Origin of the sequence: Paraprevotella xylaniphila YIT 11841 (genome assembly GCF_000205165.1) — a bacterium.
Classification (GTDB): Bacteria; Bacteroidota; Bacteroidia; order Bacteroidales; family Bacteroidaceae; genus Paraprevotella; species Paraprevotella xylaniphila.
This window is the reverse complement of sequence record NZ_GL883805.1, coordinates 57672-115342: the sequence shown is the minus strand read 5'-3', so window position 1 is coordinate 115342 and position 57671 is coordinate 57672. Positions and strand designations below refer to the sequence as shown.

Genomic DNA, 57671 nt, shown 5'->3' with positions numbered 1-57671 from the left:
CCGTTCTCATCGTTCAGTTCGAAGGCCACGTGTCCGGGTAGTCCGGCCACGAGTGTGCCCCCTTCCGGATAGAATTTCAAGTCCATGTCCGGTTTCCCTTTCCGTGTGCGGAAGTATCGTCGCAGAGGGCGAAGCGTCATGTCTTTTGGGTAAGTGCCGGGAGAGGACGGACGATCGAATACGGGAAACACACGTGAGTAGAGCTTGTCGTAGTCGCGGAAGTAATCTTTTGCCATCTGTTTGTTGTAAAACATCTCTTCTGTGTAGGGGGAGTGAGGATGTTCATAACAGCCGAAGTTCAGCATCCAACGTGTATAGGCTCGTAGTTCGTAATACCCGGCGTACAGGGAGTCGGTGAGCAGAAAAGCACCGTGTGCCGTGCCGTCCGGCATTTCCAGCTGCTGGCGTTCCACCAGATAACCGTCCGGTGTGAGTAACTCCACGTACAGGATACGGCTCAAGTCCGTGAGGGTTTCTTTGTCGCTGCGGGTTACGTAACCTTTGTACCAAATGGTGTCGCCTACGAAATAGCAAGTGTTGTCTATGTGCAGGTACACTTTCTCTTGTGGCAAGGTTTCTCCGAAAAGTTTTACACGGGAGGCTAGGGTATCTATGCCCGGTACATCTGTTGGGTTTTGTGTCGAGGTGGATGAGCACAGAATGAAGATGGCATTCAGCCAAAGTAGAATTTTTTTCATGATGTATTCTTTTTGGATTTTATCTTGCAAACCCCTTGGTTCAAGCTTATGTGCAAATGTAATGATTTTCCGGTGATTAAGAAAGATAGAACAGGGATTTTCCCGAGTAAATCCCCCATATTAGAAATACAGCCGCAATCCTTTATGAAGGATTGCGGCTGTATGATATGAAAAAAGGAAAGACGCGGATTATTTTACCGGCATTTTGTCTATCCGTTTTTGATGACGACCGCCCTCGAAATCCGTGGCGAAGAATTCGTCCATGATTTTGCGTGCCATTTCCGTATCGATGAAACGTCCCGGCATGACCAACACATTGGCATCGTTGTGCTGACGGCACAAATGGGCGATTTCCGGAATCCAACTCAAGCCTGCGCGTATGCCTTGGTGCTTGTTCAGCGTCATGCTGATACCTTCGCCACTGCCGCATATAGCTATGCCCGGATAGCATTCGCCGTCTTCTACGGCTCGTGCCAAAGGATGGGCATAATCGGCGTAGTCGCAACTGGCTTCGGAATCCGTACCAAAGTCCTTGTAGGCATAGCCTTTTTCGGCCAGGTATTCCTTCACGAATTGCTTGAGTGCATACCCTGCGTGGTCTGAGGCCAGACCGACAGTCTTCACTTTCATCATCAGAGCATTTCTTTGACTTGGTTGTACACGTTCAGTGCCGTGAAGCCGAGTTTCTCATCGAGCACCTTGTAGGGAGCCGAGAAACCGAAGCTTTCCAAGCCGAACACCTTGCCGTTGGCACCTACCAGACCTTGGAGGTTGACGGGCAGACCGGCGGTGAGGCCGAATATCTTGGCACCGGCGGGCAGAATCTCTTCCTGATAACACGGACATTGGCTACGGAACAAACCTTCTGACGGGCAGCTTACGATGCGTACTTTCACACCGTCTGCCCGTAACAAGGCTGCACCCGCCACGAGCGTAGATACTTCGGAACCGGAAGCCACGAGGATAACGTCAGGATTCTCATCGGAACCGGCAACGATATAAGCACCTTTGGCTGCCTGGCTATAATCATTTCCTTCCGGCAACATCTCAATGTTTTGGCGGGAAAGGATGAGGGCGGACGGAGTGTCGGTGTTCTCCATGGCGAGTTTCCAACATGCTGTAGTCTCTTCTGCGTCAGCAGGACGGAGCACGAGCAAGGAATTCTGGCCATGATGGTTCTTCAGCTTTTCCATCAGGCGGATTTGTGCCTCTTGTTCAACCGGTTCATGGGTCGGGCCGTCTTCGCCTACACGGAATGCGTCGTGTGTCCAAATGAATTTCACAGGAACTTGCATCAAAGCTGCCATACGTACGGCCGGTTTCATATAGTCCGAGAATACGAAGAATGTACCGCAAGCAGCAATGACACCGCCGTGGAGCATCATACCGATGCAGCAGCAGGCCATGGTCAGCTCGGCTACGCCAGCTTGGAAGAACGCACCGCTGAAATCACCGGAAGTAAAGGCGTGTGTCTTCTTCAGGAAGCCGTCGGTCTTATCAGAATTGGAAAGGTCGGCCGAAGCGCAAATCATGTTGGGCACTTGTTCTGCCAATGCGCCCAGTACGGCAGCAGAGGCGTTACGGGTGGCATCACCTGCTTTCTGTTTGATGGCAGTCCAGTCCACCTTGGGCGCTGCTCCGCTGAACCATTCGGCCTGTTGTGCTGCTTTTTCGGGATTGGCAGAAGCCCATGCTTTTTCTTCTTCCACGCGGGCGGCTACGATACCTTTCAGTTCTTCGGCACGTTTGGCATAAAGTTCCTTCACGTCGTCGAAAATCACGAACGGATTTTCCGGGTCTGCACCGAGGTTCACCATGGTGTTCTTATAAGCGTCTCCACCGAGAGGAGCACCGTGTGTCTTACAGTTATGTTCGTAGGAAGAGTTGTCGTCCTTACGGGCACCCTTGCCCATGATACACTTACCGATAATCAATGTAGGACGTTGGTTTTCTGCTTTTGCAGCGTTTAACGCCTCGCGAATCTGTTCGCAGTCGTTACCGTTGATTTCAATGACGTTCCAGTTCCATGCACGGTATTTCATGGCTGTGTCCTCGGTTGTTACATCCTTGGTCTCGGTAGAAAGTTGGATGTCGTTGGAGTCGTAGAACATGATCAGGTTGTCCAGGCCGAGGCAACCTGCAATACGTCCGGCACCTTGGGAGATTTCTTCCTGGATGCCCCCGTCGGAAATATATGCGTAGATGGTCTCTTTGGCAAAAGTCGGATTGCCGGTACGTGCGGCCAAAAACTTGGCAGCGATGGCTGCACCAACGGCGAACACGTGTCCCTGTCCCAACGGACCTGAAGTGTTTTCGATGCCGCGCATTACGTCTACTTCGGGATGGCCCGGGGTGGGAGAACCCCATTGGCGCAACTGTTTCAGTTCGTCAAGCGTGAACTTGCCGATGAGGGCCAATTGCGAATAGAGCATGGGAGCCATGTGTCCGGGGTCGAGAAAGAAACGGTCGCGTCCTTCCCATTTAGGATTAGCCGGATCATATTGCAAAAATTCGGAGTACAATACGTTGATGAAGTCAGCACCACCCATTGCACCGCCCGGGTGGCCGGATTTGGCCTTTTCAACCATGGAAGCAGCCAGGATACGGATGTTGTCGGCTGCGTGGTTCATTACTTGTTTGCTATTCATATTCACTAAATTTTAAATTGAATCCATACTTAAACAGTTTTAAATCCTGTTTTTTTGTATTTTATAAGAACAAAGATAATGGTTTTATTCCGAATATTTATCTTTTGAACCGGACGGCTGCTTCTTCAATGGGCAGTCCGGCCTTATAGTTTTCAATATATTTGTTGAAGCCTTCCACGTCCTCTGCTGTGGGTGAAACCTCTATGCCTGCATCACCGGCAAAGACATGTTCGTCCAAGAAGTCAGCCAGTGATTGTTTCTTTTCGTTGTTTACAAGGTAGGAACCCAACAGGGCGATTCCCCATGCACCGCCTTCTCCGGCTGTTTCCATGACAGATATCGGAGAGTTAATGGCTGCTGCCAAAACCCGTTGGCCTACTCCCTTGGTACGGAACAAGCCCCCGTGGCCGGTAATCCGGTCCACTCTGATTTTTTCTTCGTTGAAAAGGATGTCGTTACCAATCTTAAGAACACCGACAGAAGCATATAAGTGTGCCCTCATAAAGTTGGCCAAGTTGAATTTGTCATTGGCGGAGCGGACAAATAAAGGTCTGCCTTCGGCAAGTCCGGTAACAGGTTCGCCAGAGAAATAATTGTAGGATACGAGTCCACCGCAATCCGGATGGCCTGTGAGTGCGTGGTTGTAAAGCTTGCCGTATATGTCGTCCATATCGACGGGCTGGCCCTGAAGTTCTTGGAACTCCTTGAAAAGGTTGACCCATGCGTTGAGGTCGGAAGTACAGTTGTTGCAGTGTACCATGGCGACGAGGCTTCCGTCCGGCGTGGTTACCATGTCTATCATCTCGTAAGGTTTGGACAATTCCTTTTCCAATACGATCATGGAGAAGGAAGAAGTTCCGGCCGAAACATTTCCGGTACGTTGTTTGACTGCATTCGTGGCCACCATACCGGTTCCGGCGTCACCCTCCGGGGGACAAAGCGGTATGCCAGCTTTCAAATTGCCGGATACGTCCAGTCTCTTGACTCCTTCAGGAGTGAGCAGGCCGGCATTTTCGCCAGCATTCAATACCTTGGGGAGAATATTTTCCAGTTTCCAACCATATCCTTTGGGGGCAACCAGTTTGTCAAACTTGGCCACCATTTCAGCCGAATAGTTCTTGGTGGCCGGGTCGATGGGAAGCATGCCAGATGCATCGCCAATGCCCAATACCTTTTCACCCGTAAGTTGCCAATGTACGTAACCCGCAAGCGTAGTCAGGAAATCTATTTCGTTGACATGCTTTTCGTTGTTCAGTATGGCTTGATATAAATGAGAGATGCTCCATCTGAGAGGGATGTTGTAGACAAAAAGCTCGGATAGAGCTGCAGCGGCTTGCCCGGTGTTCGTGTTTCTCCATGTACGGAAAGGGACCAGAATCTCTTCATTCTTGTCGAATGCCATGTAGCCGTGCATCATAGCGCTGACGCCAATGGCTGCCAAGGTCTCTATTTCTGTGTCATATTGCTTTTTTACATTGGCACGGAGATCGGCATAGCAATCTTGCAGTCCATACCATATTTCTTCTATACTGTATGTCCAAAGGCCATCTACCAACTGGTTTTCCCAAGTATGACTTCCTTGGGCGATGGGGTGGTTCTCAGGATCAATCAGGACCGCCTTGATTCGTGTAGAACCGAATTCTATACCCAGGATAGCTTTTCCGGTTTCGATGGTTGACTTAGCATCTGTTTTCATATTTAACCCTATAAATTAAAGTATAACAATAATAAATGAATAAATTAAAAGTGCTGCAAACGATAGCTCGCCGAGCACTTTTAATTTTAAATCCTTTGCCGGTATGCTATTAGCAAAGTGCTTTGTTCAGCATATAATACACTTCGTTCATGCGGAGTTCCTTCTTGAACTCGCTGATAGTCGTGTCTTTGTTGATGTGTACCATTTCGATACCGGAAATTTCGGCATAGTCTTCCCAATATTCGGCTGTCAAGTCGTATGAGAAGCAAGAATGGTGTGTTCCACCGGCCAAAATCCAGGCACCTGCACCGATTTCGAAGTTCGGCATGGGTTTCCATAATGCGGAAGCCACAGGGAGCTTAGGCAGAGGTTTCGGTTCGATACATTCCACATCGTTTACAATGAGGCGGAAACGGTTGCCCAAATCAACGACCGTGGCAGTGCAGCCTTTGCCTACTTTTGAAGTGAAGACCAAACGGGCTGTCTGGCTCTTGCGGATACCGATACCAAGGAAATGTACTTCCAGACGCGGTTTCTTTGCTGCGATGAGCGGGCAAACTTCCAACATGTGAGCTTGCAGGATAGAACTGTTCTCTCCATTGAAATTCAACGTGTAATCCTCCAAGAATGAACAACCTGTAGGCAGACCTTGGTTCATTACCCATACCGTACGGTAGAGAGCGGCAGACTTCCAGTCGCCTTCGGCACCGAAACCATAACCATCGGCCATCAAACGTTGTGAAGCTAAGCCGGGGATTTGGTCGAAATGGCTGCCGTCTGTTTGTCCCAAGTCATCGAAGTTGGTTGTGAAACCTTTGGCTCCTTTGGCTTTCAAGATGGCTCGCAGGGCGAGTTCAGCCTTAGCTGAGTTCCACACCTTTTGATAAGCTTCAGTGGTCTTGTCTTCCAATGTGGCATCGTGATCGTATTCATTAAAATAGGTTTTCACTAAAGCTTCCACATCGGCATCTTTTACTTCTGCATGGTATTGCATCAGTTCGCTAACCGGACAGTAGTCTACATGATAGCCCATGCGTTGTTCTGCCTCGACTTTATCCCCGTCTGTTACGGCTACATTGTTCATCTGGTCTCCGAAACGGATAATCAACATGTCTTGTGCATCAGCCCATGCGGCACAAACACGCATCCATACGGCAATCTTGTGTTGGGTATCCTCGTCTTGCCAATAACCTACGACTACTTTACGGCGGATACGCATACGGGTACAGATATGCCCGAATTCGCGGTCACCGTGGGCAGATTGGTTCAGGTTCATAAAGTCCATATCCATGGTATCCCAAGGTATCTCTTTGTTGAACTGCGTGTGGAGATGGAGCAACGGTTTCTTTAACTGCTGCAAACCGTGTATCCACATCTTAGCCGGTGAGAATGTGTGCATCCAGGTGATTACGCCAATGCACTTCTCGTCATTGTTGGCTGCTTTGAATACGGCTTCCACTTCTTTGGAAGAATTGGCCGTTCCTTTATAGACTACTTTAACGGGAAGTTTGCCGGAGGCATTCAAACCGTTAACCATTTGAGTGGAGTGACCGTCGACTGCCACTACTGCGTCACCACCGTACAGAAGCTGTGCTCCCGTAACAAACCATACTTCATATTGATCAAATGCGTTCATGATAAAAATTTTAAATTGTTAGAGATTTGTTAGTTAATATACTTTGTTTATTTCTTTTTCTGTCCGTAGTAGGCGTTCGGTCCGTGTTTACGGTTATAATGCTTCTCGATGAGCAGTGGATTCATTGTGGTTTCAGGGTTTACCATAAAGGATACGAAAGCCATTTTGGCACACTGCTCCATCACCTTGGCATTGTAAACGGCATTGGCCGGACTCGTACCCCAACTGAACGGACCGTGATTCTTTACCAATACACCTGGTGTGTGGTCGGGGTTGATTCCTTCAAACCGTTTAACGATAACATTGCCGGTTTCCAATTCGTATTGTCCTTCTACTTCTGCCTTTGTCATGTCGGAGGTGCAGGGGATAGCTTCGTGGAAATAGTCGGCATGTGTCGTCCCGATATTAGGAATGTCTTTGCCGGCCTGAGCCCATGCGGTAGCATAAGTGGAGTGGGTGTGGACTACTCCTTGAATGTTCGGGAAAGCTTTGTAGAGGACAAGATGTGTCGGTGTGTCGGATGAAGGATTCAATTCTCCTTCTACCACCTTGCCGCTTTCCAAATCTACCACAACCATGTCCGAGGCCTTCATTGTATCGTAGTCCACGCCGCTCGGTTTGATGACTACGAGTCCCTTTTCACGGTCGATGCCTGATACATTTCCCCATGTGAAGATAACCAAACCTTGTTTTACTAAATCAAGATTGGCTTGATATACCTTTTCTTTGAGTTCTTCTAACATAGTTCATAATTTAAATTTAGGGGCTTTACGGTAAGCGTTTTCGTTGAACTTATATAAAGCAGCTCCCCGTTTCGACCCTGTTTTATCAATTTTATCTGTTTTTTCGATATAGTTCAAGTCTGCAACCCGTTTGCGGAAATTCCGTTTATCAAAAGGCTCCCCATAGATAGCTTCGTACAAACTTTGCAATTGGAACAGAGTGAACATACTTGGCAAAAGGTTGAAACCGATAGGTTCGGAAGAGGCTTTCTTTTGCAACATGATTCTGGCTTGATTTACCATTTGGGAATGGTCGAAAACTAGTGGTGGAATTTCGTTGATTTCCGCCCAATGCGCATTATGCTGCTGTACCAGATTCCGGTCATATTCATTGATGTTGATTAATGCATAATATGCCACGGATATTACTCTTTCTCCCGGGTCACGGTCTACTTCTCCAAAAGTTCCGACCTGTTCCATATATACGTTTTCAAGTCCTGTCAGTTCTGCCAAGACTCTTTTGGCTGCATCGTCTACGCTTTCTCCGTCTTGCACGAATCCACCCATTAAGGACCAACTACCCTTTGCCGGTTCGAAATTCCGCTTGAGCAAGAGCAGTTTTAAACTGCCCTTGTCAAAGCCGAATATGATGCAATCTACGGAAACGTAGAATCGAGGGTTTATATTATAATAGGTGGTCATTATCTATATTTGTGTTACCAGAAATATGCATAGAATAAGGCACAGAGTATGATGACACCTAAAGAGGCTATGACATCCCAAACGTTCCAACTTTCACGGATGGTCTTCTTATAATTGCCTGTAAAGGTGATTGCAGCAATCTGCTCGGCAGATGGTTTCGCTGTGAACATTGATACAATGTACATCAGAATGATGATGAATACGAGCAGCCAGACCTCGAAGATGAGCCAATTGGTCTGCCAGAACCAACTGGTATATTCCCAAAATGCGCCGTCCATGACAGCTTTTCCAGAGTCGGTAATGACGTTGGTGAGCAAACGTACCATACCAATCAGGAAACCGCCAATCAGACCCCATTCACCCGCTTTCGGAGTGATTCTCTTGGAGAATATACCAAGGGTGAATACGGCAACCATGGCTGGGGCAATCAAGGATTGGATATCTTGAAGGTATGAGTATAAGTTACCCATGTTCATCATGATGGGCATCCATGCCAATCCGAGCAATACGACCACAACTGTAGCCACACGTCCTACCAATACATAATGACTTTCACTCTTCCCTTTTTTCATAGGCTTGTAGAAATCCTCTGTAAACAAAGTGGCACAGCTATTGAAGAATGCGGCCAAGGAAGCTACGAGTGCACAGATAAAACCGATAGTCACAATACCTTTAATTCCAGCCGGGAGAATGTTTTTTACCATCATGGCAAAAGCACCATCGGTGTCATGGGTGTTAGTGATATCCATGACAATACCACTGCCGGCTTTTTGGGAAAGTGCAAAAGCCACCATGCCGGGAATGAGGAACATGAAAACCGGAAGGAGTTTGAAATAACCGGCCGCAATTGTACCACGGCGCGCACGTGCCATGACTTTGCCGTTATCTTCACCTTTGGTTTGTCCGAGTACACGTTGTACAATATGCTGGTCTGTACACCAATACCAAAAACCGATGATTGACGCACCGAGGAAGACCACATAACCGGGGAATTGCGGATACATGGGGTCAGCGGGATCGGTGTGGAACATGTGGGTTGTTCCGAACCCATCATGGGCTGCATTGCATACGGCCATCATTTGAGACCATCCTTCAGTGATGCTACCGTCACCCAACATGTTCAAACCGAGGAACAGAACCAAGAAAGAACCGATAATGAGAATCGGGGTCTGGATGGCGGATAAAGTCATTACTCCTTTCATTCCGCCAAATACCGTGAATACGGCAGTGATTGCGATAAGGCCAATCGCACCGTACCAGAACGGAAGGCCGAGGAGATACTCAAAGAAGATACCACCGGTAAACGCAGTGACGGAGACTTTGGTCAACACGTAGGCAATCAGTGTGATGATGGACAGCCACGAACCTGTACGTTGGGTATAGCGGAATTTCAGGAAGTCCGGCATCGTGATAATCTTTCCCATTTTGTTATTCAACAATTGATAGAATGGAACGAACAACCAACCTAATATCAGAATCATCCATCCTTGCATTTCCCAATGGGCCATGCCTACACCGTCTTTGGCTCCTGTGCCGGCCAGACCGACAAGGTGTTCGGAACCTATATTGGCTGCAAAAATAGCCGCACCGATGATGTACCAAGGTTCGCCCTTTCCGAAAAGGTAATCTTGGCTGTCGGCCCCTTGCATTTTCTCTTTGTCTTTTTTGATGGAACGGTAGACAGCCCATACAATCGCTATGACTCCGATGGCGAGAACCAACCAGTCAAGCCATATAAATTCATTTGAATTCCAATTCATGTCTTTGTTTTTGTTTGATGATATAGTTAATGATGATTATTTCTCCACGGTGAATTTGAAAATACATTCGCTGTGATAAGCCTGTCCCGGCTCCAATATTACCGAAGGCCATTCCGGTTTATTCGGGCTATCGGGGTAGTGCTGGGTTTCGAGGCAAACGGAAGCACGTTGGTTGTATACGATTCCTTTCTTTCCGCTTAATGTACCATCCAAGAAGTTTCCGCTGTAGACTTGAATGCCGGGTTCATTCGTATAAACTTCTAATGAGATGCCGCTTGTCGGCGAAGTTAGTTTTGCTGCTAATTGGTTGATATCTCCTTGGGTGTTCAATACCCAATTATGGTCATAACCGTTGCCGTTTTTCAGTTGGATAAAATCAAATTTGTCTATATCCTGTCCTACGGCTTTCGGAGTAGTAAAATCCATTGGAGTTTCTTTTACCGTAACGATTTCGCCCGTAGTCATATATGTACTGTCTACAGGAGTATAGTTGTCCGCATTGATATATAAAATATGATCGGTAGCTGGTTGAGACGGATTGCCTGATAAGTTGAAATAAGAATGGTTGGTCATATTGATGACGGTCTTCTTATCTGTGGTTGCATCGTATTTAATGTCCAGAGCATTATCACTGCTTAGGGTATAGGTCACTGTTGCTGTTACAGTTCCCGGGAAGTTTTGGTCCCCGTCAGGAGAATACATCGTCATAGTCAGTGTCGTATCGTTCAATTGCTTTCCCTCATACACTTGATATTGCCATCCTTGAGGCCCTCCATGCAGACAATGGCCAAAATTATTGGTGGGCAATTGAATAGAATCCCCATCAATAACGATTCTGCCTTTGTTTATTCGATTGGCATAGCGACCTATTGCGGCCCCGAAATCACTGGGCTTGTTAATGTAATCGGCTATACTGTCGAAACCTAACACGACATCGCGTAAAGAATCATTTTTGTCTGGTACCATAATAGATACGATCCGCCCGCCAAAGTTTGTGATACAAACTTCCATTCCATTGGAATTTTTAAGAGTGTACAAACTTGTCGGTTTGCCTTTTACGTCGGCTACGAAATTCTGCGGATCAAGTCCTGAAACGGTTAAATTACTTTGAGGTTGTTGGCTACATGAAGCCAAAAGAACTGTGATAAGTCCTACACCTAAGATTGCATTTCTTTCTTTTTTCATGGTGAATGAATTAAAAGATTTAAATTGAATGTAAAGTTACGACTTTATCTCGTATTTCTATTGCAAATATAGATGTTTTTGGGCATAAGGTGTATGCCTTACACTTCTTTTTATTCTTTTTTCTATGTTATAGTTTATTAAAAACCGTACAACTGTAGAAAAATAAGATAGATAAGACACCATTTTATTCAGTTGTGGGTTGCGTTAATAAAAAGGGAACCACTACATTATAATGATTCCCTTTTTCTACATAAATAAGATGCTAAGATTTTGTTTTTAGCAGAGTTTTCTGGATCCGTCTCCGATGACTACATCAATAATGACCGGTTCTTTGCCGAATTTTTCTTTGAATTTCGATTTGGCTACTTTTACGAAGTTGTCATAAAGTTCATCACTTACAAGGTTGATAGTACAACCTCCGAACCCTCCTCCCATAATACGAGAACCAGTTACCCCTTCTTCTTTTGCTATATCATTCAGAAAGTCCAATTCCGGGCAGGAAACTTCGTATTCTTTGCTCAGGCCGTAATGGGTTTCGTACATTTTCTGTCCTACGGTTTCGTAGTCGCCTTTCTCCAAAGCGTCACAAACAGCCAAGACACGTTCTTTCTCGCCAATGACATATTTAGCTCGCATGAAATCTTCAGCTGATACTTCGTTCTTCACTTCGTCCAACATGGCATAGTCTGCATCGCGTAAACTTTTTACCTCTGGGTGATGCTTGTTGATGGTGGCAGCTACGTTTTCGCAACTTCTGCGGCGGTCATTATAGGGGGAACCTACAAGTTCGTGCTTTACGCAAGAGTTTACCAATACCAATTTATAGCCTTTCGGGTCGAACGGGAAGTATTCAAACTCACCGCTACGGCAATCCAAACGCATCAAACTACCTGCTTTACCGTGAACAGAAGCGAATTGGTCCATGATACCGCAATTGCATCCCAAATATTTATGTTCTGTAGCCTGTCCTACTTTAGCCAATGTCATTTTGTCTATTTTGTTTTCGCCGAACATATCGTTGAGTGCAAAAGCATATACGCTTTCCAATGCAGCAGAAGAAGACATTCCTGCGCCGAGAGGAACATCGCCAGCGAATGCTGTGTTAAAACCTTCCACAGGAACACCCAATGCCATCATTTCCCGGCACACGCCGAAAATGTAGCGAGCCCAACTTGCTTTTGGTCCCTTTTCATCGTCTAAAGAAAACTCCACGTAATCTTTCAAGTCGATAGAGTAGGCACGTACATTTCTTGTCCCGTTTACTTTTATTTCAGCTATCATACCTTGTTGAACAGCACCGGGGAATACAAATTCGTCATTATAATCAGTGTGTTCACCGATGAGGTTGATACGACCCGGAGAAGCATATACAGAACCGGTTGTTCCATCAAAATGTTCAATGAAACGGCTTCTTACATCATCTATTGTCAATTTCATAATCCATTTATTTTATGAGGTTAATAAAAAGAGATTTTTCTTATCCTTTAAGTCCTACCTTAGAACCTTTCCAACAGAACCAAATAACATAGAGGTAGTAGATAAACATCATGCAGATTGCCATTCCTACACCTGTATGGTCCACTACGACACCCATCAACAACGGCAGTGTGGCCGCACCTATTACACCCATGTTAATGATACCGCTAGCTGCTTTTGTATGTGGTCCCAATTCCTGCAAACCGAGGTTGAAGATGAGCGGCCACATTACAGAGTGGAACAAGCCGGCTGCCAACATGGCGTATACGGCCGCCATCCCCGGAAGAACGAATGAAATGCCGACGCATGCCGCACCTCCGAGAAGGCAAACCGTCAACAAATGGCGTGGTTGGTATTTGCTTAACACACCGGCACCGATGAAACGTCCAACCATCATACCACCCCAGTACAAGGGCAGGAAATCTTCGGCTTTGCCGCCCAAATCAGGCTTGCTGTCGAAATAAGCAGACAACATGGAGGGAATACCGATTTCCAATCCCATATACATAAAGATGGCAAAAGCACCAAACCATACGTGGGGGTACTTGAACACGCTCGATTTGTATTCTCGTGTGTCACCATTGTCGGCAGCTTGCTCTTCTTCTTTGATTTCCGGAAGTTTCAAGAAGTAAAGAATGATGCAAAGCAGGAAAGTAAAAATACCCAATCCCAAGAACGGAACGGTCACGTCATTTCCGCTTAATTGATCTTCCGATTTGCCTGCAATAATAAAGTAGGTAATAAACATCGGAGCCAATGTCGTGGCTACAGAATTTAGGGCCTGGCTTAACGTCATACGGAATGCACCTTTCTCTGGTGCACCCAATACCATTACGTACGGATTCGCTACAAGTTGTAACATGACGATACCCAATGCCACACAACACATGCTGGCTAAGAAGATATTATAGATGGTCGTCTGGGCGGCATCCAAATTCGTTGAGATACCAAAGTAATTGATTACGAATCCCAATCCAACAACGGCCAAGCCGAGAACCAATGTCATCTTATAACCAATCTTGTTCATCATAAGAGCAAAGGGAATTGACAAGGCATAAGCTCCATAAAATGCGGAATTAACGAGTTGTCCCTGTGCTTCTGTCAGGTTGAATACGGTCTTGCAGAATCCAATCATAGAATTGTTCATTGTCGTTACGAAACCGATAAGGAAGCAAACGATAATGACCACCGTGAGGGCGAACGTGTAGTTCGGTTGCGTTTTTTGAGTCATTTGATAATTTGTTTTTTTAAGATTTGTTTTTCTATTATAGTTTCACTTATTTTTCAGTACCGAATTTATAGATTGTGGTTTGGGTATAAGTTTCTCCCTGTTTTAGAACTACAGACGGAAAGTAGGGGCGATTGGGAGAATCGGGGAAATGTTGGGCTTCAAAGCAAATTGCGCTTCGACGCGGGAATGTTGCTCCCAATTGTCCCTTGTATCCGTCAGCCCAATTATCCGTGTATACTTGAACTCCAGGTTCGGTGGTATAAACTTCCATTGTACGGCCGGAAACAGGCTCGTATATTTTAGCTGCAAAACTCAGTTCGCCTACTTCTCTCTTGTTGAGGACGAAGCAATGGTCGTAACCGGCGCCATTCCGCGTCTGTTCGTTATCGGCATCTATGCGTTCGCCGATTTCACGCGAGGTCGTAAAATCAAAAGGAGTGCCTTTTACAGGTTTGATTTCTCCCGTAGGAATAGAGGTGTTGTCAATAGGAATGAAATAATCAGCATTAATCTGACATTGCAGTTTTTCAATAGTTGGAGTGGGGTTGGCAATACCGGCCAAACTGAAGAACCCGTGATTAGTCATATTGACGATGGTTGTTTTGTCGGTTGTCCCTTTGTATTCGATGATCAATTCATTGTCGTTGGTGAACGAATAAGTGACATCCATGTCTAATTTTCCAGGAAAGCCTTCTTCATTATCTGCGAATGTATAATGTAAAAGTAAGGTACGCTCGTCCGTCTGTCGGGCATCCCAAACCCGGGCATGGCATCCGGTCGGACCGCCGTGAAGGCTATTCGGCCCGTTATTAACCGTCAATGAATACTCTTTCCCTTCTAACGTGAATTTACCCTTACAGATACGATTACCATAACGGCCTATCAGCGTACTGAGGAATGGCTCCGGGCTACTGATAACCTCCTGGATGTTGTCATGTCCTTGAATGACATTTGCCATTTTTCCGTCGCGGTCAGGAACCATGATGGCAACCAATGCTCCTCCGTAGTTTGTAATGGCTACTTCACACCCCTTATTGTTTCTCAGGATAAACAAATCTGTTTGTTTGCCCTGAACTTCTGCTTGAAAATCTTCTCTTTTAAGACCACTAATATTTTTTAAACTCATCAGACTAATGATTTAAAGTTAAATTATCGTTATGCAAAATAAGAAAAAAACTTTCTTATTGCAAAAGATTTCGGGGAAAAAGATGATGCAGAAATGAGAAGATTTGCAGATTATGCTTGTTCGGGGTGATAAAAGGCTAAAAAGTCGGCCACAACGAACGTGCTGCCTCCTACGAAAATCAAATCCTTTTCCGTAGAAGATTGCCGTGCCGCCTGAAAGGCAGACCGTACGTCGGGCCAGGAAGTTCCCCTTAATCCGGCTTCTTGGGCGAGTGTTTGGAGTGTGTGTTCGTTAAGTGCCCGTTTGACGCTTGCTTTTGTGAAATAATAGATGGCACATTTGGGAAGTTGTTGTAGGACGGAATGAATATCTTTGTCATTCACCATACCTATTATAATGTGGAGTTTATCGGCTTGGACGCATTCCAGTTGTTCGGCGATATAACTTATCCCCCCTGTATTATGTCCAGTGTCACAGATTACAGTGGGGCGCGTTCCGAGTTGCTGCCAACGACCTCGTAAACCGGTAAGTTTGCAGACGTGTCCGAAGCCGAGTTCAATGTGTTCTTGCGCAATAATATAACCGGCTTTTCGTAGTTCGTCAATAGCTGCAAGTATGGTTGCCGTGTTCTTTTCTTGGCAGAGTCCTCCCAGTTCACCTATAAAACTTCCGTAATGAAGAGTCTCGTAAACACGTGTATTGCCTTCCGGACGGGAGGAGATGATTTCATGCTCTTCTTCTGCAAATCTTATTGGTGCATTCATCTCCAATGATTTATCCTTGAAAACCTTTTTCGTTTCCTCGGTAGCCTCTCCGATGACTACTGGAACTCCGGGCTTGATGATTCCTGCTTTCTCCCCGGCAATTTTCGCAAGGGTGTTTCCCAAAAATTGTACATGGTCAAAGCTGATATTGGTAATGACGGACAAATCCGGAGTTATGATGTTGGTGCAATCCAAGCGTCCTCCCATGCCCACTTCGATAACGGCGACATCCACTTCGGCTTTTGCAAAATATTTAAAAGCCAAAGCCGTTGTCAATTCAAAGAAAGAAGGGTGCAGAGGTTCGAAGAAAGAGCGTTCGTCTTCGATAAAAGAAACCACTTCGCATTCCGGTATCATTTGTCCGTTTACCCGTATGCGCTCTCTGAAATCGGTCAGGTGAGGTGACGTATAAAGCCCCACTTTGTAACCTGCGGTTTGGAGTATGGCTGCCAATGTATGGCTGCACGACCCCTTGCCGTTAGTGCCCCCCACGTGGATGGTTTTGAATTTACGGTGGGGATGACCAAAATGCTCATCTAGCAACAAGGTGTTGCTTAGACCTTCTTTGTAAGCAGTTCCTCCTACATTTTGGAACATGGGTACACTGTTAAACAAATATGTCGTGGCTTCTTTATACGTCATCTCCTTATTTATAGCTTTTATTCAAAATAGCTTTTGAACTTTCTGAATATCTTTTCTTTAATGGATGGATTCGGAGCGAAGTTATCACTCTTCTTCATTTCTTCCAACGTCTTCTTTTCGTCTTTGCTCAAAGCTTCCGGAATATACACACTGATATTTACGATAAGGTCTCCTGTGCCGTATCCGTAACCTTGTACGGCAGGCAACCCCTTGCCTCTCAAGCGTACCACCTTGCCCGGTTGTGTGCCCGGTTCTATTTTGATTTTTACCTTTCCGTCGATGGTAGGGATTTCCGCATCGCCGCCCAATGCCGCAGTGGGGACATCCAAAAGCAAATTGTATATCAGATTATTGTCTTCCCGCAAGAGTTCCTTGTGCGGCTCTTCTTCGATATAGACCTGAATGTCTCCCGGGACTCCGTTACGTCGGGCTGCATGGCCTTTTCCCGTGACGGTGACGACCATGCCGTCTCCTACGCCTGCGGGAATTTTCACTTCAATGACTTCTTCACCGTTGACGACACCTTCCCCTCCACATTCTTTGCACTTATTCTTTATAATAGTTCCTTCTCCTCCACATGTGGGGCAAACAACTTGTGTTTGCATCATGCCGAAAATGCTTTGTTGGGTTTTCACGACAAAGCCGTTACCATGGCATGTCGGGCATGTCTCGGTCGCGCTGCTACCCTCGGCTCCGCTTCCGTGGCAATGAGGGCAGGCCACTTTCTTTTTGACCTTGAATTTTTTTGTTACTCCTGTGGATATTTCCTGGAGCGTCATTCTTACTTTGAGGCGAAGATCCCCTCCTCTGTATTGGGGTTTCCGGGTTCTGCCGCCTCCACCGAAGCCACCAAATCCGCCATGGCCTCCGAATATGTCACCAAACATAGAGAAGATATCATCCATGTTCATACCACCACCGCCAAATCCGCCGGCACCATTTACGCCTTCTGGCCCGAACTGGTCGTAACGGGCACGTTTTTGCGGGTCGCGGAGCACGTCGTATGCTTCTGCAGCTTCTTTAAATTTAGCTTCGGCTTCCTTATCATCCGGATTACGATCGGGATGATATTTGATAGCCATTTTCTTATAAGCCCTTTTTATCTCGTCGTCCGAGGCGTTTTTTGAAACGCCTAACACTTCATAATAGTCACGTTTCGCCATATTTTATTGAGGTTTAAAGTCCTACGGCCACTTGAGAGTGGCGAATCACCTTTTCATTTAAAGTATAGCCTGTTTTGACACAGTCGATGATTTTACCTTTCATTTCATCAGAAGGAGCCGGTACTTGGGCGATAGCCTCATGCAAATCCGTGTTGAAATCGGCATTTTCGGTCTCTATTTTCTTGACCCCTTGTTCGCCTAAGACTTTTACGAATTTTTGGAATATCAGGTCAACCCCTTCTTTTACGGCAGCCACGTCTTCCATCTTGTCCATATTCTTCAATGCACGTTCCATGTCGTCCAATACAGGCAGTATGGCCGTAATTGTTTTTTCCGCCCCGTTTAAAATCAATTCAGCCTTTTCTTTGATGGTACGTTTGCGGTAATTGTCAAATTCGGCAACCTGACGCAGGTATTTGTCTTGCAGTTCTGCCACTTTGGTTTCTGCAGCAGCCAATTTGTCTTCCACAGACATTTCCTTTGCAGGTTGTTCTTCAGTTTTGTCGCCTTCGTCTTGTTGTGTGGTTGCTACATTATCCAAAGTTTCCTCTTGTTGGGCTTTCAGCTCTTCTTCGTTCATATCTTTATTTTTTTCCATGATGCAATATTTTAAAAGGGTATTTAGTCGCTAAATACCCTACAAATAGTTTGCCATTCGGCTTTTGTTTCTCAAAAATATTTTTAATCCCCGTACATTCTTGTTTTAAGCTCCTTGATGTGGTCGCTAGCAATGTACTCGTCGTATTCCATCATCTTGTCGATAATGCCGTTGGGGGTGAGCTCGATGATGCGGTTGGCTACGGTTTCGATGAACTCGTGGTCATGGCTAGAGAACAAGATGTTGCCTTTGAACAGTTTCAGGTTGTTGTTGAAAGCCTGGATGCTCTCCAAATCCAGATGGTTTGTCGGAGTGTCCAAAACGAGGCAGTTGGCGTTTTTCAGCTGCATGCGGGCTATCATGCAGCGCATCTTCTCTCCTCCTGAAAGCACGTTGACTTTCTTCAGGACCTCCTCTCCCGAGAACAGCATTCTTCCGAGGAAGCTCTTGAAATAAACTTCGTTGCCTTCACCGAACTGGCTCAGCCAATCCACAAGGTTCAAGTCGCTTTCGAAGAAGCGGGTGTTGTCGAGAGGCAAATATGCCGTAGTGATGGTTACTCCCCACTTGTAGTCGCCTCCTTGTGCTTTACGGTTACCGTTGATGATTTCAAAAAAAGCTGTCATGGCACGAGGGTCACGGCTCAGAAAGACAATTTTATCTCCTTTCTCTACGGTAAAGTTCACGTCGTTGAAAAGCACGGTTCCGTCATCCGTCGTGGCGCGTAACCCTTTCACCTCAAGGATTTGGTTGCCTGGCTCGCGTTCCATCTGGAAAATGATGCCCGGGTATTTGCGGGTAGAGGGGCGGATTTCCTCTACATTTAGTTTTTCCAACATCTTTTTCCGACTGGTGGTCTGCTTGCTTTTAGCTACGTTGGCTGAAAAACGCCGGATGAATTCTTCCAATTCCCGTTTCTTTTCTTCGGCCTTGGCTTTTTGGTTTTGAGCTTGCCGCAGAGCTAACTGACTGGATTCGTACCAGAAACTATAATTGCCTGCAAACATCGTTACTTTGCCGAAATCAATATCCACTGTATGTGTACAAACTGCATCCAGAAAATGGCGGTCGTGGCTTACAACCAATACCGTATGTTCGAAATCGGAAAGATAGGATTCAAGCCATTGCACCGTGTCGAGGTCGAGGTCGTTGGTCGGCTCGTCCAACAGCAGGTTGTCCGGTTCGCCGAAGAGGGCTTTTGCCAACATGACACGTACCTTTTCCTTACCGCTCAGTTCGCCCATCAGTGCGTAATGCTTGTCTTCTTTGATACCCAGTCCGCTCAACAAGGCCGCAGCATCGCTTTCGGCATTGTATCCGCCCATTTCCGCGAACTTTTCTTCCAGTTCGGCCACTTTGATGCCGTCTTCGTCCGAAAAATCAGCTTTGGAATAAAGCGCATCGCGTTGTTGCATGATGTCCCACAATATGGTGTGTCCCATCAGCACGGTGTTCAGTACGGTACATTCGTCATATTGGAAGTGGTCCTGGCTAAGTACGGAGAGCCTTTCGCCCGGTCCTAGTTCCACGCTGCCTTTTGTCGGTTCCAATTCTCCGGAGATGGCTTTCAGCAACGTGGACTTTCCGGCTCCGTTAGCCCCGATGACCCCGTAAATGTTTCCATTGGTGAACTTCATGTTTACATCCTTGTACAGGACTCTTTTCCCGAACTGGATGGCAAGATTCGATACGCTAATCATACTCTATATACCTTATTATATATGTCTTGGTTTGTAATACGGCGCAAAGGTACGAAAAATATTTTATTCGTTCATGGTTTCTCCCGTAAACTGCAACGGGAGCAGGGCTTTGATGGAGTCGACCACGTAAGTGCCCTCTTCTCCGAACAGCAGGATGCGTATGGGGCGACCGTACCGTTCTTCCACTCCAAGGATGACTTGCCGGCAAGCTCCGCAAGGAGGGATGGGGGATTTCAGGAAAGTCCCGTGGGCGTATGCCGCAATGGCCAGTTCTTCCACGCTTTTCTCCGGGTAGCGTGCGTTGGCGTAGAATAGTGCGGTACGTTCCGCGCACAGGCTTGACGGGAAGGCGGCGTTTTCTTGGTTGCTTCCTGTGACTATGGTGCCATCGGACAACCGGGCCGCAGCTCCTACACAGAATTTTGAAAAAGGTGCATAGCTGGTTTGTGTGGCATCTTTGGCTTTGTCTATTAACTCTCGGTCCGCATCCGTTAGTTCCTCGTAGTCGTATATTCGGACTTTGCTGATGATTTCTTTTTCTTTCATGGGACTTTCCTCTTTTGGTTAATAATGCACAAATATACATTTTTTGTTTGTAAAGGGAAAACTAACGAAGAAAAAAGAGGTAACTTTGTGTGTGAGAAATCCTTCATGATATTTGAGATATGCGATTGAAAACCGTTTTCTTATCCGTATTGTTCGGCGTGACGAGCTTTTTGCTACAGGCACAAGGTGTCAGCCAGCAATACCTTAATTATATAGAACGTTACAAGGGGATGGCCGTGGACCAGATGCTGCGTTATAAAATTCCGGCTAGCATCACGTTGGCACAAGGATTATTGGAAAGTGGAGCCGGGACAAGCACATTGGCCCGGAAGGCCAACAATCATTTCGGCATTAAATGCGGGCGTGCATGGAAGGGACCCTACATCTTGCAGGACGATGATGCGCGGAATGAGAAGTTCCGTAAATACCGCAGCGTGGAAGAGTCGTACGAAGACCATTCGCGTTTTCTGCAACAAGCGCGTTATTCTTCGTTGTTTGAACTTTCCCCGAAAGATTATAAAGGTTGGGCACGTGGTTTGAAACGCTGTGGTTATGCCACGAACCCCCGTTACGCTTCCTTGCTGATAGATTTGATAGAACGGTATGACCTCGACCAGTATGATAAGTATAAGTCGTCTCGTCTTCATTTTGATTACAGCAGCATAGACCGTCAGCTGAACAGCGAGTCGCTGCCGTCCCATCTGGTTTATCGCAATAATGAGAATTATTATATTATTGCGCGTGCTGGGGATACGTTTGATTTGTTGGCGGAAGAAACCGGTGTGTCGGCGCGCGACATCCGGAAGTTCAATGAATTGCCGAAGGGATATCGAATCCAAGCCGGTGATGTGTTGTATTTGGAACGGAAGCGGAAAAAGGCGGCTAAAAAATACAAGGACGTGCCTCACGTGGTGAAGGCCGGTGAGTCGATGTATGATATTGCGCAACGCTACGGGATACGTTTGGAGAGCCTGTATGACATGAATAATTTGCCGGCAGATTATGCCATTCAAGTAAATGACCGTTTGCGTGTACGTTAAAATAAGGAGGTCAGAATGAAACAGAAAGGTCTTTATCGGGCTTTATTGCTCATTTTGTTTGTAACCTGTACGGTTGCAGGGCAGGCGCAGGAGGTCTTGCGTTCGGATTCGCCGACGGGTATGGATGCCGGAAAGGTGAGCCTGAAGGTACAGCCGTCGGCATCGGATGTGACACCGAAGAAAGTCGGTGCGCGGTTGGCCTTGTCGGACACGTTGGTGGCTGATACGGCGCGATTGACTTTTCGCCCTTCTCTGCCTCCATTGTACCGGGACGGTACCGTGGCATATTTCCCGACAAGTTATTATGGCGGATATTGGGGCTTATGGGAACTGCATGAAGGTTTCAATGCCTGCCTGGACATGAGCGTGTCGGCCTCGTTCGGCAAGAACCGTTTTCCCGGGGTGGGATTCGGGACCGGAATCTCTGCCATGTATGTGCGTAGCCTTACCGACCGGTTGGTGCTGTCTGTGGGAGGCTTTTACGACCGCTTGTCTTGGAACGGCTTGAATGAGAACCGTTTCGGAATCAATTTGTTGGCCGGTTACCAGTTGACCGACAGGGTGAGTTTGTACGCATACGGCAGCAAAGCTTTTTTTCCGATGCAAGGCCGTCAGCCGTGGATTCCTCCGATGCCGTGGATGAACAATTTCAGCAGTCGGTTTGGAGGAATGGTGCATTTCAAGGTCTCCGATGCCGTGTCTGTTTCGCTCAGTGTGGAAGAGGCCAGTTGGAAACGTTGACGGGCAAAAGGCGATAGGAAGCCATGGGGCTTGGCGGTCGGACATGTTGCCGGTTTCTGAAAAACATACACATTCGTGCGGTTCCCGATAAAGGGGGCGTCCGGATGTTTTGTTTGGACAAAATGTTGTATGGATCCCGTTTTGGAGTGTTAAAGTGAAAGCAAAAAGAATGTTTCTGTTACGCCTGCCTTTCACGAAAAGGCTTTGTTAAGGAGGCTTGACGGTGTATTTGGATACATTTTTTATGTTTCGGGGCTTGTTTTTCACGTATCTAAAGCAAAATTAGGAAACACTTTCAGCCGAATGAGAAACCGTTCGGCTGAAAAAACATTTTTTTTCTCCGCATGTCGTGGGAGAGGTGTCTGCATGTTGTTGGAAAATTCTACGCAGATGGTGGCACGGCGGTCGGCGAATGCCCCATTTTTAAGCTATTTGGGGCGGAAAGGGACGCAGATCCGGAATGCCTTCTTGCGAGGCGGAACGCCCCGGATGCTTACGGGTTCCGTATCGCCTTGCGCCGGGCGTGGACTTTCATACGGCATTATGGAAGCGGGAATGCGGGACAGGTTGGCATTCTGTACTTTCCCCGATGCGCGAGAATCGCGTATTTGCGGCGGCAGCGGGGAAAGGGCGCAAATGAGCGAACCGCGAGGGGGTGGGATTGTCATATTGACACTTGGAATATCGACAGGTGCCATTCGGGACTTGGCATGTCAAGCGCGGGAGTGTTGACGGCTTTCGTAGGATTGGTCTAAATAATATAAAGGTATAGGGATATTTATAAGGTTTTACAGTCGAAAAGTGATTTTTTTATCGTACTTTTGTATGATAAATCTGTGAAAGAAAGAATGCGAAGAAAGATAAGACGGAATTGGATTGTCCCAGAAGGAGCCGAACTGACGGATTTGGACCGTAAGGTTTTGGCTTTTCAGGAAGAAGGCTGTTTGGTGCCTTCGCGTAAATTGATTAAGACGCCTGAACAAATAGAGGGGATTCGCAGGAGCGGTGTGGTAAATACCGGGGTGTTGGATCTCGTGGCCCAAGAGATACATGCCGGAATGACTACGCTTGAGATTGACGAGATGGTATATGATTATACGGTAAGCCATGGGGCCATTCCCGCTCCGCTGAACTATGAAGGATTTCCTAAGAGTGTGTGTACTTCTATCAACGAGGTGGTCTGTCACGGCATACCTAATGAATTCGATGTATTGGAGGAAGGAGATATTGTCAATGTAGACGTTTCCACCATATTGGACGGGTATTACAGCGATGCTTCACGTATGTTTGTCATCGGGCAGACCACACCCGAGAAGCAGAAATTGGTAGACGTCGCGCGCGAATGCCTGGAGATAGGCATGAAAGCTGCCCGTCCGTTCGGCTTTGTGGGGGATATAGGAAATGCCATCGAAAAGCATGCCAGGAAGAGCGGTTTCAGCATCGTGCGCGATTTGTGCGGACATGGGGTGGGACTGGAGTTTCATGAAGAGCCGGATGTGGAGCATTTCGGCCGGAAGGGAACAGGGATGCTCTTGGTGCCCGGCATGGTGTTTACGATAGAACCTATGGTGAACATGGGCGATTGGAGGGTGTTTGTGGATGAAGAAGACGGATGGACTGTCGTGACGGAGGATGAACTGCCCAGTGCGCAATGGGAACACACGTTCCTGATGACAGAAAACGGTTTGGAGATTCTTACTTATTGAGACGCCATAATTTATTAGGACGTAAGGAAATGGAAAAGAAAGATATCATTATATTAGGTATAGAGTCGAGTTGCGATGATACTTCGGCTGCGGTGGTTCGTAATGGGGTGTTGTTAAGTAACGTGACGGCAAGCCAGGCTGTGCACGAGGCGTATGGTGGAGTTGTGCCGGAACTGGCTTCCCGTGCCCATCAGCAAAATGTGGTCCCGGTAGTGGACCAAGCGTTGAAACGTGCCGGGGTGGCCAAGGAGGAACTTTCGGCTGTGGCTTTCACACGAGGTCCCGGGCTGATGGGTTCTTTGTTGGTGGGGGTGTCTTTTGCCAAAGGGTTTGCACGTGCGCTCGATATTCCCATGATAGAGGTCAATCATTTGCAAGGACATGTATTGGCGCATTTTATTAAAGAAGATGAGGGCGACCGGGACCAACCGGAATTTCCGTTCTTGTGCTTGCTGGTAAGCGGCGGCAATTCCCAAATCATTCTGGTGAAAGCCTATAATGACATGGAAGTGTTGGGGCAGACGATAGACGACGCGGCAGGCGAAGCCATTGACAAGTGTTCCAAAGTGATGGGGTTGGGCTATCCCGGAGGACCGATAATAGACAGGTTGGCGCGCCAGGGGAATCCGCAGGCGTATTCTTTTGCCAAACCTCACATCGGAGGATATGATTATAGTTTTAGCGGCTTGAAGACCTCATTTCTTTATTCTTTACGGGATTGGATGAAGGAAGATCCGGATTTTGTCGAGCATCACAAAGAAGATTTGGCCGCCTCCTTAGAACATACGATAGTGGATATCCTGATGAAGAAGCTACGCCAGGCGGCAAAAGACACAGGAATCAGGCAGGTAGCCGTGGCAGGCGGGGTTTCGGCCAATAATGGGTTGCGTAATGCGTTCCGGGAACATGCGGACAGGTACGGTTGGAGAATCTTTATTCCGAAATTCAGTTATACGACCGACAATGCAGCCATGATAGCCATTACCGGGCATTTCAAGTACCAGGATAAGGATTTTTGTACGATAGATATGCCTGCTTATTCAAGAGTAACATTAAAATAATCAAGATATATGATGAATGTAGAATCTAAAATCATAAGTCGTGAAATCAGCCCGCTGTTATGGAAAGCAGGGGAGACGGTGTGCACGGCAGAAAGTTGTACTTCGGGGCAGATCTCGGCAGCCATAACCAGCGTGCCGGGAAGTTCTACTTATTTCAAAGGAGGCATCGTTTGTTACACCAATGAGATAAAAACTCGTTTCCTTGGTGTTCCGCAAGAGTTGTTGGAAGAAAAAGGAGCTGTAAGCGAGGAAGTGGTGCGTGCCATGTTCGAGGGGGCATTGAAAGCTATGGAAACCACGTACGCAATAGCCATTACTGGTTATGCCGGTCCCGGTGGAGGTGAAGAAGCTCCGGTCGGTACGATTTGGATTGCCGTAGGCGATAAAAACGAAGTGGCGGTGGAAAAACTTGAAGGTGATGACGGCCGGGACATGAATTTGGCCAAAGCGACACTGGTGGCCCTCCAACTTCTGCTCGACTTGCTTAAAAAGCGTCATCCGCAGGAAGAAGAGTGATTTTTTTGCGAAAATACTTGTATATTCGGTTTTTAAGCACTAATTTTGCACTCTGTTTGAAAGAAGCTAATAGAAATAAACAAAAAGGAAGATAGAAATGTCTAAGATTTGTCAAATTACCGGGAAGAAAGCCATGGTTGGCAACAATGTTTCTCATTCTAAGCGTCGTACAAAGAGACGGTTTGATGTGAACTTGTTTACGAAGAAATTCTACTATGTAGAACAGGATTGTTGGATTAGCCTGAAAATTAGTGCTGCTGGTCTGCGATATATTAATAAAGTTGGACTCGACGCAGCGTTGGCCAATGCGGTTGAGAAAGGCTATTGTGATTGGAAAACCATTAAAGTAATTGCTTAATTAAAGGAGAGTAGGACTTATGGCAAAGAAGGCTAAAGGTAACAGAGTGCAGGTCATTTTGGAATGCACTGAGATGAAAGAGAGTGGTCTTCCCGGAACATCCCGTTATGTGACGACGAAGAATCGTAAGAATACTCCCGAAAGATTGGAATTGAAAAAATACAATCCCATTTTGCGGAGAATGACAGTTCATAAAGAAATAAAATAATATTTAGGATACTATGGCAAAAAAAGTAGTGGCCACCCTCCGTACTGGAAAGACAGATGGCCGTTCTTATACGAAGGTAATCAAAATGGTGAAGAGCCCTAAGACCGGTGCTTATGTTTTTGACGAGCAAATGGTTCTGAATGAAGCCGTGAAGGATTTCTTCAAGAACTAACCTCGTATTTTAATACGATTCAATATAGTCCCTTCCACAAATCGTGGAGGGGATTTTTGTAGGCATGGCAGGCGTTAGAAAACTTGTGCCGTCTTTGTCTTTATGAAATATAGGGCGCGGTTCGGCATAGCCAAGTTTGAAAAACTTTGTTTTTCGTTTGTTTCTGCGCTCACCTTTCACTATCTTTGTGCTTGTAATGTACATTAAATAAAAGGCGTATGGGAATTTTCAGCTTTTTTTCAAAAGAAAAAAAAGAGACACTTGATAAAGGACTGGAAAAGACGAAAGAGAGTTTTTTCGGGAAACTGACCCGGGCGGTAGCCGGAAAGTCGAAAGTGGACGATGATGTACTGGATCGTCTGGAGGAGGTTTTGGTAACGTCGGATGTAGGAGTAGATACAACGTTAAACATTATCGACCGGATTGAAAAACGTGTGGCCCGGGATAAATATGTAACGGTAAATGAGCTGAATGATATATTAAGGGATGAGATAGCGTCTCTGCTCACTGAAAACAATACGGCAGATACCGAGGGTTTCGTTTTACCCGAAGGGAAAAAACCGTATGTGATTATGGTTGTGGGTGTGAACGGGGTCGGTAAGACCACTACCATAGGCAAGTTGGCCTACCAGTTTAAGAAAGCCGGAAAAAAAGTGTATCTCGGAGCGTCGGATACATTCCGTGCGGCTGCAGTGGAGCAGCTAGAAATATGGTCTGAGCGAGTCGGTGTTCCTATTGTGAAACAGCAAATGGGAAGTGACCCGGCATCTGTGGCCTTCGATACGTTGAGTTCTGCGACGGCGAATGGTGCGGATGTCGTCTTGATTGATACGGCCGGACGTTTGCATAACAAAAAGGGGTTGATGGACGAATTATCCAAAATAAAACGTGTCATGCAGAAAGTGGTGCCGGATGCCCCTCACGATGTCATGTTGGTGCTTGACGGGAGTACGGGGCAGAACGCCTTTGAACAAGCCAAGCAATTCACGTTAGCTACGGAAGTGACCAGCATGGCTATCACAAAGCTCGACGGAACAGCAAAGGGTGGAGTCGTTATCGGTATTTCCGACCAGTTTAAGATTCCGGTACGTTATATCGGTTTGGGAGAAGGTGTCGAGGATTTACAGCCTTTTAACCGGAAAGAGTTTGTAAAGTCTCTTTTTGGGAATGAGTAAGGAAGGATTTTGATTGGTTCATTAAAAAAGAATATTGTTTTGCGAAAGAATACGATTGATGTCATAACGTTGGGGTGTTCAAAGAATCTGGTCGATTCGGAAAAATTGATGCGTCAGTTGGAAGCCAACGGGTATAAAGTAACGCATGATGCAGACCGTCCCCAGGGGGAAATCGCTGTGATTAATACTTGTGGATTTATCGGAGATGCCAAGGAGGAAAGCATCAATATGATATTGGAATTTTGCCAGGCTAAGGAAGAGGGGCGTTTGAAGAAACTATTTGTCATGGGGTGCCTCTCGGAGCGGTATCTGAAAGAATTAGGTGAAGAAATTCCACAGGTCGATAAGTTTTATGGTAAGTTCGATTGGAATGAATTGTTGGCCGATTTGGGAAAGGCATATCATCAGGAGTTGAGTTTGGAACGTGAGTTGACTACTCCTTCCCATTATGCTTATCTGAAAATTTCAGAAGGATGCGACCGTAGGTGCTCCTATTGTGCCATACCTATTATCACGGGGAAGCACGTGTCGCGTCCGATAGAGGATATTTTGGAGGAAGTACGGATGTTGGTGTCACGTGGCGTGAAGGAATTTCAGGTCATTGCCCAGGAGTTGACCTACTATGGTTTGGACCTTTATCATCGTCAGGTGTTGCCGGAACTTATAGAACGGATGGCTGATATTCCAGGTGTGGAGTGGATTAGGCTCCATTATGCTTATCCCGCGAATTTTCCAGTAGATTTATTCCGGGTGATGCGTGAGAAAAAGAATGTTTGCAAATACATGGACATCGCTTTACAGCATATTAGTGACAATATGTTACAGAGGATGCATCGACATGTGACCCGTAAGGAAACCTATGATTTGATAGAACGTTTCAGGGAGGAAGTACCGGGGATTCATTTGCGTACGACCTTGATGGTAGGGCATCCTGGGGAAACGGAAGAAGATTTCAATGAGTTGTTGGATTTCGTCCGCAAGGTTAAATTCGACCGTATGGGAGCTTTTTCTTATTCGGAGGAAGAAGGGACTTATTCGGCAGAGCATTATGAAGATGAGATTCCTTTTGAGGTCAAGCAGGCCCGGTTGGATAAATTGATGGCTTTGCAGCAGGAGGTTTCGGCGGATTTGGCAACTCGGAAAATAGGAAAGGTTTTCAAGGTGATTATAGACCGTAGCGAAGGAGAATATTATATAGGACGTACGGAGTTTGATTCGCCTGAGGTGGATCCGGAAGTCCTGATTCCTGCATGCGAAGGGACTTTGTCTTTCGGAGCGTTTTATGAGGTGAAGATTACAGACGCTGATGACTTTGATTTGTATGGTACTCGAATGTTTTAAGGAGCTGTATATGTATGAATAATAAGGAGTTTATAGCGGAATTATCCCGTCGTTTAGGTTATACGGTGAAGGACACGTCTTCATTGATGGTTGCCTTGGTTGCTGAAATGACGGAAGAATTGGAGGATGAAAACGTCATAGCCATTCAGAATATAGGCTCGTTTGAGGTGAGGAAAAAACAAGAACGGGTGGTCGTGAATCCCGCTACCCAGCAACGCATGTTGGTGCCCCCCAAATTAGTCATTAATTTCAAACCTAGCACTTCTTTTAAAGAGAGGATGCAATAAACGTCGGTCGTAATGGATAAAAAGGTTTTGATACAAGATTTAGCTGACGGGTTAGTGTTGCGGAGAGGGCTGCCTAAAAAGGATGCCGATGTTTTTGTGCGTTCGGTTTTTGAAATTATAGGAGAATATCTGCAAACGGATAAGATTGTTAAAGTAAAGGGGCTTGGAACCTTTAAATTAGTGACAGTGGATAGCCGGGAGAGTGTGGATGTGAACACCGGCGAGAGAATCGTAATCAAAGAATATACGAAGGTTAATTTTACACCGGATCCCGTTCTGCGAGACGCTGTTAATAAGCCTTTTGCACAGTTTGAAACCGTGGTTTTGTATGAAGGTACGGATATTGCCGATATGGAGCGGATGGATATTCCGGACTTATCTGAAGATAATGAAGCGGAAAATGTATATGATGCGAATGGAGGGCCGGATGAAGCAGATGAAGTGGCGTTGTCCGAATCAGAAGATGTCCTTTCGGTTGGAGAGAAGGATATGCAGGCGAAAGGGCGTCATGGTATAGATGAAGTCTCAATAGAAACAGCGGCTATAGACGAAACCGGAGCGGTAGAGATCCAAGATGGTGAAAATGAAAATACTGATACTGAAACTACCGTGAATTCTATAGAGGAATATTCCGATGTAGTGGAAGAGGTTGGGAATAAGACTGAGATTGTCTCCGAAAATGTAGATGAGAAATCAGATACGTCGGTTGATGATGAGACGGAGGATGAAAGAGTTTCTTCTTTGCTGCGGCAAAACACGGAAGACGAAATAAAGGCAGAATCGATTTCAGCCGTTCAGGAGGGAGTGTTACCGGAAGGAAAGGAAGAAGGGGCGCACAATAAGAATAATACCAATGCTGATGTTCACCATGTGGAAAAGGTGCATGTGGCAACTCAACAAATAGAGGTGCAGAAAGTCGAACATCAAACTGTGGAGAATCAGCATATTGTTCAAATGGCACCCGAACATCATGGTCGTAGACGAGTCTATTTGACGCCTTGGATGATGTTTTTTGTAGTCCTACTGGTATTATTATTGATGGCTATCAGTTATTATATCGGTTATCATCATCTTTTTTCTGGAAATCAAACAAAAGTCGTGAAGCAGCCGGTTGTAGTGCATCCTGTTCCTTTTAAACAAGATACGGTTCAGATTTCGAAAGAGCAAGATTCTTTGGGGGGGGATACCGATTCTATACGGCAAGTACAAGTGCCGGAAGGTATGCCGGAAAAAACAAATAAGGTGGAAGTACAACCGAAAGATACGCGAAAAATATCCGTAGAGTACCCTCAGGTGAAAAACGGGGCGTATGAAATTATAGGTACACAAGAAGAACACCGTATGAGGGGCGGAGAGACTTTGCGAGGTTTGGCATTGAGGTATTACGGCTCGAAAGATTTTACAGTTTATCTGGTGGCATATAATAAAATCGCTAATCCAGACCTCGTGCCTGAGGGCATGTTGCTGAAAATACCTAAGTTAAGATTAAAACGCCGTTAACTGCCATGAAAAGTTTCTTAAATAGATATTTGGGAAACTTTTTTTAATAATATAATATTGTCAGTGCGTACTAAAAAGCTTAATTTTGGGTCACGAAAAACGAGAGTATAATTTAAAACAAATAAAACAGATATGGCTGAAGCGATAGATATTCGCGAGTTGAATGAGCGAATAGAGAAACAAAGTGCTTTTGTAACGAATTTAATAACCGGTATGGATCAGGTGATTGTAGGGCAGAAGCATTTGGTGGAATCACTTTTAATAGGATTGTTGAGTGACGGGCATGTATTGTTGGAAGGTGTGCCCGGTTTAGCGAAGACGTTGGCCATAAAGACATTGGCATCGTTGATAGATGGAAAATTCAGTCGAGTCCAGTTTACTCCGGACTTGCTTCCTGCCGATGTAATAGGCACGATGATGTATAGCCAAAAAGACGAGACGTTCATTGCCCAACGTGGTCCTATTTTTGCCAATTTCGTGTTGGCAGATGAAATTAACCGTGCTCCGGCCAAGGTGCAGAGTGCCCTGTTGGAAGCGATGCAAGAGCGTCAGGTTACCATCAGTAAAGAAACATATAAATTACCGGAGCCTTTTTTGGTATTGGCCACGCAGAATCCGATAGAGCAGGAAGGAACTTATCCTTTACCGGAAGCCCAAGTGGACCGTTTTATGTTGAAGGTGATAATTGATTATCCAAAATTGGAAGAGGAAAAGAAAATTATCCGTCAGCAAATCAAAGGGGAAAGGGCCGTCGTGCGCCCTATTTTGTCCACTGATGAAATCATCGAAGCACGTAATGTAGTCAGGGAAGTGTATTTGGACGAGAAGATAGAGCAATATATTGCCGACATTGTTTTTGCTACGCGTTATCCTGAGCAATACGGTTTGAAAGACTTGAAAAATTATATGGAATTCGGCGGTTCCCCGCGTGCTTCTATTAATTTGGCTTTGGCTGCCCGTGCCTATGCTTTTATTAAACGTCGGGGATATGTGATACCAGAAGATGTACGCGCTATTGCCCATGATGTTTTGCGCCACCGTATCGGGCTTTCATACGAGGCGGAAGCCAATAATGTCAGCAGCGAAGAAATCATCAGTCAGATATTGAATAAGGTAGAAGTACCCTAATCATCGTTGTGAATGGATACAAGTGAGATTTTAAAGCGAGTCCGTCAAATCGAAATTAAAACGAGAGGACTGTCCAACAATATTTTTGCCGGTGAATATCATTCGGCCTTCAAAGGGCGTGGTATGGCTTTCTCTGAAGTGAGAGAATACCAGTACGGAGACGATATTCGCGACATAGATTGGAATGTGACAGCACGTTTTAACCGGCCTTTCGTCAAAGTGTTCGAGGAGGAACGTGAGCTGACGGTCATGCTTGTGATTGATGTTTCGGGCAGTTTGAGTTTCGGAACTGTTTCTCAGACCAAGCGAGAGATGGTGGCGGAGATAGCTGCGACGTTGGCTTTTTCCGCCATACAAAACAACGATAAAATCGGAGTGATTTTTTTTTCGGACAGGATAGAAAAGTTCATTCCTCCGAAGAAGGGACGCAAGCACATTTTGCGCATCATACGAGAACTGTTGGATTTTACTCCTCAAAGCAAGTCTACGGATATCGGTCAGGCGATAGAGTATCTTACTCAGGCCATTAAGCGGCGTTGTACGGCATTCTTGTTGAGCGATTTCATAGATAGAAAAGACTATCGTACGGCTTTAACCGTTGCTAACCGGAAGCATGATGTGGTGGCCATTCAGGTTTTCGACCGCCGGATGGCAGACTTACCGGATGTCGGATTGATGAAGGTTTGCGATGCGGAAACCGGACATGAACAATATATCGATACGTCTAGTCGCAAGGTGCGGAAAGCCCATCATGATTGGTGGAAGAACAGGCAGAATTTGTTGCAGGATACGTTTACGAAGAGCAATGTGGATTCGGTTTCTATTCGTACGGATCAAGATTATGTGTCTTCGTTGATGACTTTATTTGCCAAACGAAATTAAAGATGAAAAGTTACCATAATAAAAAGAGAATACCCCTTCGGCAGTGGTTGCTTTTGCCGTTTTTCCTGATGTCAAGCCTTGTAGAGGCCCAGGTGACGGTGGATGTCAGGATTGATTCATTGGAGCTTTGGGTGGGGGAGCAGACTCGTATAACTTTGGATGTCAGTACGGATACTAAGTCCAAGCTGATAATGCCCCAGTTGAAAGCCGGAGATATGCTGACTCCAGGAGTGGAGGTGGTAGAAGTTGCCAAGGCAGACACACAGCAATTAAACGAAGGAGCCCGTCGTTTGGTTTCCCAAAGCTATATCGTGACTTCTTTTGATTCGGCTTTGTATTATTTGCCCCCCTTCGTGGTGAAAGTAGATGGAAAAAAATACCAATCGAAGAGCTTGGCATTGAGAGTGTTGTCTATACCTGTCGATACGGTTCATGTCGACCGGTTTTATGGCCCTAAAGAAATTATGGCCGTACCTTTTTCATGGACGGATTGGTCTTTGATATTCGCTTTGTCCGTACTTTTGCTTGTATGGGTTCTCGGCTTGGCTTATTTTTATATACGTTATCGAGATAATAAGCCTATCATCAAGATAATCAAGTTGGCTCCCAAGGTTTTGCCGCATACGAAGGCCATGGAGGAAATTGACCAAATCAAGGCAGAGAAAGTTTGGGCGAAAGAAGATTCTAAGGAATATTATACCCGGCTGACCGCTATTCTGCGTACTTATATTGAGAAGCGTTATGGTTTCAATGCCATGGAGATGACCTCGACCGAGATTATCGACCGATTGCTGAAAGAGCAAACTTCTGAAAGTTTGGACGAATTGCGCATGCTGTTCCAGACTGCCGATTTGGTCAAATTTGCCAAATATAATACATTGATTAATGAGAACGATGCAAATCTGGTGAATGCCATTGAATTTATCAACCAGACAAAGGTAGAAGCAGATGAAAATGACGTAGCGGAGACGGATAAAGTAACGATTGAACAGAAACGTACCCGCCGGACATTGGTAAGTATGCGTTTGGCATTGATATTGCTTACGGTGGCCGCATTAGCTTTGTTGGCTTGGATTCTTTGGATGGTGTATGACTTGGTCGTTTAAAAATTATAAGTGATTATGACGTTTGCGAATATTGAATATTTTTTTCTCTTGCTTCTGCTAATTCCTTATATATTATGGTATGTGCTGAAGAACAAGAAGAAAGAACCTACGTTGTTGGTGTCGGATACGACGGCATACCGTTATGCGCCTAAGAGTTATAAGAACCATCTGATTCATGCGCCTTTCATACTGCGTTTGTTTACGTTTGTGATGGTTGTTATCATACTGGCTCGTCCCCAGACTAGTAACAGTTGGAAAAACACTCAGGTTGAGGGTATAGACATCATGTTGGCAGTCGACGTTTCGACCAGTATGTTGGCCGAAGACCTGAAGCCGAACCGTTTGGAGGCAGCCAAACAGGTGGCTTCCGAATTTATAGCGGGCAGGCCGAATGACAATATCGGTCTGACTATTTTTGCGGCCGAGGCGTTTACCCAATGTCCGATGACCACGGATCACGCCGTATTGCTGAACCTCTTTCATGGCATCAAGACTGATATGGCTCAGCGAGGCATGATTCAAGACGGAACAGCCGTAGGAATGGGAATCGCCAATGCCGTTTCCCGCTTGAAAGACAGTAAGGCCAAAAGCAAGGTGATTATCTTGTTGACGGACGGAACGAATAATGCCGGAGATATTTCGCCGTTGACTGCGGCTGAGATTGCCAAGAGTTTCGGAATACGGGTGTACACGATTGGTGTGGGTACCAATGGTTTAGCACCTTATCCCATGCCGGTAGCAGGCGGTGTACAATATCTGAATGTGCCGGTAGAAATCGATACCAAGACTTTGGCAGCCATAGCCGGGAAGACAGATGGTGAGTTTTATCGGGCTACGGATAATAAGAAGTTGGAGGACGTGTATAAGGATATTGATAAGTTAGAGAAAACGAAGCTGAATGTCAAACAATACAGCAAGCGTTATGAAGCATACGCCTTATTTGCCTGGTTGGCAGCTGCTGCGCTTTTACTTGAAATCCTGTTACGTATGACCATATTGAAGAAAATACCTTAATTCATTCTGATTATGTTTCGTTTTGAAGAACCATTATATTTGTACTTGCTTCTGCTGATACCCTTATTGGCAGGTCTGCATTATGCCACAAACTATTACCGCAAGAAGCGTCTGCTTCGTTATGGCGATATCGAACTCCTGAATGGCTTGATGCCGGATGTTTCGACAGTCCGGCGTGAGGTGAAGACGTGGCTGATGCTTGCGGCTTTGGCGTTGTTGATTTTCACTTTGGCCCGTCCGCAGTTCGGGACGAAAATGGATACCCGTAAGCGTCAGGGAATAGAGGCCATTATAGCCATGGACATATCCAATTCGATGATGGCCGAAGACGTGACGCCGAGCCGTTTGGAAAAATCCAAAATGTTGGTAAGCAATATTGTGGATAAAATGACGGATGATAAGATTGGATTGATCGTGTATGCCGGAGAGGCCTATACCCAGTTGCCTATAACAAGTGATTACGTGTCGGCCAAGATGTTTCTGGAAACGATAAATCCATCCATGATTACCACGCAAGGAACGGATATCAAGCAGGCTATTGATTTGGCCATGAAAAGTTTCACGCCCAATCAGGACGTGAGCAAGGCTATTTTTGTGATTACCGATGGAGAGGACAATGAAGGAGGGGTTGTGGAGATGGCCAAGGCTGCGGCAGAGAAGGGTATAAAAGTCTATGTTTTGGGGGTAGGTTCTCCGCAAGGCGCACCCATACCCATGCCCGGAAGTTCGCAGTACATCACGGACAATACGGGGAATGTGGTGGTTTCCAAGTTGAACGAGGCGATGTGCCGGGAAATTGCGGCTGCCGGCCAAGGAGCCTATATTTATGTGGATAACAGTTCATCCGCGCAGGAACAATTATCGGGCTATGTGGATAAGTTGGCTAAGAAGGAGATGGAAAGTGCGGTCTATTCGGAATACGATGAGCAGTTCCAAGCCGTAGCTTTGTTGGTTTTGCTTGTACTCGTTCTGGATGTGTTGATTGTGGAACGCAAGAATCCGTTGTTTAAGAATATAAAATTGTTTCGTAAATAAGGAAGAAAGACATGTTACGTGGGATATATAAATATGGATTGGCTTTGTGCTTGTGTCTGACGGTGTCTCTTTTATGGGCGCAGAAGAAAACGGACCGCGACTATTTGAGGAGCGGAAACCGGTTGTATCGCGACAGTATGTACACAAAAGCCGAGGTGGACTACCGTAAAGCCATTGAAGCCAACAGTCGTTTCCCTCAGGCATATTTCAATTTGGGAAATGCGCTGTTGAGACAGCAAAAGCCTAAGGAAGCCATGCAGGCATACGAACAGGCCGTGAAAGTAGAGACGAACAAGGGACGGTTGGCTTCCATATATCATAACATGGGAGTGATTCTGCAAAGCCAGAAGCAGTTCGGACCTGCCATCGAGTGCTATAAGAACGCCTTGCGACGGAATCCTGCGGACAACGAAAGCCGTTACAATTTGGTGTTATGCCAACATCAGTTGAAAAACAATCCGCAGCAGGACCAGCAAAACGACAATAAAGAGAATAAGAACGGAAAGGACAAGAACAAAGAAGAAGACAAAAATAGTAGTAAAAAGGACAAACAGGAGAATAAAGACAAAAAAGAAGACCAACAGAAGCAGCAGCAAAAGCAGGCACAGCAGAATGAAGAGAACATGTCGAAGGAGAATGCCGAGCAACTGTTGAATGCAGCCATGCAAGATGAGAAAGATACACAGGAGCGCATCAGGAAGGCAATGGCCAAACCGCGACAGAGAAAATTGGAAAAACAATGGTAATGACTAAACAATAAAAGAAATAGGAATGAAGAAATATATCGCATTACTTTGGTTATGTTGTCTGACGGTTGGGATACGGGCGGCCGTACAGATAAAGGCCGCAGCACCAGATGTGGTGGAGGAAGGTGAGCAGTTTAGGTTGAGTTTCACCGTGAACACACAGGATGTCAGCAATTTCCATTTGCCTACTCTGAAAGGGTTTAGTGTGGACATGGGACCGAGCCGTTCCTCACAGTCCAGTTTCCAAATGATTAATGGAAAGACTTCGCAAAGCAGTTCGGTGACTTATACTTATATATTAAGTGCATTGAAGGCCGGTACTTATACTATCCCGGCCGCTACGGCCACTGTAAACGGAAAGCAATACCGTTCTAATACCGTGAGCATAGAGGTTGTTCCCGGCAGTGGCGGGGGAGCACAGTCTCGCCAACAAGGGAGTGGACAGCATGGAAGGATGCAGATGCAAGATGCCAGGGCTAAGATTACCGGAAAAGACCTCTTCATTACGGTTACAGCCGATAAGCAGCGCTTGTATGAACAAGAGGCGGTAGTGTTGACTTATAAAGTCTACTCCTTGGTCAACTTGTCGCAGTTGGCCGGTGGCATGCCGGATTTGGAGGGCTTTCATACACAAGAAATAGAGTTACCTCAACAGAAGAGCCTGAAAATGGAAGAGCACAACGGGCGAAGGTACGGTACGGTGGTGTGGCGGCAATATGTGCTTTTTCCCCAACGTAGCGGAAAAATGACGATTCCTTCCATCAAGTTTGAGGGGATAGTGGTGCAGCAAAACCGTAATATTGACCCGATTGATGCGTTTTTCAATGGGGGAAGTACCATGGTCGAGGTGAAGAAAACCATTGTGGCTCCTTCTTTGACCTTACAGGTAGATCCTTTGCCTTCACCACGGCCTGCTAATTTCTCCGGTGCGGTGGGAAAATTCAATATCAGTGCCTCCCTTACTCCAAGTGAATTGAAGACGAATGATGCTTTGACGTTAAGGGTCACGGTTTCCGGGAGTGGCAACATGAAGCTGATGAAAACTCCTGTGGTGAAATTCCCGAAAGATTTCGAGACGTATGATGCCAAGATTACAGACCAGACCAAAGTAGGGCGTGGAGGGGTTTCCGGTAATAAAATATTTGATTATTTGGCTGTGCCCCGCCATCCGGGGAAGTATACGGTCCCACCTGTGGAATTCTGTTATTTTGATACGGATGCGAAGGCTTACAAGACCGTGAAAACGGAAAGTTTTGACCTAAGCGTGGCGAAAGGCAAAGGTGGAAGCAGCGGAGGGAACTATACGAACAAGGAGGATGTGGAGTTGTTGGCTTCAGATATCCGGTACATCCATCGGGGGGAGGTGCGTTTGCAACAAAAGGGCGAGTCTTGTTTTGCGACGGCAGCCTATTGGTGGAGTTATGCCATTCCTTTGTTGGCATTCATTGTTCTTGTGGTGGTCTTCCGCAAACAAGCCATGGAGAATGCCAATGTGGCCAAAATGCGCAACAAGAAAGCGAACAAGGCGGCAGCCAAGCGTCTGAAACAGGCGGCGGCATTGCTGAAAGCCAACAAGCCGGCCGAGTTTTATGATGAAGTCTTAAAGGCATTGTGGGGTTATGTGGGAGACAAACTGAACCTCCCGGCTGCGGAGCTGAACAAAGAGAATGTCAGCGAAAAGTTGCAGGCCAAGGGAGCGGACACCTCCATCGTGCAGCAATTGGTTGAGACGATGAACGACTGTGAATTTGCCCGTTATGCACCGGGTGACCCGTCGCAAACGATGGATAAGATATATGCAGCGGCTACGGAGGCCATTAACAAGATGGAAAGTTCTATTAAACGTAAGTAAAGGATGAAGCTGATGAGAAAGTTGATTTTGATATGCGTAGGTGTGATGTGCATGTTTTCGCTTCACGCCCAAGACAAGGTGCAGGCTGACAGTGCGTACGCTGCGGAAAAGTACAAAGAAGCCATACCTATATACACAGCTTTGCTGAAGAAAGGGGAGCATGCGGACATATATTATAATTTAGGAAACTGCTATTATAAGACAGACCGTCTGGCCCTTGCCATTTTGAATTATGAGCGTGCTGCTTTGTTGGATCCCGGAAATTCGGATGTCCGTTTCAATCTGGAGTTGGCCCGTTCAAAAACGATAGATAAAATCACGCCCGAAAGCGAGATGTTCTTTGTGACATGGTATAAGAACGTCATTGACATGATGAGTATGGACGGATGGGCGCGTACGGGGATTGTGGCTTTTGTGCTAGCCTGCGTGCTGATTCTGGTGTTTTTCTTAGGCAATAAGGTCGTGTGGAAGAAATTGGGTTTCTTTGGTGCTTTGGTCATGTTGGCGGTCGTCGTGATGGCCAATGTGTTTGCCTGGACGCAACATCAGGAACTGAATGTTCGTAGCGGGGCCGTGGTGATGAGTAGTTCGGTAGTCGTGAAGAGTACCCCGAACGAATCGGGTACAGATCTCTTTGTACTGCATGAAGGTACGCGTGTGGAAATCATAGACGATTCAATGAAAGAATGGAAAGAAATACGGTTGGCAGACGGTAAGGTAGGTTGGATGCCGGCAGAAGCAATGGAGGTGATTTGATATGGCGTTGGAAGATTGGCTTGGCTTGGACCAACGGTTGCTGTTGTTGCTGAACGGGAGTGATTCATTGTTCTTCGACCATCTGATGGGCGGAATTACCAGTACAGTAGCTTGGATACCAGTGGCTGTCATACTGTTTTATGTGTTGGTCAAGAACAATTCCATGCGTGAGGTAGGGCTTATTGTGTTGTTTCTAGCCTTGTCCATCTTGTTGGCCGATCAGTTTTCTTCTTCTTTCTGTAAGCCCTATTTTGCCCGTTTCCGCCCCGCTCAGGATCCCATGCTGATGTATCTAGTTGATGTGGTGGATGGCTACCGGGGTGGACGCTACGGCTTTATATCCAGTCATGCCGCCAATACTTTTGCCGTATGTATCTTTTTGGCTTTGTTGGTTCGTAATGTTTGGATGACCTTTTCTTTGGTTTTATGGGCTGCGCTCTGTTCTTATTCCCGTATTTATCTGGGGGTACATTATCCGGGAGATATTCTGTTTGGAATGCTTTGGGGGGTATTGGTAGGTTTTTCTACTTATACGGTATGTGCTTATATTTTACGTAAGATGTCACCGGATAGGAATTTCATTTCTACTCAATATACTTCCACGGGTTATGCCGTGGAAGATTTGGATATTTTCCAAAGTGTGCTTTACCTCACTTATCTGGTATTGGCCATACGGGCGGTGGTTTTATGATGCTAGAATGGTCTGATGTCCTTTTCTCATTTTCATGGAATATATGATTTTTAACAATATAGGCTGATTTGTAGTAGTTACAATATTGTTGTTTGGATGACTTTTATATTGCAAAGTGTGAATATCGGAGCCTTTGTATTTATTCTTGGTTATGACTGTTTGGTTTTAGAGGGCTTTTTGACCGTAAATACTCCGTTTATATAAGCCTCTATTTTTATTGTTTATCTTTTTTCTTTAACTAAATTCCTCTTGTAAAACCACAGAACTGCCATTACCTTTGTGTCCCAATTTATCGGAAGAGTCCGAATAGACTTGGCTTGCACTAATTCTATCAATTAAAAATTAAACGAAAATGAATCAAATGATGCTATTAGCGGAAACCGAGATGAGAACAACACTTAACTATGGGCGTAAAAATTATGTGAGTCCTGAAGTCCGGGTCATGTCATTCGAAACAGAGATGATGATTGCCGGAAGTGATATGAATCCGGAACCTCCAAATCCGGGATATAACTCGGGACATAATCTGGATGATTTTTGGGACGCGTGGCGATGATGTTTTCAGTTGATTAGAAAGGATAGCGGAAAAGCACAAATAAATTCCAATATACTTTTTAAGATTAGGTTGTTTTTGGGATACAGTATTAAATTTAAAACAGAAGTTAGATGATAAAGAAACTTTTTTTAACCACTCAACTTTTATTTTGCTGTTTTGTTTTGCATAGCTATGCAAAAAGTGTGTATGTTTCGGATTCCGATAGGGACCTGAAACGACGCAATAAAATGGTAAAAGAGGCTGCTATGCTTCCGGATTCTGTGTTTGAGTATGTGAAGATGGAAGACTTGTTGGATGATGAGGTGTATATAAAGTTGGCACATGATGGATGGAGTCCTCAAGAGATCGTAACTATCATGAAGACGGCCTTAAAGGACCGTAAGGCTGCCAAAAACAAATTCGGTTACGGATGGTATGCCAAGCAATGGCTACCTACTTACGGTATCATGCCAGGAGGAGATACGCTCTACCAATTCGTGGATACAACCTATAACGAGGCGATGCAGGCCAGTATAGCCCGTACTGTTCCAACTGATGTACTGAATCATACTTGGCCCAAAATCGTGTATACACCGGAAGACCGGAAAAAGGGCATTCGTAATGCGGCTTATTTCCGTACAGTGGAGCATAAACCGTCATCCGGACGTATGCATTGGGGTGTGGTACATCCCGAAGACCATGACAAACTATATGTCATCCCAGACGGAGCCGGTATATTTAAGACCGATGACGGTGGACTTAGTTGGTCGTGTATCACAGATAATATTCCAGTAAGGGCTCATCGCAGTACGGTCCGTCACTCTGCTATTCCTGTCGATCCTGATGATTGGAATCACTTGTTTGCTTTTTCCGATAACAGTACGGTGTATGAAACAACGGACGGAGGAGAGACTTGGCATCGCATAGAAGGTGCTACCCATAAAGGGTATAAACGTGGCTATGCATTCCGTGACAAGGCCGGAAACCTGAAATTCATTGGCGCACAGCAGCAAGGTGGTGTTGAGCATTGGGCTAGCAAATTGTGGATCAGTGAAGATACTTGTAAAACTTGGACAGAAGTAATTGTTCCGGATGAATTAAAGGATGTTCATCCCAATGGGGTAGGAAAGGGTGTATGGTTTCAATCTGTGGAGTTTGATCCCTCCAATCGGGATATGATTTACATTCCGGGGTCTCGGTCTATTTTCTATTTTGACGATGGGGCGAAAAGTACAATGGAAAATGGAAAGAGAAAATATAACATCAAGAAGATGAGTTTTGATGTGTATAATGAAAACCGGACGGAACTGCGTAATGATCCTTCCGACCCAGACAACAAGACCATATTTCCTTTAAGAGCCACTTCGCCGGGCAACATGGTAATCAGTACCATAAATCCGAATCAGATGTGGTTTGCAGCAGCAATCCGTAACGGAAATGCTACGGCACTCTATTATACCGAAGACAAGGGAAAAACTTGGATAACGCTTCAGGAACCCAGTGTTGGTATCGGTGGGGGTACTGTTTTTGGTAATGAGGCTCCTTGGAACTGGTTGGGAGGTTTCGGTGTAAACCTTCGTGAACCGAATTGGGTATACGGATGTACGATGAGTTCTGCTATTAGTTCTGATGGAGGAAAAAATTTCAATCAGTTTGCATGGTCAATCCGTTTGACGTCATTGCAAGATGACGGCAAATATTATGCGGTAACTAATTCGCGTCACAATGCGGACAATCATTTCATTCTTTCTCACAAGAGTGGCCGGGTATTCAGAGGCTCGGATGGTGGTATGTTGATGAAAGATTTGGATGTGAACAATAACCAATGGACTAATATAGGAGGAAATATGGGACAGATGTTGTATTACAATATACGTGTCAATGAATTCGGTGACCAGTTGATGGTGGGTAATACACAGGATATCGACGTGCAGACATACCGCTACGGTCGATGGGGAAACTGGCGTGGTTATGAAGGTTCCGAATCCAGTGCCAATCCTTATACTAGCACATGCTATTTTTCTGGAGGTGGTGGTGGAGGTATTGAAAACATGCCTTTGAGTTCATGGAGTACAACCACTAATTACGCTGATGTACATACCGGTTCTTGGTATATGAGGCGTACGGGGACGGGAGCCGGAAACACATTTTACCGTATTGATGATATCGGCCGAAGCCTGACCAATCTTTTCGATAATGTCGGGGCTGATGTTGCGGATGTAACATTTGCACGCGATAAAGGATACACTACTATTTTTGTACGTACGACTGACAATATCTTAAAGAAATCCATAGACAGCGGAAATTCTTTTCAGTACATATTGTATAACGGTGAGCCGGCAAAGTTTAGCAATACCAGATTAGCGGCAGATCCCGATAACAGCGACATCTTGTATTTGGGACAGACAGGACAGGTTATGCGATTGTATGTCAACGAAAGTCGTTGGGAAAAAGTAGGAGAAGGGCTTCCCAATATAACTTGCGATCACTTATTTTTCCACGAAGGTAGTGGCGATCTATATTTTGTGAATCGTGCTAGTGCCGGAATCTATATTCTGGAAAACGGTTCAGATACCTGGCGTTTTTGGACCAAGGGATATAATAGTGGAAAATTCAGTGATATAGTCATGAATTATACCACACAGGAGATGGTACTGGCTGATTATGGTCGTGGCGTATGGGTAGCCGATTTGGAGCATCCTTCCGACCGTTTCTTTAAAAACGGATTTGCCTTAAAAGAAATCACCCATGTGGACGGCCGCCGTACTATCGGTATTGATACGAAATGGACCATTCCGTTGTATTACTATTATGAATGGACGGTAAATGGAGTGAAGGTAGATAATCCCTATCAGTATCTTACTCGGGCCTTACGTCCTGGAGATAAAGTACGGTTGAAACTCACGCTTAGAGAATCTCCCGATGTGTCTACCTTCTCGGCTGAATACATTGTGAAGGAAACATCGGATGTAAAACTGGAAAAGAAAGCCGGAAATGCGTTGTATTCAAATGGAAAGGGTAGAATAGATTTAGGATATGTAGATTATTTCTTCAATGACTTTACTGTAGACCTTTGGGTAAAACCGATGGGCAACGGAGTCTTGTTGGCCAACCGTCAGAAGGAATATGATAAAGGTGCAAAAGGTTGGTTGCTTTTTGTAGAAAACGGAACTTTGAAATTCAGATATTCTCCAAGCAACCAGTTTAACAAGCCGACCTATGAACCGGCTTCTGACGAGCAGAAAACTATCGAAGGGGGTAATTTGAATATGGGTGAGTGGGCTCATGTGGCGGTAACCGAGAAACGTGACGGTTCGATACGTCTGTATGTAAATGGTATTTTGACCGGTGAGGGAGAGCGTTACCGTAGAGAGCATACGCTGAACAATTCCACTTACCTGTCGCTGTTTGCAGATGCTTTTGAGTATGCGCCTATTGAGGCTGCCGTAGATGAATTGAAGATATGGAACTACGAATTGAATGAAGAGGAAATCCGTCGTGAAATGTATTCCGTAAACACTGACAATCGTGACGGGTTGGTAGCTTACTATGCTTTCAATGGGGATAATCTGTCCGGAGACTTGGAAACATTTGTTGGATATCAGCCACGCGTGATGACGCGTGCGGAGGTTACTCACGAAAAAATGTCGCTTCCCATTAGTGCTCAACGAGCTGTTTACGGTGTATTGACCAATGGAGAGAAACTCTTTGAAGACCGTGGAGTCAATCTGTTGAAGATAGCCGTTAAAAATACGACATCGGATTATCAGATCGGTGTATATGCTTATAAAGCGGAACATTGGTTAGAAGATAAATCCAATTTGGATGCCCGGTATTACGAGGTAGAACCGACTGGATATATTTTCCGAAACTTTACTGTTGCCGAAGCAGATACTTTGGCGTTGGATTTCTATGCAGTCGAAGGTAAACCGTTTAATCCGAACAAGCGTTATCGTCTGTATTATTCGGAGGACGGCCGTAAGAATTATTGGAATCAGGTGGGAGATTTGACCTATAATGCAGCTACACAGACTTTGCAGGCAACGAATTTATCGATGCAGGAACTACAAGGCAAAAAAATGTTGGTCGTGTCTTTGAAGCCGGCTATCGAAATGACCGTTGAGGGAGTTTCAAACAGAGGAGAGCTTATCGTATATTCCGAAGATCAACACACAGTCAAAGCTCATGCTTCTATTGTGGAAGGCCTGGCAGAACCGAATGGTGAGTATGAAATCGTATCGGATAATGACGTGTTGCAACCTCAAACTGGATTCTATTTTACGAAGTGTGAAGCTTCCTCCGAGCTTAAAATAAGACAGTATTTGGGGGCCTTCAATGATCGAAATCTGGTGACCTTAAAAGGCAAGAACGATGAAAAGATGATTCCAATGCCGATTGAGCTTGTCAACCGGATTACCTCGAAAGATTTGGGTAACTCGATGTGGGTAGAGAAAGGTGGAATTTTGGTGGGTTCGGCAGATAACTATGTTGCTTTGCATGAATCCAATACCGTGACCATAATGGGGTGGGTATATCTTGGTGACGTAGACATATTGTCCGGAACCAAACCACTCTTGTTTTTTCGCTCTTCAAATCCCTCTGTAGCAACAGGACTACACTTGCAAAACGGCAATGTACGCTGTCATTGGAATGAAGAATCCTGGAGTTGGAACCAATCTACTTCCCTCTACGTGACGAAAGAACAGGTAGGGCAATGGATTCATTTGGCATTGGTAGCCCGTCCCGATGGTATGGACTATTACTTGAACGGAATGAAATATTCTATAAAACGTAATATAAATAAAGGACGCGTACATTCCATGTTAATGTTAGGACAGAACCAAATGGGGAATACTTGGTTTACAGGAGCATTCGATCAGGTTGCTGTATGGAACCGTTCACTGACCCAGGAAGAAGTCTTAAGATATATGCAGGAAAGGGTGTTGCTGAATGATTCGGCATTGGTGGCTTATTTGACGATGGATGTAAGAGATGAAAACGGAGATTTGTGTGAAAGCGTACAGAACATGTCGCTGAAGCACTACGGTACTTTGACACAAAACTATCGTTCTACTGTGCCATTTAATCCGGAAAGCCGCCTGCATCTGAACCAAATGTCCGAAACTTCGGCCGTACAGTTGATTTATCCGGAAGGAAAGAACGTACAGGGAGAATGGAGTACATTCGACGGAACCTCTTATAACTATGTGGCAGCCGGAAGAAGACAATACGATTTGCCTCTGAGCAAAACACACTACACGTTGGTTTATGCAAACGATCCACAGTTGACAGCAACCGATCGGATTACTTTGCGCTACCGTCATGTTGGCATTATGGAACAGGATCATTTGGTGATGGCCATTCGCGCTTTGGGTTCGGAAAGTCCGTTTGAACATTTTGTGGAAGCACAGGCTGTAGAAAACGGCAAAGCAGAGTTCGTTGTCGAGGGAACGTTGCTGAACCGTGCTTCTGAAGTGATGTTCTTTGTATCTCCCGAATCCGGTAAACGTCCGGTAAAAGTGGAACTGGCTTTGGCCAATGGGATGTCCGGGCACAGAAACATCATGTTGGAGGAAACCGCCCAGGGGGTACCTTTGCAAGTGAAGGTACTAAGTGGAAATGCTGATGATGTGGTGATGTTGGAAGTAAAAGAAACGGCTTATGCCTCTTTGGACAAAGACAGCGTAGACATGCGTAATGCTGATAATCGCTTTACGATTATGATAGACCAATCTAAGTTGGATAAAATGGCTTTGAATCCGATAACTGTTCAGGCTGTCGGTGCGGAATCTGCTCCATTGGAGTTCAAGGTTTATCTTGAGCCTAAAGTTGAGCTGAAACTAAAAAACGGTAAGGACGAACATACTTTTGTAGCTACTGCATCTACGGCGGACTTAGAAGTGGAAGCCGAACTGCTTCAAGGCTACTTGGAAGAAGAAGTTCAGTTGGCAACGATTGCTGACGTAGACAATGCGATGAATATCGGAAACGGAACCTTGTTGTCGAACAGTTCGGTAACTATCGGCCACTTGGAGCATTATGAATCTCCTTACGGTAAGGCCCAGGAAGGATGGAATCTGATCGGTAATCCCTATTTGGCAGATATCAACATCACGAAACACCAGAATGTAATCTTTGACGAACACAAGGTGACTAAATTCGTTTATCAGTATAATAAGGAGTTGGACAACTATATTACATTCGATATGACGAACTATGATGAAGAACAGAAAATCATTCCGTTCCAGTCTTATTTTGTCCAGACATTGGCACCTGAGGCTGAGCTTACCGTGACTCCTGTGGCCAAAGAGGTAACGCTTAATCGTCGTACATTCGATTACTATACCGCAAACGAATATACTTCAGTACGTTTGAAACTTTACTCAGGAGATAAAGAGCAGGATCGTACGGACATTATTTGGGAAGAAAGTGCTTCGGCAGACTTTGTGGTGAATGAAGATGCTCCGAAATTCTGGAGTTTGTCAGCCACAGCCAATCAGTTGTTCTCTGTAGCCGGTAAATCGGCGGCTTCTGTAAATACGTTGCCGATGGACACAGAAGAAATCAAACTGGGCTTGAGAATCGGTACATCCGGCAAGTTGTCTCTTCGTTTGAGCCGGATAACCGGTTTTACAGAAGATGATGAAGTTGTCCTTAGGGATAAACATACGGGGGCAGAATGGAAGTTGGATGAGGATAACTCCTATGAGTTTGACATCGCGCAAACCGGAGATGTGAAAGACCGCTTCGTATTGAAGGTGAAACGTCACGGCACTTCGGTTGGCATTGAAGACAGGGTGGAATCTACTGGTTATAAAGTGTACGTTTCAGGAAACACCTGCATGATAGAAAATCTGCGTGGCAATGCCGACATTCAAATCTTCAATGTGCAAGGCCAACTTGTGGCACGCGAAAAAACGGCTCAGCACAGCTTTTCGGTATCTTTGAAACCGGGAGTACATGTTGTAAAAATCAGTGAGAACGGAAAAGATTATGTGACTAAAATTATATTGAAATGATAAAGAATGAATTAATAGGCAAAATAGGATGTTTACTGGTGTTCGTATGGGCATCGGTAAGCCTCCATGCTCAATCCATAAAGCTCTTGGGGGTATATTCCAACGGAAATGCTGCCGGTCAGTTAAAAGCTAAGGTGGATTTGGCCGGTAAGCAAATCAAATCGGTCACTTCTTATACTTATCGGATGTCCGACGGTTTTGCTACGACAGCTTTGGATTATGAATTGATAGAAGGTTCTTTCCTGACGGTGGATGTGGAGATGCAAACTGGAGACTATGCCTATCGCATGGAAGTGGTGTTGGACGACGACACCCGGTTGCTTACCGAGTGCGTGAACCAGGGCAATACGGAAGCCTTCATGTGGTTGGGAGACTATCAATGGACGGAGGCTACCACAGCCGTAGCCGGAACATTGCCTGGTGTGGACCGTTGCTTCGGTACGGACCTGAATTTGCAGACAAGCGATAAGACTTACTATAAAGGAGTTTCCAGTAAGGGTGGTCAAATCATCTATGATCTCCCGGAAGAGATGAACTTCCGTAAGTTTGATATGGTATTGGGGACACAGAATGGCAGCGGGAATCTTAAATTCATGTTCTATTGTAATGACGGAAAAAAGTTGGACTTCACTGTTAATTCAAATGCAATAAAGTCTATTTCTACGGCTGACTATCCCGCTTTTATTCCACGTTTGCCATTGACAAAAATCAGGTTAGACTTTACAAATAATTCAAATGCTATCGGCAACTACAATTTGGCCAGGCTGTATATGGAACGCCGCCCGTCGGACAAGTTGGAGCAACAGGTGGCGTTTACAAATACAGGAGGAACTGTCACGTATCCCATGCAAGTGGAACTAAAAGCCACAGCCACGTCGGGAGGCAAGATATATTACCGTATTATCAAAGGCCGTGAGGCTGCCGAACTGAAAGGTAACGTATTGACCTTTAAGGACGGACAATCTACTGATGTGGTTGTTGAAGCTACACAATACGGTAACGAGCAATATGCTTGTGCTACAAGCTTGCTGTCTTATGCAGTACGCACGAGGGAGAATATCTTTATCTCTTCTATGTTACCGGCATTGGAAAATAATTCGGGTACGGTATATTTATATGTTAATCCTCAGGCGAACAAGCTTTCGCAGTTGACTCTGAACATATATGATGATGTATATTTATTAAATGAATTGCAGCAACTTGATTTGCTGGCGATATGGAATGACACACCGTTTGTATCCGGAACAACCGGTAAGGTTCTGGCTGTTGCCGTTCCTGACTTAGAGATGAATCGTGTGTTCCGCATTACCTACGGTTACGAAGGGGGTGAGACGATACATAGTTCTTATTACGACGGATTGAATATGTTTGATTATCTTTCGGATTTGTCTTATAGTACGCAGGGAACAGCACAAATAGACAAGGCTGTCAATGGTTCTATGCTCCAAATCACCACGCAAAAATATAAGAAAGGGTTTGGTATTCATGCGGTAGGTTCGGTGCAGATGACCTTGCCTGTGGGAATATACAATCGTTTTATCACAGATGTTGGTAAACAGTCGGGGCAGCCTTATGTCATGGAGTTTGCCTTGAACATGGATAACCGGCAGCTTACGACAACAGGTCCTGTCAATAACAGCAAGAAGACGACTTGGGATTATCCCTTGGATGACGTTTCCGTTTTACATATTGATGTATTATACGGTGGAGATGGGGCCGGAAACGACCATGGCTCAATAGGGGCGCCGAGGCTATACCGCACAGTTGTACAACGAAGGGAACAGACACTGAACTGGCAAAAAGAATTTCCGTTGACCCACAACAAGCCGTTCAAGTTGCCGATGAAGGCTACGGCCTCTTCGGGATTGGCACCGGTGTACCGCATTTTGAAGGGACAGGAGTTTGCTACGATAGAAAGCGGAAACATTTTGAACCTGCATACGATTCCCGAACATGCCGAGATTGTAGTCGAGGCGTTTCAACCCGGCGACAGGGAATGGCAACCTACAACAACTACTACTTGTACATTCCGCTTTTCCAAAGGCTTTGTGGTGCAGAAGGATGCTCGGGTAGAGTTGGAGGGCGGTCAGGTATTGGAAGAACTGATTGTCTACGGTGATGCTAGACAGATGGGGCAGGTGGTAGTGAAAAACGGTATTGTCCAGGTAAAAAAGTTCGTATTGAAATATACTTTCATACCTAAGGCTTGGAACTTCATCACTTTCCCTTCCGATTTGGATATAGACAAAATCAGCGACTTGAATGCCAGGGGGTATTATTTGAATAACAAAATGTCTGGCAGAGGAGCTTACTACATCCGCAGTTACGACACTCAGGTGCGTGCGGAAAATCCGTCCGGTTCGGTATGGAACAATTTGGAGACTCCGGAAGTGAAAGGGCTGAAAGGTTACATCATGGGTATCAACAATGCCCTGGGCATGGATCCGGTAGAGGTAACCTTTACGATGGACAACGTTTCGCTCGATTTCGAATCTTCGATTCGTCCGTTGAATCTTACGTTGGACCTTTCCAAGGTAGAGCCGGGCACTTGTCAGGATGTATATATAAGGCCTGTTAACGTGAAAGGAAACACTTTGAAGGTCAGTGTAGACTTCCAACCGGAGGATCTTTCGGCATTGCCTATCAATCATGCCAAAGCATTGGAGGGAATGCGTTTCACCTTTACTCCGGACAAACGTGGCATACGGCTGACACTTCCCGACCAGACACCGGCCAAGATTGCCATCTATAATAAAAAAGGAACCAAATTGATGAAAGCCGTTCGTTACGTATCGCCAATGGTATTGGATTTGAGCGGTTTGAAGCCAGGCACCTACCAAATGGTAATCAACTACGGAGATGCCACGGCAGTAAGGACGTTGGATTTTTAAGGATGGATATAATAAAGTAAGCAGGGTTTGTCGTTACGTCTTTCTATTCAAGACGTAACGACAATTTACATAACAGAATAACGATATGATGAACAAGATTTTTACAGGATTGCTTTTATGCCCAACCATTTATTTACACGCTGCGGAACCCGCTGATTCAACTTTCCGGTTGATGGAAGAGATTACAGTGGCGGCCAACCGCCAACAGGATGTGAAAATGAATGTGCCACAACAGGTTTACGTTTTATCCCGTAACCTGATAGAACGGGCCAATGCACAGACGGCCGCCGATTTGTTGACCACAGACGGTTTACTGACAGTGCAGAAAAGTCAGCAGGGGGGTGGAAGCCCGATGATACGCGGTTTTGAAAGTTCGCGGGTGTTGCTTGTCATGGACAACGTGAAGATGAACAATCTCATTTATCGTGCCGGACATTTACAGAACATCATAACCGTGGACCCTTCTATACTGGAACGTGTGGAAGTGCTTTACGGTCCTTCTTCGGTCAGCTACGGTTCGGATGCTTTGGGGGGAGTTGTGGTTTTCCGTTCTAAAAATCCGGTTTTGGGCGATGGGGGGAAAACTTTGTTTTCCGGTAATGCCTTTATGCGTTACGGTAGTGCGAATCAAGAAACCACCGGTCATGTGGATTTCAATATCGGTGGCGAACGTTTTGCTTCATTGACTTCTTTATCCTATAGCAACTTCGGTGATTTACGGAACGGACGACGCAAGAACCCCTTTCTAAAGGATGATGAATACATCAGCCGTCCTTATGAAGTGGTACGTGAAAATGGTGAAGACCTGTTAATCGGTAATTTCAAAGACTGGCATCAACCCGGTTCCGGATATATGCAGTACGACTTGATGCAGAAGTTCCTGTTCAAACCGGACGATAGATTCCGCCATTTGTTGAACTTCCAATTCTCGAATACGACGGACATTCCCCGTTACGATCGGTTGACGGATATGAAAAAAGACAAACCTAAATTTGCCGAATGGTATTATGGCCCTCAGTTCCGTTTGATGACAGCCTATACGATGGAGATAGCGGACTGGTTGTCGGCAGACAAAGTCGATTTTACGGTGGCCTACCAGAAAATCAAGGAAAGCCGTCATAACCGTAAGTTCGGTGAGGTTTGGTTGGGTAGCCGCAACGAGAATGTGGATGTGGTGTCATTGTCTTCCGATTGGATGAAACAGGTGGACAATCATCGTATCCATGCCGGAATAGACGGTGCATTGAACTTCCTTTCCTCTACGGCTCACAAAACGGACGTAGACACCGGTGAGCGTGCTGCATTGGATACGCGTTACCCCGACGGACAAAACTATATGCACAATATAGAGGCCTACGCGTCCCACCAATGGGAAATCACTCCGCGTCTGATCCTGAGCGACGGTATCCGCTTGGGATTCTCCACGTTGTATTCCTCGTTTGAGACCGCCGAATTTTTCCCATTCCTGAGTCAGAACGTGAAAGAAGTGAAACAGAACAATATGACTTACAGTTTCAGTTTGGGACTGAACTACAATCCGACCAAGGACTGGAAAATAGCTTTGGCACTTTCCACCGGTTATCGTGTGCCCAATATAGACGATGTGGGAAAGGTATTCGACTCGCAGCCGGGTATGGTGGTTGTGCCCAACCCGGATGTGCGCCCCGAAAAGACTATCAACGCCGACTTCAATGTGACTCGGTTCAAAAACGACCGTTTCCTTTGGGAAACTTCCGTGTTCGGAACCTATCTTTTCGATGCCATTACGCTAAAGCCGCATACGCTGAACGGAAATACCGAAATAGAATATGATGGCGAACTCAGCGAGATATATGCCAACCATAACAGCAGAAGGGCTTATGTTGTAGGTTCCACCACACGCCTGAAAGCCCGTTTCCTCGAAATATTTATGGCAGACGCTTCGCTTACCTATACTTACGGTGATATTATCGACGGGGAGGATGAACGTATGCCCCTCGACCATATATCTCCGCTTTTCGGAAGGGTGGGCATGACTTTTCAGAGCAAAGACGACAAGGCCATTGTAGAGTTTTATTCCTTGTTTAACGGACGAAAGAAACTAGATCGTTATAACTTGAACGGGGAAGACAATATCGGTTACGCCACAGTGAAGGGAGAAGAGGGCAGAGGGCTTCCGGCATGGTTCACCCTGAATCTCAAAGCTTCTTATGTGTTCAACCCGAACCTGACGGTACAGGTTGGTATCGAAAACCTGTTGGATACGAAGTATCGCACTTTCGGTTCGGGAATCAATGCCATGGGACGTAATATCAATGTTACTTTACGCACGACATTCTGACAGACGAAATACCTGTTTTTATTCCAATTGAAAACGGAACTGTTTTTTTTGCAGTTCCGTTTTTTATTGAAGTGTGCACAATTCTTGGTTGTGAAACTCCATATCTGCCGTTGAATCATTGTCTTATGGCATAATGTTTCGTAAGGTTGTGTTTTTTGGGATGATAATTTACTTATGAATCAAGATGTCCCCCAAATGGTATTCGTCCATAAAACGGCTGCGGTCTACGGGACCGTTGATGCCCTCGATGCGTCCGTTGGCGGTGAACTGCCACATGACGAACCGGATGTCGTCCGTCAGTTCCGGAATATCTTCTGCGTACCGGGCTATCATGTATTTGTAGTCCGTGTATTTTCCGGCCAAATATTTATTGTAGAAATTACTCGACGTGTAGATGATGGGACGGATGCCATAATGTTCTTCTACCATGTGGAGAAAACGGGTAAGCCTTTCGCAAAAGCGTTGCGCGCTGCCTTTCCCTATGATTTCAACGTCGATGATAGGAATCAAATCTTGTTCGTCCAGGTTCACCGTGCTTGTGAAGTTCTTGAACTGGGTTTCCGGATCCACTGTGGGACTAAAGAAATGGTAGCAACCGACTTTCAGGCCGGCCTTGCGTGCTTCGGTCAGGTTGTAACGATAGGTTACGTCGACCAAAGAGGCACCTTCTGTGGCTTTCAGGTATACGTAACTTACGTTTTTGTCAGTTTTCACCGTTTGCCAGTCTATATCTCCCTGATAGCGTGATACGTCTATGCCGTAACGATGTTCGTTCTTATTGATGCGGTGGCGGTAAGCTTCTTCTACCGGAGCAACGATGGGATGCGAATGGCTTGGAGTGGCCATCATGTCTGGTTCCACCATGGCCAAGACCACTTCCTCCTTGTCCGTTTGCTTATCCTTTTTACGACCGTGCATGGGGGTTACTGTCAGGCAACATAATATGATAGTAAGAAATGAAATGAAATTTCTCATGGAGCATGGATGTTATTTCGCAAAATTACATATTTTGCGGAGGAAATGCAAGCGTTTTCCGCTTCGTATGAATATTATTATTATTTTTGCCCTGATTTTTATTCCTTATTATAGAATGTAGACATGAAAAAGTGGTTTGGAATTTTTTGTTTCTTGGGGATTGTGGCTTGCGGCCGGACGGTTTTGCATGCACAGTCCTGGTTTGACGTGAAGCTTTGGGAGCGGGGCTTGCCGAACACGAACGGTAAGGATGGCGGGCCGGAACAGCAAGAGGATGGCATTTATACGCCAGAGATTCGTGTTTTCCTTCCGGATTCGGCGAAGGCTACGGGGCGTATCATTCTGGCTTGTCCCGGAGGAGGGTATTCGTTCATAGCCCTTGGGCATGAAGGTTACGATTGGGCGCCTTATTTCAATGGGATGGGTATCGCATACGCCGTGTTGAAGTATCGTTTGCCTTTCGGCCATCCGGAAGTACCGGTCAGCGACGCGCAAGAGGCCATACGCGTGATACGGCAGAATGCGGCGGCATGGCGGGTTAATCCTTATGATGTGGGTATCATGGGGTCTTCGGCAGGCGGGCATCTGGCTTCCACGGTAGCGGTTAATGCGCCTTTCGATTGCCGTCCCGATTTCCAGATATTGTTTTACCCTGTTATTTCGATGGAGCTGAACCAGACCCATAATGGTTCTGTTTATTCTTTTATCGGGAAAGAACCTTCGCACGGCGAGCAGTTGCGATATTCCAATGAACGGCATATCCGCCGCCACATGGTACCTCCGGCATTGCTGTTGCTGAGTGGGGACGATACGGTGGTGCCTGTCTCCAATTCTATTAAGTATTATACGGCTTTGTTGCAGGCAGAAGTGCCCGCTTCGATGCATATTTATCCCACGGGTGGACATGGTTGGGGCTGTAACTCTTCTTTTGCATGCCACGAACAGATGTTGGCCGACCTGAAAGCATGGTTGGACGGTTTGGATGCGCCGGACAAGGACGCCGTCCGTGTGGCTTGCGTGGGTAACAGCATTACCGATGGCTATGGCGTGCCCCTGAGCGAGGAATACGGTTATCCTGCGATGTTGGGCAAGAAATTGGGCAAGAAGTACTTGGTCAAGAATTTCGGTGTAAGCGGTCATACGATGTTGCAGAAAGGCGATTGCCCTTATATGAAGAATGACGTGTATCGGAGGTGCAAGGAGTTCAATCCGGATGTCGTGGTCATTAAATTGGGTACGAACGACAGCAAGCCGCAAAACTGGAAATACAAAGATGAGTTTATGACGGATGCGCAGCAGATGATAGACGAATTAAAGGCTTTGCCTGCCCGTCCGGATATTTATCTGGCTTATCCGGTAAAGGCGATGACTTCGGCTTTTGGCATTTCGGACAGTGTGATTGTCAATGGGGTCATCCCGATGTTCCGGAAGTTGGCTAAGAAGAACAAGCTGAAGGTCATCGACCTCCACTCTTTGTTTGACGGCCATCCCGAATGGCTGATTTCGGACGGCATCCACCCCAATGACAAAGGTGCCGCCGTGATAGCTGAAGAAGTAAAGAAAGCTATTGGGGAAGATACGGGAAATGAGAAGAAATAAGTAAATAGAAACAGAAAAGGTTGCCTTTGGATATTCCGTGCAGGCAACCTTTTCTCGTTAATGTTTGATTTCGATTTCTTCTTTCATATCTATTTCCTGCCCGTTCTTGTCGTGGAACTCGTATTGCAGGAAACCCAGTTTCTGACTGGGGATTACTTTGAGTCCGAATCCGTATTTGACTTGCCACTTACGTTTCAGGGAAACGATGCCCTGGTTGATGTAGGCTGCCACATACGGGTGGACATGAAGCGTGAAATTCTTAATCCCTAATTTATTGGCCATCGTACTGATTTTGCTTTCCAAAACATCTGTGAACAGAAAGCTTGATTTCACGGTACCCTTACCGAAACAAGTAGGACAGACTTCATCCACATTTACATCCATGACCGGACGCACACGTTGGCGCGTAATCTGCATCAAGCCGAATTTGCTTAATGGCAGGATATTATGGCGGGCACGGTCTTTTTTCATATTTTCGCACATGCGTTCGTATAATTTTTGCCGGTCTTCCGCCAGATTCATATCGATGAAGTCCACCACGATAATACCTCCCATGTCGCGTAATCTTAATTGGCGTGCCAGTTCGTCTGCCGCCCCTAAATTGACATCCAACGCATTGGCTTCCTGCCCGTCTTTTGATTTGGAGCGGTTGCCGCTGTTCACGTCCACGACATGCAATGCTTCCGTATGTTCGATAATCAGATAAGCTCCATGCTTATAGGATACGGTTTTTCCAAACGACGATTTGATTTGCTTGGTTACGTCAAAGTTGTCGAAGATGGGCAGCTTGCCTGTGTATTGTTTCACGATACCCGCACTTTCCGGAGCTATCAGCGTCACATAGTCTTTTACTTCATTGAAAATATCCGTATCGTTGATATAGATGTTTTCATACGAAGGATTGAACAAATCCCGCAGCATGGCTACCGTACGGCTAGTTTCTTCAAAGACCAGTTCTGGAAGCTTGCTTGCTTTTTGCGCTTTAATGAAGGCGTCCTCACATCTTTTGACTAATACCTTGAGTTCCGAGTCGAGTTCGGCCACACGTTTCCCTTCGGCTACCGTCCTGACGATAACGCCGAAGTTTTTGGGCTTGATGCTTTGGATGAGCTGTTTTAAACGTGCACGCTCCTCGGCTGATTTTATTTTGGAAGATACGGATACCTTGTCTTGGAAAGGCATCAATACCAGAAAACGTCCGGGGAACGATAGTTCACAAGTCAGGCGCGGTCCTTTGGTCGAAATGGGTTCTTTTACAATTTGTACCAGAATCTCTTGTCCTTGCTGGAGCGTTGTTTGTACACTTCCGTCTTTTTCAAGGTCGGGCAGAATCGAAGCCTTCGAGAATGGATACAATTTTTTTTTGTCGCTGGTTACTTGTTTGAGGTATTTGGTGTAAGAATTGAATTTAGGGCCAAGATCAAGGTAATGTAAGAAGGCATCGCGTTCATAGCCTACGTTCACAAAGCATGCGTTCAACCCCGGCATAAGTTTCCTCACTTTTGCCAGATATATGTTGCCCACCACAAAAGAGGCCGACCGGCCCTCTTTCTGAAATTCCACCAACCTTTTGTCCTCTAACAATGCAATGGAAATCTCCTTGGGCTGAACATCTACTATAACTTCGCTTGTCATTCTTTTAATTTTACTATTTGATTCTATACAGCCTTGTTTACATAAAGAACAAACTTGTCGGAATCTGTAAAGAGCCCGTCCAAGTTTGTTCTCTATTCTTTACTTACAGACAAGCGTTGGCTACTTGCTCTTATGTCTGTTCTTTCTTAATCTTTTTTTACGTTTGTGTGTAGCCATCTTGTGTCTTTTTTTCTTTTTTCCGCTTGGCATAGCTCTAATGTTTTATAAGTTAATAAATCTGTTTACTATCTTTTTCTGTTCAAATGATTCTTACTTCTTGATTGCATCAACAAAAACCTTAGCCGGTTTAAAGGCTGGAATGTTGTGTTCGTCTATGATTATAGTCGTATTCTTGGATATATTACGAGCTGTTTTTTTAGCTCTTTTTTTAAGAATGAAACTACCGAAGCCACGAAGATATACGTTATCCTCTTTTTGAATCAAAGATTCCTTTACTGATTCCATAAATGCCTCTACGGCTGTCAGCACGGTTGCCTTGTCGATACCCGTTTTTTTGGAAATCTCGTTTACAATTTCTGCTTTTGTCATCTTTCTGTAAAAATAATTGTTTGTAAATGCCTAATTCCTAATTTTTTGGAATGCAAATATATAGCTTTTTAGCAAGGAAAGAAAGAATATCATTGAAAAAAAACTCGTTTTTTTGCTTTTGGGTACTCTGAAAGAGCTAATTTTGTACCGTTTATCTGTTTTTGCAAGAATGAAAGATTATAATTTTGCTTATAAGTTGTTGGCATGGTATCAGGAAAACAGAAGGGTTTTACCGTGGAGGGACACTCATGATCCATATATGATTTGGATTTCGGAGATTATCCTTCAGCAGACGCGGGTCGTTCAAGGATATGATTATTTCCTGCGTTTCATGGCTCGCTTTCCTGATGTGGATGCTTTGGCGGCAGCTTCAGAAGATGAGGTGTTGAAATGTTGGCAGGGGCTAGGATACTATTCTCGTGCGAGGAATTTGCATGCGGCGGCTCGCCAGATTGTGGAGTGGGGGGGATTCCCTGAACGTTATGAAAATATCCGTCAATTAAAGGGGGTGGGAGATTATACGGCAGCTGCCATAGCTTC

Annotated in this window: 48 protein-coding genes (2 of these 48 cut by a window edge); 28 read left to right on the top strand and 20 right to left on the bottom strand. The window is 45.6% G+C overall.

The features are described 5' to 3' along the window. From HMPREF9442_RS00480 to HMPREF9442_RS00400, 17 genes are all read right to left on the bottom strand, one after another. Positions 1-698: the 5' portion of a hypothetical protein gene (locus HMPREF9442_RS00480; protein ID WP_040602412.1), read on the bottom strand. The gene continues 2035 nt to the left of window position 1, outside the view; 698 of the gene's 2733 nt are visible here — the first part of the coding sequence; its start codon is at positions 696-698; its stop codon lies off the left edge, out of view. 189 nt (positions 699-887) lie between these two features. Next, a complete protein-coding gene (rpiB, locus tag HMPREF9442_RS00475) occupies positions 888-1322 on the bottom strand; it encodes a ribose 5-phosphate isomerase B (RefSeq protein ID WP_172604744.1) in 435 nt (144 codons plus the stop codon). 8 nt (positions 1323-1330) lie between these two features. Next, a complete protein-coding gene (locus HMPREF9442_RS00470; RefSeq protein WP_008624065.1) occupies positions 1331-3346 on the bottom strand; it encodes a transketolase family protein in 2016 nt (671 codons plus the stop codon). A gap of 97 nt (positions 3347-3443) precedes the next feature. Then, a complete protein-coding gene (locus HMPREF9442_RS00465; protein WP_008624064.1) occupies positions 3444-5042 on the bottom strand; it encodes a xylulokinase in 1599 nt (532 codons plus the stop codon). A gap of 109 nt (positions 5043-5151) precedes the next feature. After that, positions 5152-6678, bottom strand: coding sequence for an L-arabinose isomerase (gene araA, locus HMPREF9442_RS00460; RefSeq protein ID WP_008624063.1), 1527 nt, complete (start codon positions 6676-6678; stop codon positions 5152-5154). 47 nt (positions 6679-6725) lie between these two features. Beyond that, a complete protein-coding gene (locus HMPREF9442_RS00455) occupies positions 6726-7421 on the bottom strand; it encodes an L-ribulose-5-phosphate 4-epimerase (protein WP_008624062.1) in 696 nt (231 codons plus the stop codon). Between the two features lie 3 nt (positions 7422-7424). After that, on the bottom strand, positions 7425-8102 hold the full coding sequence (locus HMPREF9442_RS00450) for an NUDIX hydrolase (protein ID WP_008624061.1): 678 nt from the start codon (positions 8100-8102) through the stop codon (positions 7425-7427). A gap of 14 nt (positions 8103-8116) precedes the next feature. After that, a complete protein-coding gene (locus HMPREF9442_RS00445; RefSeq protein ID WP_008624059.1) occupies positions 8117-9862 on the bottom strand; it encodes a sodium:solute symporter in 1746 nt (581 codons plus the stop codon). Between the two features lie 36 nt (positions 9863-9898). After that, positions 9899-11047: an aldose epimerase family protein gene (locus HMPREF9442_RS00440; RefSeq protein ID WP_008624057.1), complete on the bottom strand. Its 1149-nt coding sequence runs from the start codon at positions 11045-11047 to the stop codon at positions 9899-9901. Positions 11048-11323: 276 nt separating this feature from the next. Further along, the gene (gene galK / locus HMPREF9442_RS00435; RefSeq protein ID WP_172634369.1) at positions 11324-12478 is read right to left on the bottom strand and encodes a galactokinase; all 1155 of its coding nucleotides are present in this window, start codon (positions 12476-12478) and stop codon (positions 11324-11326) included. A 46-nt stretch (positions 12479-12524) separates the two neighbouring features. Further along, a complete protein-coding gene (gene gluP, locus HMPREF9442_RS00430; protein WP_008624051.1) occupies positions 12525-13754 on the bottom strand; it encodes a glucose/galactose MFS transporter in 1230 nt (409 codons plus the stop codon). Positions 13755-13800: 46 nt separating this feature from the next. Further along, positions 13801-14880, bottom strand: coding sequence for an aldose epimerase family protein (locus HMPREF9442_RS00425; protein WP_008624048.1), 1080 nt, complete (start codon positions 14878-14880; stop codon positions 13801-13803). Between the two features lie 110 nt (positions 14881-14990). Next, positions 14991-16286: a bifunctional folylpolyglutamate synthase/dihydrofolate synthase gene (locus tag HMPREF9442_RS00420; protein ID WP_008624045.1), complete on the bottom strand. Its 1296-nt coding sequence runs from the start codon at positions 16284-16286 to the stop codon at positions 14991-14993. A gap of 17 nt (positions 16287-16303) precedes the next feature. Further along, a complete protein-coding gene (dnaJ, locus tag HMPREF9442_RS00415; RefSeq protein ID WP_008624043.1) occupies positions 16304-17449 on the bottom strand; it encodes a molecular chaperone DnaJ in 1146 nt (381 codons plus the stop codon). 13 nt (positions 17450-17462) lie between these two features. Continuing rightward, positions 17463-18047 carry a nucleotide exchange factor GrpE gene (locus HMPREF9442_RS00410; protein WP_008624041.1) on the bottom strand — a complete coding sequence of 195 codons (585 nt, stop codon included), beginning with the start codon at positions 18045-18047 and terminating at the stop codon, positions 17463-17465. Between the two features lie 83 nt (positions 18048-18130). Beyond that, positions 18131-19747 carry an ABC-F family ATP-binding cassette domain-containing protein gene (locus tag HMPREF9442_RS00405; protein WP_008624038.1) on the bottom strand — a complete coding sequence of 539 codons (1617 nt, stop codon included), beginning with the start codon at positions 19745-19747 and terminating at the stop codon, positions 18131-18133. A gap of 63 nt (positions 19748-19810) precedes the next feature. Next, entirely contained in the window at positions 19811-20293 is a 483-nt protein-coding gene (locus HMPREF9442_RS00400; RefSeq protein ID WP_008624036.1) for a cytidine deaminase, read from the bottom strand. Positions 20294-20412: 119 nt separating this feature from the next. Here HMPREF9442_RS00400 and HMPREF9442_RS00395 point away from each other — a divergent pair, with 119 nt between their 5' ends. The 26 genes from HMPREF9442_RS00395 to HMPREF9442_RS00270 all read left to right on the top strand — a co-directional run bounded on the left by HMPREF9442_RS00395 (position 20413) and on the right by HMPREF9442_RS00270 (position 52373). Then, complete coding sequence (locus tag HMPREF9442_RS00395) at positions 20413-21333, top strand: glucosaminidase domain-containing protein (RefSeq protein WP_008624035.1); 921 nt, start codon at positions 20413-20415, stop codon at positions 21331-21333. Between the two features lie 15 nt (positions 21334-21348). Then, positions 21349-22074 carry a hypothetical protein gene (locus HMPREF9442_RS00390; RefSeq protein WP_008624034.1) on the top strand — a complete coding sequence of 242 codons (726 nt, stop codon included), beginning with the start codon at positions 21349-21351 and terminating at the stop codon, positions 22072-22074. A gap of 366 nt (positions 22075-22440) precedes the next feature. After that, the gene (locus HMPREF9442_RS00385; RefSeq protein WP_147639869.1) at positions 22441-22806 is read left to right on the top strand and encodes a hypothetical protein; all 366 of its coding nucleotides are present in this window, start codon (positions 22441-22443) and stop codon (positions 22804-22806) included. 116 nt (positions 22807-22922) lie between these two features. Beyond that, positions 22923-23780: a type I methionyl aminopeptidase gene (map, locus tag HMPREF9442_RS00380; protein ID WP_008624031.1), complete on the top strand. Its 858-nt coding sequence runs from the start codon at positions 22923-22925 to the stop codon at positions 23778-23780. 29 nt (positions 23781-23809) lie between these two features. Continuing rightward, positions 23810-24841, top strand: a complete 1032-nt coding sequence (tsaD, locus tag HMPREF9442_RS00375; protein WP_008624030.1) for a tRNA (adenosine(37)-N6)-threonylcarbamoyltransferase complex transferase subunit TsaD — start codon at positions 23810-23812, stop codon at positions 24839-24841. 9 nt (positions 24842-24850) lie between these two features. After that, positions 24851-25357 carry a CinA family protein gene (locus tag HMPREF9442_RS00370; RefSeq protein ID WP_008624029.1) on the top strand — a complete coding sequence of 169 codons (507 nt, stop codon included), beginning with the start codon at positions 24851-24853 and terminating at the stop codon, positions 25355-25357. 97 nt (positions 25358-25454) lie between these two features. After that, a complete protein-coding gene (gene rpmB, locus HMPREF9442_RS00365) occupies positions 25455-25715 on the top strand; it encodes a 50S ribosomal protein L28 (RefSeq protein WP_008624028.1) in 261 nt (86 codons plus the stop codon). A gap of 19 nt (positions 25716-25734) precedes the next feature. Then, a complete protein-coding gene (gene rpmG / locus HMPREF9442_RS00360; RefSeq protein WP_008621659.1) occupies positions 25735-25923 on the top strand; it encodes a 50S ribosomal protein L33 in 189 nt (62 codons plus the stop codon). A gap of 13 nt (positions 25924-25936) precedes the next feature. After that, positions 25937-26095, top strand: coding sequence for a DUF4295 domain-containing protein (locus tag HMPREF9442_RS15470; protein ID WP_008624026.1), 159 nt, complete (start codon positions 25937-25939; stop codon positions 26093-26095). Between the two features lie 218 nt (positions 26096-26313). After that, on the top strand, positions 26314-27270 hold the full coding sequence (ftsY, locus tag HMPREF9442_RS00350) for a signal recognition particle-docking protein FtsY (RefSeq protein WP_008624022.1): 957 nt from the start codon (positions 26314-26316) through the stop codon (positions 27268-27270). Between the two features lie 39 nt (positions 27271-27309). Continuing rightward, positions 27310-28611 (top strand): 30S ribosomal protein S12 methylthiotransferase RimO, encoded by a 1302-nt coding sequence (gene rimO, locus HMPREF9442_RS00345; protein ID WP_050795476.1) that lies wholly within the window; start codon positions 27310-27312, stop codon positions 28609-28611. A gap of 14 nt (positions 28612-28625) precedes the next feature. Beyond that, positions 28626-28898 carry an HU family DNA-binding protein gene (locus HMPREF9442_RS00340; RefSeq protein ID WP_008624018.1) on the top strand — a complete coding sequence of 91 codons (273 nt, stop codon included), beginning with the start codon at positions 28626-28628 and terminating at the stop codon, positions 28896-28898. A 12-nt stretch (positions 28899-28910) separates the two neighbouring features. Beyond that, the gene (locus HMPREF9442_RS00335) at positions 28911-30398 is read left to right on the top strand and encodes an HU family DNA-binding protein (protein WP_008624015.1); all 1488 of its coding nucleotides are present in this window, start codon (positions 28911-28913) and stop codon (positions 30396-30398) included. Between the two features lie 132 nt (positions 30399-30530). After that, positions 30531-31526 (top strand): AAA family ATPase, encoded by a 996-nt coding sequence (locus tag HMPREF9442_RS00330; protein WP_008624013.1) that lies wholly within the window; start codon positions 30531-30533, stop codon positions 31524-31526. Positions 31527-31538: 12 nt separating this feature from the next. Beyond that, a complete protein-coding gene (locus HMPREF9442_RS00325; RefSeq protein WP_008621651.1) occupies positions 31539-32408 on the top strand; it encodes a DUF58 domain-containing protein in 870 nt (289 codons plus the stop codon). Between the two features lie 2 nt (positions 32409-32410). Beyond that, positions 32411-33514 carry a BatD family protein gene (locus HMPREF9442_RS00320; protein WP_008624010.1) on the top strand — a complete coding sequence of 368 codons (1104 nt, stop codon included), beginning with the start codon at positions 32411-32413 and terminating at the stop codon, positions 33512-33514. A gap of 15 nt (positions 33515-33529) precedes the next feature. Next, positions 33530-34528, top strand: coding sequence for a vWA domain-containing protein (locus HMPREF9442_RS00315; protein ID WP_008624009.1), 999 nt, complete (start codon positions 33530-33532; stop codon positions 34526-34528). A 12-nt stretch (positions 34529-34540) separates the two neighbouring features. Further along, positions 34541-35563: a VWA domain-containing protein gene (locus HMPREF9442_RS00310; protein WP_008624008.1), complete on the top strand. Its 1023-nt coding sequence runs from the start codon at positions 34541-34543 to the stop codon at positions 35561-35563. Positions 35564-35574: 11 nt separating this feature from the next. Further along, on the top strand, positions 35575-36309 hold the full coding sequence (locus HMPREF9442_RS00305) for a tetratricopeptide repeat protein (RefSeq protein ID WP_008624007.1): 735 nt from the start codon (positions 35575-35577) through the stop codon (positions 36307-36309). 25 nt (positions 36310-36334) lie between these two features. Beyond that, positions 36335-38161: a BatD family protein gene (locus HMPREF9442_RS00300; protein ID WP_008624006.1), complete on the top strand. Its 1827-nt coding sequence runs from the start codon at positions 36335-36337 to the stop codon at positions 38159-38161. 3 nt (positions 38162-38164) lie between these two features. Then, a complete protein-coding gene (locus HMPREF9442_RS00295) occupies positions 38165-38917 on the top strand; it encodes a tetratricopeptide repeat protein (protein ID WP_008624005.1) in 753 nt (250 codons plus the stop codon). Position 38918: 1 nt separating this feature from the next. Continuing rightward, on the top strand, positions 38919-39608 hold the full coding sequence (locus HMPREF9442_RS00290; RefSeq protein ID WP_008624004.1) for a phosphatase PAP2 family protein: 690 nt from the start codon (positions 38919-38921) through the stop codon (positions 39606-39608). A 352-nt stretch (positions 39609-39960) separates the two neighbouring features. Continuing rightward, on the top strand, positions 39961-40164 hold the full coding sequence (locus HMPREF9442_RS00285; RefSeq protein ID WP_008624003.1) for a hypothetical protein: 204 nt from the start codon (positions 39961-39963) through the stop codon (positions 40162-40164). 245 nt (positions 40165-40409) lie between these two features. After that, on the top strand, positions 40410-47162 hold the full coding sequence (locus tag HMPREF9442_RS00280) for a LamG-like jellyroll fold domain-containing protein (RefSeq protein WP_253270967.1): 6753 nt from the start codon (positions 40410-40412) through the stop codon (positions 47160-47162). Beyond that, positions 47159-50053 (top strand): NPCBM/NEW2 domain-containing protein, encoded by a 2895-nt coding sequence (locus tag HMPREF9442_RS00275; protein ID WP_008624001.1) that lies wholly within the window; start codon positions 47159-47161, stop codon positions 50051-50053. The genes HMPREF9442_RS00280 and HMPREF9442_RS00275 overlap by 4 nt, the downstream gene beginning before the upstream one ends. A gap of 85 nt (positions 50054-50138) precedes the next feature. After that, positions 50139-52373: a TonB-dependent receptor plug domain-containing protein gene (locus HMPREF9442_RS00270; protein ID WP_008624000.1), complete on the top strand. Its 2235-nt coding sequence runs from the start codon at positions 50139-50141 to the stop codon at positions 52371-52373. Positions 52374-52541: 168 nt separating this feature from the next. On the opposite strand, the gene HMPREF9442_RS00265 is transcribed toward HMPREF9442_RS00270, so the two are convergent. Beyond that, the gene (locus HMPREF9442_RS00265) at positions 52542-53348 is read right to left on the bottom strand and encodes a glycoside hydrolase family 25 protein (RefSeq protein ID WP_232038307.1); all 807 of its coding nucleotides are present in this window, start codon (positions 53346-53348) and stop codon (positions 52542-52544) included. Positions 53349-53471: 123 nt separating this feature from the next. Between HMPREF9442_RS00265 and HMPREF9442_RS00260 the strand changes: the two genes are divergently transcribed. After that, positions 53472-54947, top strand: a complete 1476-nt coding sequence (locus HMPREF9442_RS00260) for a GDSL-type esterase/lipase family protein (protein ID WP_008623991.1) — start codon at positions 53472-53474, stop codon at positions 54945-54947. A 57-nt stretch (positions 54948-55004) separates the two neighbouring features. Here HMPREF9442_RS00260 and HMPREF9442_RS00255 read toward each other — a convergent pair whose 3' ends face one another. Then, positions 55005-56582 carry an Rne/Rng family ribonuclease gene (locus HMPREF9442_RS00255; RefSeq protein WP_008623989.1) on the bottom strand — a complete coding sequence of 526 codons (1578 nt, stop codon included), beginning with the start codon at positions 56580-56582 and terminating at the stop codon, positions 55005-55007. Positions 56583-56852: 270 nt separating this feature from the next. After that, positions 56853-57131: an HU family DNA-binding protein gene (locus HMPREF9442_RS00250; protein ID WP_008621614.1), complete on the bottom strand. Its 279-nt coding sequence runs from the start codon at positions 57129-57131 to the stop codon at positions 56853-56855. A gap of 169 nt (positions 57132-57300) precedes the next feature. Here HMPREF9442_RS00250 and mutY point away from each other — a divergent pair, with 169 nt between their 5' ends. Further along, positions 57301-57671, top strand: partial view of an A/G-specific adenine glycosylase gene (mutY, locus tag HMPREF9442_RS00245; protein WP_008623987.1) — the start only. Its footprint extends 688 nt past the window's final position; the window shows 371 of its 1059 coding nt (coding positions 1-371); its start codon is at positions 57301-57303; the stop codon falls past the right edge of the window.

What these genes read in the sequence shown, in the direction of transcription:
- HMPREF9442_RS00320 (WP_008624010.1), top strand. Translation starts at nt 32,411, where the DNA reads ATGAAAAGTTACCATAATAAAAAGAGAATACCCCTTCGGCAGTGGTTG.
- araA (WP_008624063.1), bottom strand. Translation starts at nt 6,678, where the DNA reads ATGAACGCATTTGATCAATATGAAGTATGGTTTGTTACGGGAGCACAG.
- HMPREF9442_RS00270 (WP_008624000.1), top strand. Translation starts at nt 50,139, where the DNA reads ATGATGAACAAGATTTTTACAGGATTGCTTTTATGCCCAACCATTTAT.
- HMPREF9442_RS00280 (WP_253270967.1), top strand. Translation starts at nt 40,410, where the DNA reads ATGCTTCCGGATTCTGTGTTTGAGTATGTGAAGATGGAAGACTTGTTG.
- gluP (WP_008624051.1), bottom strand. Translation starts at nt 13,754, where the DNA reads ATGACTCAAAAAACGCAACCGAACTACACGTTCGCCCTCACGGTGGTC.
- HMPREF9442_RS00400 (WP_008624036.1), bottom strand. Translation starts at nt 20,293, where the DNA reads ATGAAAGAAAAAGAAATCATCAGCAAAGTCCGAATATACGACTACGAG.
- HMPREF9442_RS00290 (WP_008624004.1), top strand. Translation starts at nt 38,919, where the DNA reads ATGGCGTTGGAAGATTGGCTTGGCTTGGACCAACGGTTGCTGTTGTTG.
- HMPREF9442_RS00445 (WP_008624059.1), bottom strand. Translation starts at nt 9,862, where the DNA reads ATGAATTGGAATTCAAATGAATTTATATGGCTTGACTGGTTGGTTCTC.
- HMPREF9442_RS00410 (WP_008624041.1), bottom strand. Translation starts at nt 18,047, where the DNA reads ATGGAAAAAAATAAAGATATGAACGAAGAAGAGCTGAAAGCCCAACAA.
- HMPREF9442_RS00315 (WP_008624009.1), top strand. Translation starts at nt 33,530, where the DNA reads ATGACGTTTGCGAATATTGAATATTTTTTTCTCTTGCTTCTGCTAATT.
- HMPREF9442_RS00370 (WP_008624029.1), top strand. Translation starts at nt 24,851, where the DNA reads ATGATGAATGTAGAATCTAAAATCATAAGTCGTGAAATCAGCCCGCTG.
- HMPREF9442_RS00470 (WP_008624065.1), bottom strand. Translation starts at nt 3,346, where the DNA reads ATGAATAGCAAACAAGTAATGAACCACGCAGCCGACAACATCCGTATC.
- tsaD (WP_008624030.1), top strand. Translation starts at nt 23,810, where the DNA reads ATGGAAAAGAAAGATATCATTATATTAGGTATAGAGTCGAGTTGCGAT.
- HMPREF9442_RS00455 (WP_008624062.1), bottom strand. Translation starts at nt 7,421, where the DNA reads ATGTTAGAAGAACTCAAAGAAAAGGTATATCAAGCCAATCTTGATTTA.
- HMPREF9442_RS00255 (WP_008623989.1), bottom strand. Translation starts at nt 56,582, where the DNA reads ATGACAAGCGAAGTTATAGTAGATGTTCAGCCCAAGGAGATTTCCATT.
- HMPREF9442_RS00425 (WP_008624048.1), bottom strand. Translation starts at nt 14,880, where the DNA reads ATGAGTTTAAAAAATATTAGTGGTCTTAAAAGAGAAGATTTTCAAGCA.
- rpmB (WP_008624028.1), top strand. Translation starts at nt 25,455, where the DNA reads ATGTCTAAGATTTGTCAAATTACCGGGAAGAAAGCCATGGTTGGCAAC.
- rpmG (WP_008621659.1), top strand. Translation starts at nt 25,735, where the DNA reads ATGGCAAAGAAGGCTAAAGGTAACAGAGTGCAGGTCATTTTGGAATGC.
- HMPREF9442_RS00450 (WP_008624061.1), bottom strand. Translation starts at nt 8,102, where the DNA reads ATGACCACCTATTATAATATAAACCCTCGATTCTACGTTTCCGTAGAT.
- HMPREF9442_RS00340 (WP_008624018.1), top strand. Translation starts at nt 28,626, where the DNA reads ATGAATAATAAGGAGTTTATAGCGGAATTATCCCGTCGTTTAGGTTAT.
- HMPREF9442_RS15470 (WP_008624026.1), top strand. Translation starts at nt 25,937, where the DNA reads ATGGCAAAAAAAGTAGTGGCCACCCTCCGTACTGGAAAGACAGATGGC.
- HMPREF9442_RS00285 (WP_008624003.1), top strand. Translation starts at nt 39,961, where the DNA reads ATGAATCAAATGATGCTATTAGCGGAAACCGAGATGAGAACAACACTT.
- HMPREF9442_RS00440 (WP_008624057.1), bottom strand. Translation starts at nt 11,047, where the DNA reads ATGAAAAAAGAAAGAAATGCAATCTTAGGTGTAGGACTTATCACAGTT.
- HMPREF9442_RS00420 (WP_008624045.1), bottom strand. Translation starts at nt 16,286, where the DNA reads ATGACGTATAAAGAAGCCACGACATATTTGTTTAACAGTGTACCCATG.
- map (WP_008624031.1), top strand. Translation starts at nt 22,923, where the DNA reads ATGCGAAGAAAGATAAGACGGAATTGGATTGTCCCAGAAGGAGCCGAA.
- HMPREF9442_RS00265 (WP_232038307.1), bottom strand. Translation starts at nt 53,348, where the DNA reads ATGAGAAATTTCATTTCATTTCTTACTATCATATTATGTTGCCTGACA.
- HMPREF9442_RS00325 (WP_008621651.1), top strand. Translation starts at nt 31,539, where the DNA reads ATGGATACAAGTGAGATTTTAAAGCGAGTCCGTCAAATCGAAATTAAA.
- HMPREF9442_RS00385 (WP_147639869.1), top strand. Translation starts at nt 22,441, where the DNA reads ATGTTGTTGGAAAATTCTACGCAGATGGTGGCACGGCGGTCGGCGAAT.
- HMPREF9442_RS00335 (WP_008624015.1), top strand. Translation starts at nt 28,911, where the DNA reads ATGGATAAAAAGGTTTTGATACAAGATTTAGCTGACGGGTTAGTGTTG.
- HMPREF9442_RS00330 (WP_008624013.1), top strand. Translation starts at nt 30,531, where the DNA reads ATGGCTGAAGCGATAGATATTCGCGAGTTGAATGAGCGAATAGAGAAA.
- HMPREF9442_RS00260 (WP_008623991.1), top strand. Translation starts at nt 53,472, where the DNA reads ATGAAAAAGTGGTTTGGAATTTTTTGTTTCTTGGGGATTGTGGCTTGC.
- HMPREF9442_RS00395 (WP_008624035.1), top strand. Translation starts at nt 20,413, where the DNA reads ATGCGATTGAAAACCGTTTTCTTATCCGTATTGTTCGGCGTGACGAGC.
- HMPREF9442_RS00390 (WP_008624034.1), top strand. Translation starts at nt 21,349, where the DNA reads ATGAAACAGAAAGGTCTTTATCGGGCTTTATTGCTCATTTTGTTTGTA.
- HMPREF9442_RS00300 (WP_008624006.1), top strand. Translation starts at nt 36,335, where the DNA reads ATGAAGAAATATATCGCATTACTTTGGTTATGTTGTCTGACGGTTGGG.
- HMPREF9442_RS00310 (WP_008624008.1), top strand. Translation starts at nt 34,541, where the DNA reads ATGTTTCGTTTTGAAGAACCATTATATTTGTACTTGCTTCTGCTGATA.
- ftsY (WP_008624022.1), top strand. Translation starts at nt 26,314, where the DNA reads ATGGGAATTTTCAGCTTTTTTTCAAAAGAAAAAAAAGAGACACTTGAT.
- HMPREF9442_RS00250 (WP_008621614.1), bottom strand. Translation starts at nt 57,131, where the DNA reads ATGACAAAAGCAGAAATTGTAAACGAGATTTCCAAAAAAACGGGTATC.
- HMPREF9442_RS00405 (WP_008624038.1), bottom strand. Translation starts at nt 19,747, where the DNA reads ATGATTAGCGTATCGAATCTTGCCATCCAGTTCGGGAAAAGAGTCCTG.
- HMPREF9442_RS00465 (WP_008624064.1), bottom strand. Translation starts at nt 5,042, where the DNA reads ATGAAAACAGATGCTAAGTCAACCATCGAAACCGGAAAAGCTATCCTG.
- HMPREF9442_RS00295 (WP_008624005.1), top strand. Translation starts at nt 38,165, where the DNA reads ATGAAGCTGATGAGAAAGTTGATTTTGATATGCGTAGGTGTGATGTGC.
- HMPREF9442_RS00275 (WP_008624001.1), top strand. Translation starts at nt 47,159, where the DNA reads ATGATAAAGAATGAATTAATAGGCAAAATAGGATGTTTACTGGTGTTC.
- HMPREF9442_RS00305 (WP_008624007.1), top strand. Translation starts at nt 35,575, where the DNA reads ATGTTACGTGGGATATATAAATATGGATTGGCTTTGTGCTTGTGTCTG.
- dnaJ (WP_008624043.1), bottom strand. Translation starts at nt 17,449, where the DNA reads ATGGCGAAACGTGACTATTATGAAGTGTTAGGCGTTTCAAAAAACGCC.